The organism is Microcystis sp. CS-574, from assembly GCF_028329095.1.
Lineage (GTDB): Bacteria > Cyanobacteriota > Cyanobacteriia > Cyanobacteriales > Microcystaceae > Microcystis > Microcystis ichthyoblabe_A.
In genome coordinates this window covers 1-43,924 of the sequence record NZ_JAQMSY010000249.1, presented here as the reverse complement: position 1 = coordinate 43,924, position 43,924 = coordinate 1, and the positions used below count along the sequence as shown (strand labels likewise).

At 45.0% G+C, this 43,924-nt stretch carries 37 protein-coding genes; 21 read left to right on the top strand and 16 right to left on the bottom strand.

Annotated features, from left to right (window positions below; translation table 11 throughout):
• The first annotated feature begins 231 nt into the window (after positions 1-231).
• Positions 232-465 carry a DUF2283 domain-containing protein gene (locus PN470_RS20370; protein ID WP_002736855.1) on the top strand — a complete coding sequence of 78 codons (234 nt, stop codon included), beginning with the start codon at positions 232-234 and terminating at the stop codon, positions 463-465.
• Positions 466-590: 125 nt separating this feature from the next.
• Here the strand turns inward: PN470_RS20370 and PN470_RS20365 are convergent, their stop codons facing one another.
• The 3 genes from PN470_RS20365 to PN470_RS20355 form a co-directional block, all read right to left on the bottom strand.
• Positions 591-1,004: a toll/interleukin-1 receptor domain-containing protein gene (locus tag PN470_RS20365; RefSeq protein WP_002736736.1), complete on the bottom strand. Its 414-nt coding sequence runs from the start codon at positions 1,002-1,004 to the stop codon at positions 591-593.
• 56 nt (positions 1,005-1,060) lie between these two features.
• Complete coding sequence (locus PN470_RS20360) at positions 1,061-1,504, bottom strand: toll/interleukin-1 receptor domain-containing protein (RefSeq protein WP_002735722.1); 444 nt, start codon at positions 1,502-1,504, stop codon at positions 1,061-1,063.
• A 105-nt stretch (positions 1,505-1,609) separates the two neighbouring features.
• Entirely contained in the window at positions 1,610-1,915 is a 306-nt protein-coding gene (locus tag PN470_RS20355; protein WP_271935567.1) for a hypothetical protein, read from the bottom strand.
• 313 nt (positions 1,916-2,228) lie between these two features.
• Between PN470_RS20355 and PN470_RS20350 the strand changes: the two genes are divergently transcribed.
• The 7 genes from PN470_RS20350 (at position 2,229) to PN470_RS20320 (ending at position 11,993) form a co-directional block, all read left to right on the top strand.
• Positions 2,229-2,726 carry a DUF29 domain-containing protein gene (locus PN470_RS20350; RefSeq protein WP_002798842.1) on the top strand — a complete coding sequence of 166 codons (498 nt, stop codon included), beginning with the start codon at positions 2,229-2,231 and terminating at the stop codon, positions 2,724-2,726.
• 426 nt (positions 2,727-3,152) lie between these two features.
• Entirely contained in the window at positions 3,153-3,785 is a 633-nt protein-coding gene (locus tag PN470_RS20345) for a restriction endonuclease subunit R (protein WP_271935564.1), read from the top strand.
• Positions 3,786-4,004: 219 nt separating this feature from the next.
• Positions 4,005-5,159, top strand: coding sequence for a SpoIID/LytB domain-containing protein (locus tag PN470_RS20340; protein WP_271935563.1), 1,155 nt, complete (start codon positions 4,005-4,007; stop codon positions 5,157-5,159).
• Positions 5,160-5,297: 138 nt separating this feature from the next.
• The gene (gene metH, locus PN470_RS20335; RefSeq protein WP_271935562.1) at positions 5,298-8,861 is read left to right on the top strand and encodes a methionine synthase; all 3,564 of its coding nucleotides are present in this window, start codon (positions 5,298-5,300) and stop codon (positions 8,859-8,861) included.
• A gap of 234 nt (positions 8,862-9,095) precedes the next feature.
• Positions 9,096-9,698, top strand: a complete 603-nt coding sequence (locus PN470_RS22265; protein ID WP_110578493.1) for a J domain-containing protein — start codon at positions 9,096-9,098, stop codon at positions 9,696-9,698.
• A gap of 2 nt (positions 9,699-9,700) precedes the next feature.
• Positions 9,701-10,702 (top strand): hypothetical protein, encoded by a 1,002-nt coding sequence (locus tag PN470_RS20325; protein ID WP_271935561.1) that lies wholly within the window; start codon positions 9,701-9,703, stop codon positions 10,700-10,702.
• A 232-nt stretch (positions 10,703-10,934) separates the two neighbouring features.
• Positions 10,935-11,993 carry a D-alanine--D-alanine ligase family protein gene (locus PN470_RS20320; protein ID WP_149107716.1) on the top strand — a complete coding sequence of 353 codons (1,059 nt, stop codon included), beginning with the start codon at positions 10,935-10,937 and terminating at the stop codon, positions 11,991-11,993.
• A gap of 142 nt (positions 11,994-12,135) precedes the next feature.
• Here the strand turns inward: PN470_RS20320 and PN470_RS20315 are convergent, their stop codons facing one another.
• The 5 genes from PN470_RS20315 to PN470_RS20295 form a co-directional block, all read right to left on the bottom strand.
• Positions 12,136-12,879, bottom strand: coding sequence for a Uma2 family endonuclease (locus PN470_RS20315; RefSeq protein WP_271935560.1), 744 nt, complete (start codon positions 12,877-12,879; stop codon positions 12,136-12,138).
• A gap of 66 nt (positions 12,880-12,945) precedes the next feature.
• Positions 12,946-14,622, bottom strand: coding sequence for a bifunctional 3,4-dihydroxy-2-butanone-4-phosphate synthase/GTP cyclohydrolase II (gene ribBA / locus PN470_RS20310; protein ID WP_103113197.1), 1,677 nt, complete (start codon positions 14,620-14,622; stop codon positions 12,946-12,948).
• Positions 14,623-14,759: 137 nt separating this feature from the next.
• A complete protein-coding gene (locus tag PN470_RS20305; RefSeq protein ID WP_002736362.1) occupies positions 14,760-15,638 on the bottom strand; it encodes a phycobilisome linker polypeptide in 879 nt (292 codons plus the stop codon).
• Between the two features lie 176 nt (positions 15,639-15,814).
• Positions 15,815-16,303, bottom strand: a complete 489-nt coding sequence (gene cpcA / locus PN470_RS20300; RefSeq protein WP_272081550.1) for a phycocyanin subunit alpha — start codon at positions 16,301-16,303, stop codon at positions 15,815-15,817.
• A 66-nt stretch (positions 16,304-16,369) separates the two neighbouring features.
• Positions 16,370-16,888 (bottom strand): phycocyanin subunit beta, encoded by a 519-nt coding sequence (locus tag PN470_RS20295; RefSeq protein WP_002735500.1) that lies wholly within the window; start codon positions 16,886-16,888, stop codon positions 16,370-16,372.
• Between the two features lie 614 nt (positions 16,889-17,502).
• On the opposite strand from PN470_RS20295, the gene PN470_RS20290 reads away from it, so the two are divergent.
• From PN470_RS20290 to PN470_RS20275, 4 genes are all read left to right on the top strand, one after another.
• Positions 17,503-18,726: a M20 family metallopeptidase gene (locus tag PN470_RS20290; protein ID WP_271935570.1), complete on the top strand. Its 1,224-nt coding sequence runs from the start codon at positions 17,503-17,505 to the stop codon at positions 18,724-18,726.
• Between the two features lie 78 nt (positions 18,727-18,804).
• Positions 18,805-19,692: an acetylglutamate kinase gene (argB, locus tag PN470_RS20285; RefSeq protein ID WP_272105005.1), complete on the top strand. Its 888-nt coding sequence runs from the start codon at positions 18,805-18,807 to the stop codon at positions 19,690-19,692.
• Between the two features lie 168 nt (positions 19,693-19,860).
• Positions 19,861-20,082, top strand: coding sequence for a DUF4327 family protein (locus PN470_RS20280; RefSeq protein WP_002749922.1), 222 nt, complete (start codon positions 19,861-19,863; stop codon positions 20,080-20,082).
• Between the two features lie 43 nt (positions 20,083-20,125).
• A complete protein-coding gene (locus PN470_RS20275; RefSeq protein ID WP_002793686.1) occupies positions 20,126-21,346 on the top strand; it encodes an efflux RND transporter periplasmic adaptor subunit in 1,221 nt (406 codons plus the stop codon).
• A 192-nt stretch (positions 21,347-21,538) separates the two neighbouring features.
• On the opposite strand, the gene PN470_RS20270 is transcribed toward PN470_RS20275, so the two are convergent.
• Genes PN470_RS20270 through PN470_RS20255 form a run of 4 tightly spaced genes read right to left on the bottom strand, consistent with a single transcriptional unit; the run spans position 21,539 to position 27,873 of the window.
• On the bottom strand, positions 21,539-24,067 hold the full coding sequence (locus PN470_RS20270) for an SAV_2336 N-terminal domain-related protein (RefSeq protein WP_272105004.1): 2,529 nt from the start codon (positions 24,065-24,067) through the stop codon (positions 21,539-21,541).
• Positions 24,068-24,075: 8 nt separating this feature from the next.
• Complete coding sequence (locus tag PN470_RS20265; protein ID WP_272105003.1) at positions 24,076-25,182, bottom strand: AAA family ATPase; 1,107 nt, start codon at positions 25,180-25,182, stop codon at positions 24,076-24,078.
• Positions 25,172-27,022 carry a VMAP-C domain-containing protein gene (locus PN470_RS20260; RefSeq protein ID WP_334310462.1) on the bottom strand — a complete coding sequence of 617 codons (1,851 nt, stop codon included), beginning with the start codon at positions 27,020-27,022 and terminating at the stop codon, positions 25,172-25,174. The genes PN470_RS20265 and PN470_RS20260 overlap by 11 nt, the downstream gene beginning before the upstream one ends.
• The gene (locus tag PN470_RS20255) at positions 27,022-27,873 is read right to left on the bottom strand and encodes a hypothetical protein (RefSeq protein ID WP_271935549.1); all 852 of its coding nucleotides are present in this window, start codon (positions 27,871-27,873) and stop codon (positions 27,022-27,024) included. The genes PN470_RS20260 and PN470_RS20255 overlap by 1 nt, the downstream gene beginning before the upstream one ends.
• 213 nt (positions 27,874-28,086) lie before the next feature.
• On the opposite strand from PN470_RS20255, the gene PN470_RS20250 reads away from it, so the two are divergent.
• Entirely contained in the window at positions 28,087-28,416 is a 330-nt protein-coding gene (locus PN470_RS20250; protein WP_271935548.1) for a type II toxin-antitoxin system VapC family toxin, read from the top strand.
• An 814-nt stretch (positions 28,417-29,230) separates the two neighbouring features.
• Positions 29,231-31,642 carry a hypothetical protein gene (locus PN470_RS20245; protein ID WP_271935546.1) on the top strand — a complete coding sequence of 804 codons (2,412 nt, stop codon included), beginning with the start codon at positions 29,231-29,233 and terminating at the stop codon, positions 31,640-31,642.
• A 192-nt stretch (positions 31,643-31,834) separates the two neighbouring features.
• On the opposite strand, the gene PN470_RS20240 is transcribed toward PN470_RS20245, so the two are convergent.
• Positions 31,835-32,389, bottom strand: coding sequence for a Uma2 family endonuclease (locus PN470_RS20240; RefSeq protein ID WP_103113204.1), 555 nt, complete (start codon positions 32,387-32,389; stop codon positions 31,835-31,837).
• Between the two features lie 200 nt (positions 32,390-32,589).
• Between PN470_RS20240 and PN470_RS20235 the strand changes: the two genes are divergently transcribed.
• The 7 genes from PN470_RS20235 (at position 32,590) to PN470_RS20205 (ending at position 40,988) form a co-directional block, all read left to right on the top strand.
• Positions 32,590-32,766, top strand: a complete 177-nt coding sequence (locus PN470_RS20235; protein WP_002734354.1) for a hypothetical protein — start codon at positions 32,590-32,592, stop codon at positions 32,764-32,766.
• The gene (locus tag PN470_RS20230) at positions 32,763-33,821 is read left to right on the top strand and encodes a DUF3326 domain-containing protein (protein ID WP_272105001.1); all 1,059 of its coding nucleotides are present in this window, start codon (positions 32,763-32,765) and stop codon (positions 33,819-33,821) included. The genes PN470_RS20235 and PN470_RS20230 overlap by 4 nt, the downstream gene beginning before the upstream one ends.
• A complete protein-coding gene (locus PN470_RS20225) occupies positions 33,818-34,399 on the top strand; it encodes a CPBP family intramembrane glutamic endopeptidase (RefSeq protein ID WP_002802419.1) in 582 nt (193 codons plus the stop codon). Before PN470_RS20230 ends, PN470_RS20225 begins: the two co-directional genes overlap by 4 nt.
• Positions 34,400-34,501: 102 nt before the next feature.
• Complete coding sequence (locus tag PN470_RS20220; protein WP_103113206.1) at positions 34,502-34,945, top strand: DUF3531 family protein; 444 nt, start codon at positions 34,502-34,504, stop codon at positions 34,943-34,945.
• 122 nt (positions 34,946-35,067) lie between these two features.
• The gene (locus PN470_RS20215; RefSeq protein WP_272105000.1) at positions 35,068-37,422 is read left to right on the top strand and encodes a GH116 family glycosyl hydrolase; all 2,355 of its coding nucleotides are present in this window, start codon (positions 35,068-35,070) and stop codon (positions 37,420-37,422) included.
• Positions 37,423-37,599: 177 nt separating this feature from the next.
• The gene (locus PN470_RS20210; protein ID WP_272104999.1) at positions 37,600-40,080 is read left to right on the top strand and encodes a CPBP family glutamic-type intramembrane protease; all 2,481 of its coding nucleotides are present in this window, start codon (positions 37,600-37,602) and stop codon (positions 40,078-40,080) included.
• Between the two features lie 125 nt (positions 40,081-40,205).
• A complete protein-coding gene (locus PN470_RS20205) occupies positions 40,206-40,988 on the top strand; it encodes a hypothetical protein (protein ID WP_103113209.1) in 783 nt (260 codons plus the stop codon).
• Between the two features lie 177 nt (positions 40,989-41,165).
• Here PN470_RS20205 and PN470_RS20200 read toward each other — a convergent pair whose 3' ends face one another.
• The 3 genes from PN470_RS20200 to PN470_RS20190 form a co-directional block, all read right to left on the bottom strand.
• Positions 41,166-41,585, bottom strand: coding sequence for a type II toxin-antitoxin system VapC family toxin (locus tag PN470_RS20200; RefSeq protein ID WP_103113210.1), 420 nt, complete (start codon positions 41,583-41,585; stop codon positions 41,166-41,168).
• On the bottom strand, positions 41,582-41,797 hold the full coding sequence (locus tag PN470_RS20195; protein ID WP_271935535.1) for a hypothetical protein: 216 nt from the start codon (positions 41,795-41,797) through the stop codon (positions 41,582-41,584). Before PN470_RS20195 ends, PN470_RS20200 begins: the two co-directional genes overlap by 4 nt.
• 257 nt (positions 41,798-42,054) lie before the next feature.
• Positions 42,055-43,578, bottom strand: a complete 1,524-nt coding sequence (locus PN470_RS20190) for a DNA methyltransferase (protein ID WP_272105008.1) — start codon at positions 43,576-43,578, stop codon at positions 42,055-42,057.
• Between the last annotated feature and the right edge of the window lie 346 nt (positions 43,579-43,924).

Here is a 43,924-nt window from a genome sequence, read left to right as displayed (position 1 = left end):
TACAATCTCCGAAACCCTCTCAGGTTGTACTTTTGATTTCTGACTTGCGCGTAGCGCTATAACAGGAGGACAAATCGAATGGCGGCTCTCTTGGATTTGGTGGGTAAAATGTATTCTAAGATACATTCCTCCTAGCGAGGGGGTGGAATGAACCACAAAGACACAAAGGACACAAAGATTGATCGATCATATAGTAAGTTAAACTTATCACACAGAACCTAGAAGAGCCGAATGGCAGCAAACCTAATTATTAAATATGACCCCACTGGAGACATTCTCTATATTAACAAATGCGCTCCCTATACCGAACAAGAATCCGAAGAATTAGGAGATGATATTATCGTGAGAGTCAACCCAAAAACCGAAGAAATAGAAAACCTAGAAATCCTTTTTTTCTCCCAAAGACTACAAGAAAACAACGAACTCCAACTTCCCCTTATCGCCAATCTCCGCTTGGCAGTTTAGTGTAATCAGATTGAGTAAATCATTAAAACAACTTAGCTTATGTCTGCAAATATTCGTCAACAACTCCATCAACATATCGATCAATTACCAGATCACATATTGGTTTGTTACGCTACAAACTACCACTAGATATAGATATAACCCAAGCCAAAGACACGAAGCAAATCTCGGCATCCTTCTTCAAAATTATCATTAAAATTAATAATTTGGAAGCTAGGTAAGACCCAAGAAAGTTTTGTATATTCACAAGGTTGATAGAGAATTGGCAAAATTTTATCTTCAAAACGCTGATCTTGTAAAGTAAAAATTAGTTCTCGCTTTACCCACATAGAATCGACCGCATCAGGAGAGAGAACGATAATAAACCAATCACATCGCCTCAAAGCTTTCCCAATTTCATCATGCCATTGCTGTGCGCCTAAAATATTAGTTTCACTATACCAAACGGGAACTCCATGACGGCGTAATTCATTGGACAAATGAGAGACAAACTCTCGATTTTTGCTAGAATGGGAAAGAAAAGCTTCTTGGGGAATCATCTCATACCTATAGTTAAAATTAGACAAAGCATAGCTTGGGATGAGACAAGCCAAATCTAAAAGTGGTGTATCTCATGAGTCAGTCCGTCGGAGCTTGTCGTATTTTTAAGTGCCTGTGTAATTTCTTTCAATTCTTGATTGTCTTGTTCAAGATTAGGGACGAAAATCATTGGAAATTTTTTGAGAATCCAAGGAATATGTTCTAGGTTTGAATTATCTGAGGAAGAGACAATAACAGGAATGATACGACCTTGATACTTTTCTTCTCCAATTGCATAACTAATATCAGAAACAACATTAAAAGGCTTCAGTGATTCTGGTGTTAATAAGACTATCATTGCTTCAGATTCTTGTAAGGCTTTACCTATGTTATTAGCCCAGTTTTCCCCGGGTAACATTTCAGCAGCATCCCAAACTTGAAAGCCATCTTCTTTGAGAGAATCAGCAACTCTCTTAGCTAACTTAGCCTCAGTAAAGGCATGACTAATAAAAACTTTCATATTCTTTCTAGCTTCCTCGATATTTAAATTAATTCAACTGATTTATTCATAATCTGCTGACAATTTACTAAGAGTATAGCGTTTTTAGTCGCTAGAGAAACTCATTTACTCCTCGACTTCATCAGGAATAGATTCAGCTGACTTAAGCATAGCGCCTAAATCGACTGTTTCTTCAGCGAAATTTCCTGTGCGGGCTTCTGCGAGTCCCCGTTTGAGCGACTCGCGGACACTAGGATTCTGAAAAGCCCATAGTTCTCCCCCCAGAATCGCCACCATGGGAACCAAAAGAAGCTCCCCGCTTGCATTCATCAGTATTCGATAGTGACGGTTGCTACATTCAGTCCCAAGGCTAATCCGTCCGCAAGCATCAGCCTGAATATCTTCAATGAGCGAAAAATTCTGATACTCCATCACGTCTCCTCCTCTCTTCATATACTTATTCTAGATAAGTTACCCAATTTGGGCAATAGGGTTATGTCCATTTAGCTCCTCACTATCTAAAGAAAACAGGTTAAACTTGTTCGGGCGAGAGCCTTGACAACAAACCCAGTTTGTAGTCGAAGCTCTCTTCGCTAAATTCTCTCCCCTTTCCTTGTAGGATAGGGTTCAGGGGAGAGGTCAATAATTAAGAACCCAATGTGATCGCACTATTCGGCAACGATCAAGTATAATAATAAATATGAAGACCAAATTATTCATCTACCGTTAACTTAATGAAAGCCAAATGAACTTATTAAAACAATCGGACATTCAAGAAAATCCCACAACACTTTACGAACAAGATCTTCAGTTGTGGATTGAGCAAACTATTCATCAATTACAGAATCGACAGTTTGAACAACTGGATATAGAAAACTTAATTGAGGAGTTAAAAGATTTGGGTAAGTCAGAGAAACGCGCCTTAGAGAGCAACTTAATGGTCCTGTTGATTCACTTACTCAAATTAAAGATACAGCATGATGCTCCTGAGACAATGAAAGCAAGTTGGTATAATTCAGTAGATGAGCATCGTCAGCGCGTTCAAGATGATTTACTTAAGACTCCCTCTCTTAAATCTTATCTCTTAATCTCCATCACACAAGCCTATTCCAGCGCTCGTAAAGTCGCCATCAAACAGGGTAAACGCGCTCAATTTGGTATTCGTATTCCCCAAGAAAGTGAGTATCCCCTCGCTTGTCCTTTCACACCTGAACAGATTCTAAATGAGGACTTTTACGGGTAAAAACGAAAGTAAACATTATCGATAATAAAACCATGAAACCAGAATATGACCTTGCCAACATGAAAAATCGCCCGAATGACCTAACCCCCCTTCCCTGGGAAATAAAGGGGGAATAAAGTTTTTAATACCTAACTACTTATATCTCAATAAATCTCTTGGATAAATCATAGCAAAGTGAACCTTTCATGTACTCTAAATTAAGGAGAAGACGATGGCTAATCTGGATGATGTAGGAAGAGCGAAAGCAGCTGATAAAAACCTGAACGATGCTAACCGAAGCGATGTGCAGGTAAACAAAACAAGACCATATCCTTAACTGTTCTCTCTGATTTAGAGCAGTTAACCCTGTCAGTAACGGATATTTTGCTTGGTTAAATTAAAAATAGCAAATTACCATTAACGTAAGTGTTAATTAAAGAGGTAAATATGGTTCAATTTTTACAAGCAAAAGAATTCACTCTCAGAGATTTAATTAATCATTTTCAACTACAGTTTATAGAAGATGAGCATTTTTTTGGGGAATGGCAGCAAGACCTAGAAGCAATCTCTGAACAAGAAAAAGAATTGTTAGATAAAATCAAAACAGGTTATTTAAACTTATTAAATTATCCTCCCTTTTTAGAAACTTCGGTGAGGATGACGGTTTTAGATCCATTATTATTTATTGGTAACTTTTATCTATTTCCCTTTCAGATTAAAGCAGAAGAGTCTGTTGAAATTATTACAAAAGAGCAAGATTTAATAATTAAAGGAAGGTTAGATACTTTAATTATAAAAGAGCAATTATGGGTAATGATTATTGAATCAAAACGGGTTATTTATTCCGTTGAAGTAGGTTTACCGCAATTATTAGCTTATTTAATTGCCAATCCTCATCCCAACCGTCCTAATTATGGAATGTTGACCAATGGTTCCGAGTTTTTATTTGTTAAATTATTATGGGACGGTAAACCTTTATACGGAACCTCTCGTTTATTTGCTATGAGAAATCCGGGGGATTTATACGAGGTTCTCAAAATCCTTAAACATCTCTGTCAGTCTAGCGAGGGGGTGGAATGAACCACAGAGACACAAAGGACACAAAGATCGATCGCTTCTATGGTAAGTTAAGCTGATCACACAGAACCTAGAAGAGCCTGGATTAGAGGAGATTCGGCTAATCTAAGGATGGGTGGTTAAAAATTTTTTCGGCTTTTCTTGACTATTTCAGCCTGATTTGTCCTGACAAGCTCAAGAATACGAGATTTTTTCTCTAGAATTGCCCGGCCTGAGAGGGGAATGGTAAAGTTAGATAAGAAAATTAAAGATGGTGTGATTAAAGTGAAATTTGCTGCTAGTACCTATTTTTCCCTGCTGCGCCATTGTGCCGTTCCTTTGTTGTCGATCGCCACTTTTACCCCAATTCTCTTAACTTATTTAGCCAAGGAAAAACCAGAAACCCCGCAACCCCAGGCAAATCTAGAGACTGCTGCCTCCCCTGCTCCTATTATCCCATCTCCGATCGCCCCCTTAACCGCGCCGTCACCGAAACTATCCCCCTCTCCCCAATCTTCTGCGATTCCAAAATCAGCACCCTCTCCTCAGTCTTCCCTCTCAGCGCCGAAAAAATTAGCGCCATCGGTTCAAACTTCCCCTAATACTTCCCCCGCTGCTGCGGTTAAACCGGTGACTAGACAACCTTTAGCGGTTCCCGCTAATTATACGCCGCCGGTCCTAGAAATTCGCGTGGCGATTAAAAGGGATGTGGCTAGTGTTTTGATTGGAGTTAACGGGCCAGCGGTGATCACCGATCGCCAAGGTCGTGGTTTAAAAACGATTGCCACTAACGAGGGTTTACCGGTCATTCCAGGTGCCAATGGCTTAAAAATGGGCGATTTATCGCTGCCAGAGGTGATTTTTGTGCAGCCCACCAGTGCCGATGGTTTAGTTTATGTGGATGATGGTTGGTATCGGGGCAAAATCCTCCTTGTTGCTCAAGGCGATCGCTTGTTAGTGGTTAATCATGTTAATTTAGAGGCCTATCTCTATAGTGTGGTGGGGAGTGAAATGCACTCCACTGCGCCAATGCACGCTTTAAAGGCACAAGCGATCGCCGCCCGTTCCTATGCCCTAGTACACATGATCCGCCCCGCTAATGCTTGGTTTCATCTGGGTAATAGCCAACGCTGGCAGGTATATAAAGGCATTCGCTCGGAGTATCAATCGACTCACCAGGCGGTTAATGCCACTGCTGGGCAGATTCTCAGCTATAAAGGGGGTGTAGTCGAGTCTCTTTATGCTGCCACCGATGAAATTGTCGCTTGGGCCCACGGTGGTCGCGGTATGAGTCAAACTGGGGCTTATAAATTAGCGGAAAAAGGCCTAGATTATCAACAAATTCTCGGTAATTATTATCCCGGAGTTGGTTTAGCCCGTCTAGTGCTACAAAATTAGATTGATTGGCTTTCTCGACTGAAAACTCAAATCTGATCACTGATAACTGATCACTGATAACTGAAATGCCGACCATAGCAGATTTCTAGTAACTGTATTACAATAAACTTTCAAAATGCTATAGCAGTAAATCTCTCTATGAATAGCCCCTTTCTCGACTACCTCAACGGTCCCAAGCATCCCGTCCTCGTCTTTGATGGAGCGATGGGAACTTCCCTACAAAGCCAAAATCTGACGGCCGAGGACTTTGGTGGGGCAGAATACGAAGGTTGTAACGAGTATCTTGTCCATACTAAACCTAGCGCCGTAGCGAAAGTCCACGAAGCCTTTTTAGCCGTGGGTGCGGATGTGATTGAAACTGACACCTTCGGGGGAACCTCGATAGTTTTAGCCGAGTATGATTTAGCCGATCAAGCCTATTATCTCAACAAAAGCGCCGCCGAACTGGCCAAAGCTTGCGCGAATAAATACTCTACCCCCGAAAAACCCCGTTTTGTGGCGGGTTCCATGGGGCCGGGGACAAAACTGCCCACTTTGGGTCATATTGACTTTGATACCCTCAAAAATGCCTATGTGGAACAGGTAGAGGGTCTGTATGATGGCGGAGCAGATTTATTATTAGTAGAAACCTGTCAGGATGTCCTGCAAATTAAAGCGGCTTTAAATGCTATTGAAGAAGTATTTCAGAAAAAGGGTCAACGATTGCCCCTAATGGTTTCGGTGACGATGGAAACCATGGGAACGATGTTAGTAGGAACGGAAATTAACGCCGTTGTCTCTATTTTACAACCCTATAAAATTGATATTTTGGGACTTAACTGCGCCACTGGTCCAGATTTAATGAAACCCCATATTAAATATCTCTCGGAAAATTCCCCTTTTATTGTTTCTTGTATTCCTAATGCTGGTTTACCGGAAAATGTCGGCGGTCAAGCGCATTATCGCCTCACTCCCGTAGAATTAAAAATGGCTTTAATGCACTTTATTGAAGATTTGGGAGTACAAATTATCGGCGGTTGTTGTGGTACTCGTCCCGACCATATTCAAGCTTTAGCGGAACTAAGTCAGGGTTTAACTCCGAAATCTCGTCATTATCATTATGAACCCTCCGCCGCTTCTATCTACAGTACCCAACCCTATATTCAAGATAATTCTTTCCTGATTGTCGGGGAAAAATTAAACGCCAGTGGTTCTAAAAAATGTCGGGAACTGCTCAATGTTGAAGACTGGGATAGTTTAGTATCGATGGCGAAAGCGCAGGTAAAAGAAGGAGCGCATATTCTCGATGTCAACGTCGATTATGTGGGCCGGGATGGGGTGCGCGATATGCACCAATTAGCCTCTCGTTTAGTTAATAATGTCACCCTACCTTTAATGTTAGATTCCACCGAATGGGAAAAAATGGAAGCGGGGTTAAAAGTAGCGGGGGGTAAATGTATCCTCAACTCTACTAACTACGAAGACGGGGAATCGCGTTTTTATCAAGTCTTGGATTTAGCGAAAAAATACGGCGCGGGGGTAGTAATTGGAACCATTGATGAAGAAGGAATGGGACGCACTGCCGAGAAAAAATTCCAGATAGCTAAACGGGCCTATTATGCGGCGATAGAATACGGAATTCCTCCCTACGAAATCTTTTTTGATCCTCTAGCTTTACCGATTTCTACCGGTATCGAAGAAGACCGAGAAAATGGCAAGGCTACTATCGAAGCAATGCGTCGAATTCGCCAAGAATTGCCAGAATGTCACATTCTTTTAGGTGTATCTAATATCTCCTTTGGCTTGAATCCGGCAGCGCGTCAGGTATTAAATTCCGTCTTCCTCAACGAAGCGATGCAGGTGGGGATGGATGGGGCAATCGTCAGCGCCAATAAGATTCTTCCTCTGGCAAAAATTGAACCAGAATATCAGCAAATTTGTCGGGATTTAATCTATGATAATCGTCGTTTTGATGGCGATATATGTGTTTATGATCCCCTGACCAAATTAACCGAATTATTTGCGGGGAAAACTACTAAAAAAGACCCCTCTAGTAATGCTAATTTACCCGTGGAGGAACGCTTAAAACAGCATATTATTGATGGGGAAAGATTGGGACTGGAAGAGGCTTTAAAGCAAGCTTTACAGGACTATCCACCCCTAGATATTATTAATATTTTCCTCCTGGATGGGATGAAGGTAGTGGGTGAGTTATTTGGTTCGGGACAAATGCAGTTACCTTTTGTTCTCCAATCGGCCCAAACTATGAAAGCAGCCGTTGCCTTTTTAGAACCCTTTATGGAGAAAAAAGAGGGGGATAATAATGCCAAAGGGACTTTTATTATCGCAACAGTTAAAGGGGATGTTCACGATATAGGTAAAAACCTAGTTGATATTATCTTGACCAATAACGGCTATAGGGTGATTAATTTGGGCATTAAACAACCCGTAGAAAATATCATCGAAGCCTACAAAGAACATAAGGCCGATTGTATCGCCATGAGCGGTTTATTGGTGAAATCGACGGCTTTTATGAAGGAAAATCTAGAGGTTTTTAATGAAAAAGGAATCACCGTTCCTGTTATTCTTGGTGGGGCAGCTTTAACTCCCAAATTTGTCCATGATGACTGTCAAAAAACCTACAAGGGACAGGTTATCTATGGAAAAGATGCCTTCTCTGACCTGCATTTTATGGATAAATTAATGCCCGCTAAAGCTGGCGGTCAATGGGATGATAGTAAAGGCTTTTTAGGTAAGTTTGCCGAGGCAGAAAAAACCCCGGTTGTTGCCGAAGAATTAAAGGTTAATCCCGATACTATTTTTACCGATGGCAGCATCAACCAAGAATTAGTTATTGATACCCGTCGGTCCGAAGCGGTGGCAGTTGATATTTCCCGACCAACACCGCCCTTCTGGGGTACTAAAATATTAACAGCCGCAGAAATTCCCATCGAGGAGGTTTTCTGGTATTTGGACCTACAAGCTTTATTTGTCGGTCAATGGCAATTCCGCAAACCCAAAAGCCAATCAAAGCCAGAATACGACCAGTTTTTACAGGAAAAAGTTCATCCAATTCTGACAGCATGGAAAGAGAAAATTGTCAAGGAAAATTTACTAAACCCCACATTAATTTATGGTTATTTTCCCTGTCAATCCTCTGGTAATTCCCTGTTAATTTACGATCCTGAATCGATACAAGCAGGCGAAAAACCCGAAAATCTGCAACCGATCGCCATTTTTGAGTTTCCTCGCCAGAAATCCGGTCGTCGTCTCTGTATTGCTGACTTTTTCGCCCCGCAGGAATCCGGTATTATCGATGTTTTTCCGATGCAAGCGGTGACAGTGGGGGAAATCGCCACGGAATACGCTAAATCTCTCTTTGATGCCAACGAATATACCGAATACCTCTATTATCACGGCATGGCTGTCCAAACCGCCGAAGCCATGGCCGAATGGACTCACACCCGCATCCGTCGCGAGTTAGGTTTTGCAGAGTTCGATCCCGATAATATCCGCGATATACTACAACAGCGTTACCAGGGTTCTCGCTATAGTTTCGGCTATCCCGCTTGTCCCAATATTCAGGACCAATACAAGCAACTAGATCTGTTAGGATGCGATCGCATTGGGATGTATATGGACGAAAGCGAACAATTGTACCCAGAACAATCCACCACCGCTATTATTACCTATCACCCCACCGCTAAATACTTTAGTACCTAATCAGTGACCAGTTATCAGTGATCAGATTTGAGTTTTCATTTCAATTATCGACTTAGATCTATAATATGCCAGCAATTTTTTTGATTATTAACCACATGACAAAGTGGCCACTGCTGTGGTATTAATTTAGGATAGGAAGTTTTCGGGAGTCAGTCGTCGGTCGTTCATACCAAATTAGCCTACACTTCATCTTGATAAGAAAGGCTAGATTTTTTGCAGCTTCTTAGGGAAATTATGACCACTAATCCTCTTAACTCGCTCATTTTAGAGCAGATTAGTCATATCTGTGAGCAATACTCGATCGAAAGTCGTATTCTCGAAGATTTTGCCGATTTTGTCATCAAAAACCACCGTAAAAAGTCTCCTAAACCATCGTTAACTAAATCAAAAACTACAGCCACCACCACCACAGGCTCAAAAGTTAAACCTTTAACTCTAACGCAACTTAAACAGGCAGTTTATGCCTATTTTGAGGTTAGCAATACCACAGAATTAAAAAAATCGAGTATGTTTCAAATGGCTACTAGAGCCTTTGATAACATCAATTTATCTCAGCGAGAAAGTTGGGAGGTTATCTACAGGAAATATATCGGTATTCTTCCCGAAGAAGATTACGAACAGGGGAAAGATTGTATCAACGGTATCAATATTTTTAAATATTTTCGTCCCTATCGTGTTTTCGATCTTGATCCAAATACTGCCAGCAAGGAAGACATTAAAAATGCCTATTATCGTCTTTCTAAAATCTATCATCCTGATAACCAAGAAACAGGAAACTCTCACATCTTTGATCGTTTGACTGTGATGTATAAATCTATCACCACGGAGATAAAATAATCATGCCTCAGAAAGCAAATACCTTCCTGATCCGGGATACCGAATTAGCTCAATGGTTTTCTATTACTCTTGAAAAACTAGAAAAAATTGTTGATATTTTTGATGCTGATCCTAATGATGATTGGGATTTAGTTGAAGGTGTCGATTATCAATTTGTCAATAAAAAAGATAAAGTTAGAGTGTTTTCTTTTGAAGGTGCTTTAAAAATTGCTTCCTATATCGAGAAGAATGAAAAGCGAGGAATTATATACAGATTTAGAGAATTTTTTACTAAGCACGATCAAAAAATTCGTCGCTCCTTAGCACGAAAATTAATTTTTGCTGAACTCACTGACTCCGGCGAAATTCAAGTTTATAAAGGACGGCCTATGATTCATAAACAGAGTTTGCGGCGAATTTTAAAAACTAATGGAACCAAGCTAAATAAAACCGTGAATCATCTTCAGCAAAGAACTGATAAACCTCTAGAATTAGGAGTAGATTTTTACGAAGATGAAAAAAGAGAGTTTTGGTTCTCTGAAAGTGGAATAGTGATGATTTCTAAATCCATGAGTGAAACTTTGACGAATAAATCGCGCCAAGAAATGTGTAAAATGATTGCAATGGAGTTTCCTCTTGCCTTTAAAGAAATTCAGGAAAATCTAGATGACGATACCAAACAAAAAATCGAGATTGAAAAGGCTAAAAAACGAGCTAAAACTAGAGATAAAAACACTTGTCAGGTGACAGGGCAAAAACCGGATAGAAATAATAAATTTAATCTCGCTGTCCATCATCTTTACTCTGCCCAGAAATATCCCCATCTAGCGACATTAGATCTGAATTTGGTGACTATTAAAGAAGAAATTCACCAAGAATTCCACGGTAATTTAGGGGGATTTCATCAACCTTGTACCATCGAGGATTTTATCGAATTCTTGCACGTTTACTATCCCGAACATCATGGTAATTTAGCCTTAAAACTTCAGAAAAATAAGAAAAAACTGGAAAAATTAGCTAAATAATCACTCAATTTCGGGGGGTGAATAGCTCCAAAGTGATTATCGATTTTTTTAGGGAAAGAACGACCAAATTTCATCATGAGCGATAATTAATTTATCGAAAGTTTGGGTTAAAACTCCTATCTCACGAGGAACAGCCGCATCTAAATCATTGGCAACTATTGTCAACTCCGCCCATAGTATATATGATAGTTGAACTCTAATTTAGGATCTAGCTGGGTCTAGAGAGGATAATATGGATAAGATCAAGGTAGGATTGTTGTTTGGTGGTCGATCGGGAGAACACGAGGTATCTATCAATTCGGCTCGATCGATCCTGCAAGCTTTTAATTACCCCGAAAATCTTGACAAATACGCCGTTATCCCCTTCTATATCGATAAAAATGGCTGTTGGCATTCGGCAGCAACTGCTAGACAAATTTTAACCTCTGGGCAACCCCTAGCTATTGAGAGTGATATAAAAGTCAATATCTGGCAATTTCCTCCAGAAGTGAGCGAAATTGAGGTCTGGTTTCCAATTCTCCACGGACCGAATGGAGAAGATGGCACTTTACAAGGATTACTCACTCTCATGCGGGTTGCTTTTGTGGGTAGTGGGGTACTGGGTTCATGCCTAGGCATGGATAAAATTGCCATGAAAACTGCTTTTGCAGCCGCTGGATTACCCCAAGTTAAGTATAAGGCCATAACCCGCTCGCAAGTGTGGTCAAATGCCTGTGTTTTTCCGCAATTGTGCGATCAAATCGCCGAGGAAATAGGTTATCCTTGTTTTATTAAACCGGCTAATTTAGGTTCTTCGGTGGGTATTAGTAAAGCACGCAACCGGCAAGAATTAGAGGCTGCTTTAGATAGTGCTGCTAGTTATGATCGACGGATTATTGTTGAAGCAGGAGTAACCGCAAGGGAGATCGAATGTGCAGTTTTAGGTAATGATAATCCCCAAGCTTCTTTGGTGGGAGAAATTACTTTTGATAGTGATTTTTATGACTATGAAACTAAATATACTGACGGGCGATCGAGTATGGTGATTCCCGCAAATATTCCCGATAAAATTGCTAATCAAGTGCGAGAAATGGCTGTAGAAGCATTTAAAGCTGTGGATGCTGCGGGATTGTCGCGGGTGGATTTTTTCTATGTGGAGAAGACTGGGGAAGTGTTGATCAATGAAATTAATACTCTGCCGGGGTTTACTAATTTTAGTATGTATCCCCAACTCTGGAAAGCCACCGGTTTAGAGTTTGATAAATTGGTCGATAAGTTGGTACAATTAGCCTTAGAAAGACAGGAAAAATAAGGTTAAATTACCAACATTTCTAGGATAGGAATTACCTATTAAATAGAAGATAAATTTTGTCTTTGATCCCCCCTTGATCCCCCCTTAATAAGGGGGGAAACTGACAATTTTTAACACCTAACTACTTAGAGATATTGATCAATCAGATAGTTTCAGGATCAATGCCCAATTCTCGTAATTTTTGGGCTAATCTTTCCTTCTCCAAGATAGCTTGTTCTTTTTCAAGGATAGCCTGTTCCTTCGCTTGTCGTTCCTGTTCCCTTTCTAAAAAAATCTGTTCCTTTGCTTGTCTTTGCTCTAATTCAGCTTCTTGGGGAGTGGGAACCAATTGACCATCGGTGGTAAAATAACGCAGTTTACGGTCAAATATGCCTAAATATAGTTCTAACTGTTCACTCCATAGATAACCCTGGTCATTAGCAGCAATAGCCTGATATTGTCCCGCAATTAGTCTAAATCCTTGCAATTCTAAGGTATTAGGATCAAACCAAAAATAATTAGGAGTGCGAAAGGTATTTTGATAGAGATTTTTCTTTTTATTGCGATCAATATTAGCAGTGGATGGGGAGAGAATTTCCACGATCACATTGGGATATTTACCCCCTTCTCCCCAAACCACCCAACTTTTGCGGGGACGTTTTTCTGTATCTAAAACCACAAAAAAATCAGGACCACAAAAATCACGTTTTTTTAGTTGTTCTTCGTTATAGTAGATGGTAAGATTGCCCGAAGCGTAGTAATTAGTTCTTTGTTGCCATAACCTTTCTAAACAACCGATCAGAATTGTAATTTGTTGTAGATGTAGATCACTTTCCAAGGGTGGTTCATCACTCCATAAATCGGTGGGGGGACAGGTAACTTCCGGTAAAATGTCGAGAGTTGTCATAGTTTTTCCCCGTTACACTAGCTTTGTTTAATTATAACTGTTACGCTCTTTTCTGGTCATAGAAAACTAATTTTTTGCTGAATCACGAGTAAAACTGTAGATAATTTGGGTAGCTAATTGTGGTAATTGTGAGAAATCTTCATCGGACATTTTTTGACGATCGAGTTTCATTTGTAATCCCGTCATCGAATCGTCTCCGTCGGAAATTAAAAATTCTAAGCGTTCAATTTCCGACCAATCTTTAATGTCATTTAATATCTTGTCAATAACCAGAAGATAAGGATGGGAAGGATTTTTATACCAATTACTGCTGACACCCTGACGAATATCTAAACCTAAATGTACGATCAAAGGGGCGCGATCAAAAAGGGCATTGGCTACCGGTCGGGTTTCTTCTTGGAGAGATAATTGATTAGCGCGACTTAACTGCCGTAATTTCTCTAATTGATGATATCTTTGCGAAATTGACGGCGGATTTTCCCCCCAACTGAGAGCGATGGTGACTAGATAGGTTTGTAGGAATAGATGTCCTAACTTTTCCGCTTTTGTGGCTAGATAATTGGAATTATAATCATTAGCCTCGATCAGCAAAGGTACTCGCTCGACTATTTCCAAACCGTAGCCTTTTAACCCGGCAATTTTACGCGGATTATTGGTAATTAAACGAATATTTCTCACCCCCAAATCGTTAAGCATTTGCGCTCCCATGCCGTAATCGCGCAAATCGGCGGGAAATCCTAACCTTTCGTTGGCTTCCACCGTATCTAATCCTATATCCTGTAAAGAATAGGCTTTTAGCTTATTAATTAAACCAATTCCCCGGCCTTCCTGTCGCAGGTAAACCACCACCCCTAAACCGTTGTTTTCAATCATTTTTAAGGCACTTTGTAACTGTTGCCGACAATCGCAACGCAAGGATCCCAAAGCATCCCCAGTCAGGCATTCTGAGTGCATTCGTACCATTACAGGTTGATCATCAAAGAGAGCGGGATCGCCTTTCACAATAGCGATATGTTCGGTTTGATCTAATAAATTTCGGTAGGCATAAAGCTGAAAAGTGCCGAATTGACTGGGAAAATCACAGACTGTTTCCCGATGGACAAAGCGATCGTGTTTTAAGCGATAACTGATCAGATCGGCAATGCTGATTAACTTTAAATTATGTTGACGAGCGTATTCAAATAGTTGCGGTAAACGGGCCATGGAACCGTCGGGATTTTGGATCTCACAGATAACTCCCGCCGGATACAACCCGGCTAATCGAGCTAGATCCACGGCTGCCTCCGTATGACCGGCGCGTTTTAAGACTCCACCGGCTTTAGCACGAATCGGGAAGACATGACCGGGACGGGTGAGATCGTCGGGACGAGTGACTGGATTAATGGCAACTTGTACGGTTTTCGCCCGATCTTCTGCTGAAATGCCAGTTTTAACCCCTAAGTGGGGAGCAGCATCGATGCTAACAGTAAAAGCGGTTTGATTGCTATCGGTGTTTTTTGTCACCATCAAGGGTAATTCGAGAGCATCAAGACGCTCTCCCGTCATTGCCAGACAGATTAAACCGCGAGCTTGCACTGCCATGAAGTTAATCAGATCGGGGGTGGCAAATTGGGCCGCACAGATTAGATCTCCTTCATTTTCGCGATTCTCATCATCAACTACTACAATAGCCCGTCCGGCTTTGATTTCCGCTAAGGCAGTATCGATAGAGTCAAAAGCGATCGAAGTGACAGTCACAGGCATTAAAACGATAGAACTATTTTCATTCTACAGGTTTGCTCGATCTGCTGAGGTTCAATTTCTGTCAGTTCCCTAGAAAGAAGTCTCCCGGTGAACCTGACGGCTGCCCGGGAGACTTTTAGTTATCTTAAGCTAGAAAATTAGTTCAAACTAGCGGGGGTGATGCTGGCAACTTTGCCACCGAGACGGTTGATCTGTTGCAGGGTGTTATTTAACTGTTCAAAGGGGACGATAATCGCTTTGCTACTGCGACGGACACGGGGATAACCCGGTTTGCTAATAGCGGCAATTTCCACGCGATAGAGCTTACCCACATCACCATAGGCCACACTACCACCCAGAGCTTTACTGGGGGTGTTGCGTTGAGCAGAAGGACGATAGGCCCAACCATCGCTGCCACCGGAGGGACCGACTACTGCCGAAGCACCGTTTTGAGCTAATTCCACCGCTAAACGGGAGGTTTTGCCGGCAATCTGAGAGCGATCGCTGTTGGCATAACCGCGATAGAGTTGGAACATCCGGGTAAATCCCACGGTTTTTTGACCGGGTTGGCTGGCGAAACCACGATAGTAGGGAACGATGCTATCGCCGAAGTTTTCGGTATATTCGGCGGAATCGATGTAGGAGTCGATATCGGCCTCGAATCCTTTGTTTTCGTAGAGATCGAGGTGATAGACCACTTCCGACTCATCGTAGGGAGCGCGACCTAAAAGATGTTTGATATTAAGTTCGATGACGCGGGTTTGGAAGTTACCGTAGAAGAATTTGTTCTTATACAGTTCCGATTTGGCCACGGCGCGGACGAATTCCCGCACGGTGATCGAACCGTTGCAGAGTAAGGATTCGGCACTGGTAAGGCGCTCGGAACGCATGATATAGTCATTGCCTAGCACCTGACGATAGACAGCGCGAATAACTGCCTGTGCGTCGTCACGGGACCAATCGGGACGTAATTCCACGGGAGCAACCTCGCTAAAAGCGGTTGTCCCTAAACGGGAAGCTGAGGTAGTAATTGCCACTAAAGTTCTCCTACAAAAAAATGATCATTTTCTGACCCCTCAAAACTAGGGGAGGATCAGTTCGATTACCTGGCCGCCTTGACGATGGATATAACAAGGTCTGGAAGAACAGGTGATTGCTAACCCTTTTGCTAACAACCTCCTGTCTTTCCAGACCAGCAGTTTTTTCGATTGGACTAGCTGAGAGCGTTGATAGCGTAGTCGATATAGGAGTTGGCTTCTACCGCAGGGTCGCCACTTAAACCATGGTTGGCTTTGATATATTTGAGAGCTTCGATGTACCAGCTAGGAGACAGGTCGAAGGTGCGGTTGATTTCGTCGATACCAGCGATGAGGTACTCGTCCATCGGACCGGTTCCACCAGCAACTAAGCAGTAGGTCACCATGCGGAGGTAGTAACCGATGTCACGAGCGCATTTTTCTTTACCGCGTTGATCCGCCGCAAAGTTAGCCCCTTGCATTTGGGTGGTGTAGGGGTACTTGTTGTACACGGCTTGAGCAGCGCCAGAGATCAAAGAACTGGCTTTTTCGGTCAACACTTTAGCGGCGCTGAGGCCAGCAGAAGCTTGACGAAAACGACCGAAAGCAGTTTGGATTTCGGTGCTGCTTAAGAAACGACCTTGAGAATCAGCGGCTGCTACGGCTTCGGTAAGGGGGGTTTTCATTGTTTGGTATCTCCCAATAATCTTGCAATAAGTTTCCTACGGTTTAATTGAGACTAGCCCCAGGGACTAGGCGACAGCAGCGGCGGCGCGGTCGAAGTAGCTGGCAATTTCAGACATTAAAGCACTGCAATCGCCGGGGGTGATACCGTTGCGATCGTTAGCAATGGATAAAGCAGCTTCTTTCATTTTGCTTACGCCAGCAGCTACGGAAGCTCCTGGTACTCCTAAAGCTACATAGGTTTCGCGCAGACCATTTAAGCAACGATCGTCGAGAACACTGCCGTCGCCAGAGAAGGTAGCGTAGGTAACATAACGCAAGATGATTTCCATGTCCCGTAAGCAAGCGGCCATACGACGGCTGGTGTAGGCATTACCACCGGGGGTGATCAGTTGGGGCTGTTCAGCGAACAGGCTACGAGCGGCGTTGGCAACGATGGTGGAAGCGTTACTGGTGATCCGGTTAACAGAGTCCATCCGTTTGTTGCTGTCGGCAACCATGGCGCTGAGAGCGTCTAGTTGGGAAGAGCTTAAATATTCGCCGCGAGCATCAGCTTGGGATACTACCCGGGTGAATGCGTCAAACATTGTGACAATCTCCTAAATTTAAATGGGATTTGCTTGCAATTAAAATTTTCCCTCTTAAGGGATTTCACGGTGAGTCTGGACGAGCCTTGACCGTGATTGTTGCGATTTACTTTAAGAAACCTGAAAAAACTTCACTGCTCTCTCATAAATCACCTAAGGAGGTTAAACAAGTATCCAGCTTAACTTTTGTCTGTTATCTTGGCCCCTCAAGTTAAATTTATACACTGCTGTCGAAACTTTGTTTGTTACAAATTATTAAGTTTTTTGCTGTCTTTTTGTAACGGTCACTTAACAATGACCCGATCGAGTTGGTCATCAATTCCTGACATGGCTCAAAGCCTCTCACCGTCAGGAAATCAGAGACAGCAAGGCTTTAAGGGTATAAAGGGCAGCAAGATAGAAAATTTAAGCTTTTTTTTATATTTTCCCGCTTTCCCTTCCCCTATTGCCCAAGGATTGCCCTTTCCGGCGCTCAAATTATGATGAAGTTTTGTAAAGAAGGGTGTGGGGTGTGGGGAGAACAAAGCTGTCTCCTGTCTCCTGCCTCCTGCCTCCTGTGGCTCCTGAAGTTAAACTAGAAACCAGTGATCAAAAAAACTAGCCGTCCGAACCCGATGATTTCCTCCTTTCCTGTCCCCAATAGCTTAAATTGCCCTCAAATTCGCCTTGCTATTCGTTCTCTACAGCCGCAATTAGTCCACTGGCGCCGACAAATACACCAAAAACCAGAACTAGGCTTTCAAGAACATCTCACCGCCTCCTTAATCAGTCAAACCCTGACTAAATACGGAATTGACCATCAAACCGGTATCGCCGGCACCGGAATTGTCGCCACCATCGCAGGCAGTCAACCGGGGCCAGTTTTAGCCCTGCGGGCCGATATGGATGCACTACCGATCGCCGAAGAAAACCAAGTCCCCTATCGTTCCCAACATCCGGGCCAAATGCACGCCTGTGGTCACGATGGTCACACAGCCATCGCCCTCGGTACAGCAGTTTACCTAGCACAAAACTGTCACGATGTCAAGGGGATCGTAAAAATTATTTTCCAACCCGCCGAAGAGGGGCCGGGGGGGGCGAAACCGATGATCGAAGCGGGAGTGCTGAAAAATCCCGACGTGGAGGGAATTATCGGGCTACACCTCTGGAATAATCTGCCTTTAGGGACAGTGGGCGTAAAAAATGGGGCCTTAATGGCGGCGGTGGAATGTTTCGATCTCCAGATTCAAGGCCGGGGCGGCCACGGGGCAATTCCCCATCAAACCGTCGATTCACTACTGGTGGCGGCCCAAATCGTCAACGCCTTGCAAACCATCGTCGCCCGCAACCTTAACCCCCTCGATGCCGCCGTGGTGACTGTGGGTAAATTAGCGGCGGGAAGCGCTAGAAACGTGATCGCCGATAGTGCTAATCTCAGTGGGACGGTGCGCTATTTCAATCCCCAGTTAGGGGGCTATTTCCGACAACGGATGGAAGAAATTATCGCTGGCATCTGTCAAAGTCACGGGGCCAGTTATCAATTCGATTACTGGCAATTGTATCCCCCGGTAATCAATCATGATCGGATGGCGGAATTAGTGCGCTCCATCGCCGCACAAGTGGTGGAAACCCCAGCCGGAATCATTCCCGAATGTCAAACCATGGGAGGGGAAGATATGTCCTTCTTTTTACAGGAAGTACCGGGCTGTTATTTCTTCTTGGGATCCGCCAATCCCGAATTAGGATTAGCCTATCCCCACCATCATCCCCGTTTTGATTTTGATGAATCGGTGTTAACCATGGGAGTCGAGATTTTTGTCCGTTGTGTCGAAAAATTCTGTAGTTCTAAGACTTTCTAGCAATCCGTTCAAGGTGAACAGTTTTTGTCAAACCCGAAACCGCTAAACTGGTCACTGAATCAGACAGGTAAAAAACGCATGAATAATAATATCCAGGAAAACGATGCCCAACGGGTGAAAATCCTCAGCGAAGCCCTACCCTATATACAAGAATTTCGCGGTCGTACTGTAGTGGTTAAATACGGTGGTGCGGCCATGAATAACAGCGATATCAAAGACACGGTCATGCGAGATATCGTTTTTCTCTCCTGTGTAGGGGTTCGTCCCGTGATTGTCCACGGCGGCGGTCCTGAAATCAATAGTTGGCTGGATAAATTGGGCATTGAACCCCAATTTAAAGACGGTTTACGCGTCACCGATGCCGCCACCATGGATGTGGTAGAAATGGTGCTGGTGGGGCGCGTCAATAAAGAAATTGTGGCCCTGATCAATCAAGCCGGCGGTAAAGCGGTAGGATTATGCGGTAAGGATGGTAGTCTGATCACTGCTCGTCCCGTGGGTAAAGAGGGTATTGGTTTTGTGGGAGAAGTGAGCAGTGTCGATACTAGCGTCGTCGAATCCTTGGTCAATAGTGGCTATATTCCCGTGATTTCCAGTGTGGCCGCCGATGAAACCGGCCAAGCTCATAATATCAATGCCGATACGGTAGCCGGAGAAATAGCGGCGGCTTTAGGGGCGGCTAAACTGATTTTGATGACCGATACAGCCGGAATTTTAGAGAATTACAAGGATCCTTCCACTTTATTGGCTAAATTGGATATCCAACAGGCCCGGGAGTTGATTCAAAAAGGCATCGTTGCCGGCGGGATGATTCCCAAAGTTGGCTGCTGTGTGCGATCGCTGGCTCAGGGAGTTCAGGCCGCTCATATTATCGATGGTCGTCTTCCCCACGCCCTTTTACTGGAAATTTTCACCGATCGAGGCATCGGTTCCATGATTGTGGCCTCCGGTTATACTAATCTATAGTAGTAATTACCGTACTTTTGGTTAAAAAGACTTGCCTAAAACCACAGATATGGTGTAAAAGTAAGTTAATAAACGCGCTTCTCGCTCCTTTGTAATGGCAAAAGTCTTAGTCTTGAGTTAGTTTAGTCGGGAAGCGCAAAATCTGAAGTATTCATAGCAATTGAATTTATGACCAAACAAGCTGTAGCTCACCCGATGGTGAAGTTTCAACGCAAGGCTAGCAAGTGGATAGATGCAAAAGTAGTCAAACCTAGCGATAGTATCTGGAAACTGGCTCTTTTATACGGAGATGAGTGGGGATACTGGAAGCAAGAGCTGCTCGATTTCGGTTTCTCCATGCAAGACCCTCTCAGCGAAGTGGTAGCGGTAGAAGCTTGGGACGAGGAATAAGCGACCATCGACTCAAAAGCAGCTTTCTACCAAGATTATCGCCATGGGATCGACTCCGATTATCCTTTCCGCTCTGGTTATCTTATCCTTAAGCGCGAGTTGTTCTCCCAGGACCGAAACCCAACCACCGCCACCAGCGGCCCGTACTACTACCGTCAACGTCACCACCGCTAAACTGGCAACCATCGGACGCAATCTCGATTACACGGGAACTACCCGACCTTTGAAAGTGGTTTCTCTGCGATCGCAAGCCACCGGTCAGTTACTTAATCTCGTCGTCGATGTGGGAGATGAGGTGCAATTAGGACAAATCCTCGCTCATGTTGATGATCGTCTCCTTGCCACCGTTGTCCGGCAAGAAAAATCCGCCCTGTCGGCCCTAGAAGCGGAATTAGCCCGGGCGAGAATTGAAGTCAGTAACGCTGAAATTGAAGTGGAGCGCCTACAACTACAATACCAACAGGCCAAAAATGATGGCGAGCGCCTGCAAAAATTAGCCCTAGAAGGAGCGATTCCCCTGCAACAGGGCGAAACAGCCCAAACCACGGCGGCAGTGGCTTTAAAAGCCGTTAATAGCGCGAGATCGAGAATTAAAGTCGAGGAACAGGTGGTGGCGGCAATTATCGGCAGAATTGCCGCCCAAAAATCGGTCATCGCTCAGGAACAACAACGTCAGGCCTACGCTATTCTTAAATCACCGGCGACGGGGATAGTTATCGAAAAACTAAAAGAGCCGGGGGATTTAGTCAGTATCGGCGATGAAGTCCTCAAAATTGGTGATTTTCAACAGGTCAAGGTAGTAGTATTATTATCGGAATTGGATTTAAAAACGATTAATTTAGGACAAACGGTTAATGTCAGCCTTGATGCTTTCGGTGAGAGAAATTTTTCCGGTCGCATCAACAGGATTTTTCCCCTCAGCCAAGGCACGGCCCGGCGGATTCCCGTGGAGATTACTCTACCCAATGGGGATGGTTTAATTAAAGGGGGATTATTGGCCCGGGTGCGGTTTAATAATAATTCTGCCCCTCAGGTGATTGTCCCCGAAACAGCAATTGTCAGTCAGGGGGAATCCCCAGCCATTTTCGTCCTTTCCGAGTCTAACTCGCAAGTGCAAAAACGTCCCGTTCGTCTCGGTCAAGCGCTTGACGGTCAAGTAGAAATTATCACCGGACTTGAACCGGGGGAGCGTTTCGTCGTTAATAGTAGTAAACCTTTGCAAAATGGCGAAAAAGTCCGGGTCAGTATCCTGAGTAATCCTTGATTAGTTGGGGATTGCTAAGTAGTTAGGTGTTAAAAACTGTCAGATTACCCCCCTTATCAAGGGGGGACTAAGGGGGGATCAAACCCCCCAGGTAATTGACCACTCCTAAACCAATACACTTGTACTATAGCTTGCCTAAAAAAATTCCAGAAAAGGGAATGAGGGAAAAAAGGGAAAAAAAGAGAAAAAGGATTACAGGGTCCTCCCAGCACCGCACACCACCCGAAAACCGATGTAGTAGTAGCTGCTGTCGCGGCGGAGTTTGAAGGTGCGGTAAGCAGAACGGCAGTTACGAGGATCGTAGTACCAAGAACCGCCCCGCAATACAGAAGCTCGGTTATACGTCAAGAGTTTATTTATACTATTTAATAAGTTTTGATAACGATTATCAATGTTTTTTTTGTCCCAAACGCTCCCGTCTGTGGGCGGTGCGCCTTGATAATCTTTGTACCACGGATCTAAACACCACTCCCAAACATTCCCGTGCATATCGTACAGCCCGAAGGCGTTGGGGTGATAGGAGCGGACGGGGGTGGTTTTCTGTGGGGATTTTTTCGGCTTTTCTTGTTGATAGACTATTGAACTATCGTAATTCGCCAGTTCTCCCGTGATCGTCTCGCCAAAGTGGAAGGGGGTGGTTGTTCCCGCTCTACAAGCGTATTCCCACTCGGCCTCGCTCGGTAAACGGTAATTTTTTCCCGTGTGACGGGACAGACGGGCGCAGAATTCGATCGCATCGTACCAACTCACGCGCTCGACGGGGTTATTATCACTTTCCTTAAACTCCGCAGGTTCTGGATCGAGGTCTTTTCCTTCCCTCGGTAGGTGGGCCACGAACCGCCATTGCGCCCGTGTAATCGGAGTCTGGCTCAGGTAGAAAGCACTGACGCTCACGGGGTGTTGGGGTTTTTCAAACTTGTAATCGCCCTTTTCTCCCGGTGAACCCATCAGGAATTCGCCCCCCGGGATAGCAACCATAGTCAGGGGTTCGATGCCCTCCCCTAGGGGTTCTTGGTAGTAGTAGGCCTCCCGGGATTCTCTTTTGGTAATTATTCCCCGTTTATTGACGTATAGGGTCTTGAAGGGGAATTTTAGGAGTTTTTCCGGGGTCAAGATTTCCTGTTTTCGCTGCCTCACTCTCTCCTCGATGTCTTGGGCGATATCGGCGTACTCTCCCCCCCAAGTGCGGAGAACAGCCGCGTCCACCTCAGCGAAATAGAGAGAGCGATCGCTGACTGCATCCTCTAGAGAACCCTGTGGATTGGGGATTAGAGCCGAAAAATCGCGAAATTCACCGTAATGGTCGCGAATATAATCGCCGATGCCGCGCCAAATATCGATCGTGCGTCTAGCGGCACTATCTGCCAACAGTAGCTGACGAATGCCGGGGTAAAAATCGTACCAAGCATCCGGAACCGTCGCTCCCTCCGGACTAAAGGTAGATTTTTCGACCAGTCCGCTAAAAAAGACCTCCGCTAGATGCCAATGTTTACTATCGGGTAAAAATCGCCGCTGTGCCAATCGCATCACTGGAGGAATCAGGGGAACGGCCGCCAGCACTTTGGCCAGTTCTCGGGCCAAAGGACTGGCATCGATTAAAAAGCCTCTCAATAACTCTTCCGGGGATTCCGCTTCCGGAGCAGCTGCCTCTTCTTCTCCGGTTTCACCCATATTCACCCCCGCAGTGGTTGCTCCCATTAAAACCCCCTGAATGGAATTACCACCGCTCCCAGCGATAAATTTCGCCCAGGTTGCAAAGTGAGCAGGGGATAGATTGAAAATGGGGAACCGATAGAGAATCTGCTTCGTGCGGAGTCTTTCCCCCACTTGCAGTATTGCATTGGCAGAAGCGGGACCCGGTGCGATCAAAGGCCGGAGGATCGCCCCCTCTAAAGCGGTTCGTTGCCATAGCTCCTGCGGGAAAATGTGAGCAATGGTGACGGGGTGTTCTTTGCCCAGATCCGCTAGGGTGGCAAAGGCAGACCTCGATCGCCAAGCTTTCCCCAAAGTATCGGTTAGGACAATAAAAAGTCGGTTTCCAGAGGGTGCAACCAGACTGCGAGGGTTCCGTTCGATTTGCCCCGCACCGGAAAGCAAACGAGCTTCATTTTCACCCGTCTCGAACCACCAAACCCGCACATCCCTAAAAAAGCCTTGCCAACGGAAGAGAGTGGTCATTCCCCCCGCTAGATCTCCCCAAAATTCCATCGGGGGAGAGCGATCGATCAACAGGTGAACCTCTAACCAACGTTCTAGGGGAGGTCGGAAAGCGAGCATCGGTAATCCCCCCGCTTCGGCCGTCCGTTCCACTGTAACCTCGATATCCAACTCGTCGGCCCGTAATCCAGGCACGCGACGCGCTAGGGGGAGAATTGCCTTACTGATGGCGGTGGGTTCGGGTATCGGAAAGGGATCGGGGACGCGAACGGGAGAAGAACGATCGCTCTCGACCGAATCGCGCTTCCGGGGTGTCTGCATCGGGCGATCGATGGTTTCGGGATAGGCAACGGGGAGCGTTGGCTCGATCGCTCCGGGGGGAGGGGTTTTTTCACCGCTGCCGGATGACCGGTTATCCTCCTTATCATTAGATGAGGTTGCTTCCGACTGTTCAGGCTGCTCGATCGACCAAGGCGCGATAATTCGATCGAGGTAAGCAGCGCACCAGATCAGTTCTGCCATTTCCCTCTCGTCTTCCCACCAGATGGCTTTTTTCCCTTCCATCTCTCCCCCTACCCTTGCAAGGATTTAAAGATGGTGTCTAGCAGCGATTGGCGATCGGGGTCGGTGAGGTCGTTTCCCTGTAGTAACAGATAGACCGCGTTGAGCAGTTGATCGGTGGCTAGTTTGTCTTTGCGTTTAATTCGATCGAGAAATTTCTGGATCAGTTCTCTGGCCGGTTCTTCCAATTGATTCAGGCTCTCTGGGGGGAAACGTTGCTCTAGTATCCGATAGAAATCATCCTCGTTGTCGGGTTGTTCTAGTCTTAAACGCAAACATCGACGCAGGAAAGCAGGGGGAAACTCCCGGGCCTCGTTACTGGTCATGAATACTAGGGGGAACTCCTGACAAGACACACAACCTCGATCGATCGGGATTTTTTCCTCGCTGTCATCCTGTTGACCGCGATAGGGAAGAACCGATTGGTCGCCGGTTTTTAATCGTGTCAGTTCCGGGATTTCAAAAAATCCCTCCTCGAAAATATGGAGGAGATCGTTAGGCATATCGATGTCGCTTTTATCGATCTCATCAATTAGCAGCACCGCCGGTCGTCCTGGACGGGATCGATAAAAAGCCATCCCCATGGGACCTAATCTTAGATAGCTGCCGATATCTGGTTCCTCGTACTCTCCCCCCTCTCCCACTTTCTGTCTTTGTAGGGAAGCTTCCTGTAACCTTCCGATCGCATCGTAGGCATAAAGACCCTCTTTAAGGGTGGTGCGGGAAACGATCGACCAACGGTAGGGGCCGGGTAGTCCCAATTCCCGCGCGACTGCGTAGGCCAGGGAAGTCTTGCCGGCGCCGGGGTTGCCCTCAATCAGTAGGGGACGACGCAAGCAGAGGGCAGCATTCACCAATTCCACCGCTTTCCCTTTCTTATCCACGACGAATCCTAAAGCCCTAGGGTCGATTTTTCCCTGTTCGGGCGGTATTTTCTGCGATTTCGCCGCTTTTGTCCATTCTTCCGGGGACAGGCTAAAACTGCGCCAAGGGGGTGGCGGTGGGATGCGATCGAGGTGTTTTCTTTGTTCTTTGGGTGTGGGTAAACTATCGGCACTCAGGGTCAAACCCCGATAGATGCGAAGGTCTTCTGCTTTGGTAACTGGTTTATTGGCCATTGGATTCCACCACTCTCGTGTTTAGAGGTCTTGGTCTCGGGGAGGGTTTGGGGTATAGATCGTCCCAGAAAAGGGCGATTTTTCGCTTGTTTCTGCGTAATTCTTTGATCTTATCGGGCCAGTTTTTCCATTCCGAGGGTTTTAGATCGTTATCTGTCATCGGTTGGTTGGCGTTTCGACTCCAGACGGCGATCGGCAGGGATTCCACGATCTCTTCCAGATCGGCGATCGATGGTTCGGCTCCGATGTAGTAATGTTCCCAGTCAAGATCGCTATTATTTTCCCATAAAGCTCTCTTGATCTCCTCGATCTTGTCGCGTATTTCTCGGAAATCTTCATCGAAATAGCGATCGAAGGAGTTAATAAAAACAGGATACTCGTATCCGATAGATGGCCTCTTACCAGTTCTAAACTTAATATCTTCTAGGGAGTGTTTCAGCAAAGCAAATGGAAGGAAAAATTCAATCTCTAGTCTTGCTCGATCGGGTAAATAGTAAAATATTTCAGGAATTACCTGATAGAAACTATTTTGCATTTCTTCTAACATAAAAACTTGTTCTTTTTTATAGATATTCCATAACTTAATTTTATCGTTTATTCCCACAAAAAACATCGTATTTACATGAAAATATTCTGTTTGTAAGCCAGTATTATTATGTTTATCAATTGCGGGTGAGATTACAATTTGTATTCTTCCTTCTAGTTCGATAATTTTATTAAATTTATCCCACAATTCTCTCGCATATTTCTTGATTGTGTCTAACTGCACACCATCCCTATATCGAACAGCTTCACCTTTCCAAGTATCAATATCTTCAGCAATATCTAGGGTTTCATCCTTAAATAACTTCAATCTGCACCATTCAGAAAATAAAATCAAAGGACATATTTCTTGATTAACTGGCTTACTAGACAAATCTTTTAGTTTTTCTCTAAGCTCTTGTATGTTTGAAATAGATGACGATTTGGGATCCTCATAGACTAACAGAAAAGAGTTGATTAAAAATAAACTATTATCGGAATTAATATTTAAAATATTGAAAAGTTTTTCGATTAAATTAAATCGTTGATTTTCCCATTTTTGGTCAGCTTTAGGATAAGTAGGAAAAAAGATAGCATGGGTTTCAATTCCTAGCGCAGAATAATTAACACGCTGATTACTGTCAACATTTTGGTTCATTTTATGAACCAACCAACCTAGATCGACATATCCAGAGTGGGAATAAAAATCGATCGCTTCTATATCATCGAGAGCTTGTTGCAGCGATCGGGATAAAACGCCTTCGATCGCTGTATCTTTTGACCTACAAGCTGCCATAACATGAATAGCTATATTAGCTCCTCGAACCGCTTCATATTGTTTGATCGCATCGCTAACGAATTTTATAATATCTCCCGCACCACTTTGGGAGTAACAAGTATCAATAATATAGAGAACTTGAGAGATTGTTACTTGGTTATTTTTAATAGGAAGAACTAAGTCTTGAGTCGGTAAAGCCGTTGAAGGTATATCGTCACTATTTGTGTCTTCCAGTATGAGATAATGTCTATCACCTTGACAATATTCGCCATGACCGGAATAGTAAAAAATAAGAATATTTTTCGTTCCATGCCGCTCTCTATCCCGAAGCCAATCAGGGAATAATTTTTTAAGATCGTTAGTTGTGGGATTCAAGTGTAAACTTGGCAGAACTCTTTCATATCCAAAACCACTGGTAAACAGACTGTTCACCAATTCTAAATCCGTCTCGACGCTGGGTAATTGCTCGAATGCGTTGTAATCCTTTGTCCCACAAGCGATTAGATAATACTTGATTTCTTCATCCATACCATTACCCATCAATCGATTAACCCCGATCGAATCGCTTCCCCAGTTTCAACCGCCGTCAGATACCTTTTGGCATCGTGAGCCTCGCAACCATTATAAACTAGCTTATCCTCGATAGTTCCCTCAAATAAAGGGTTGAGTTCCTTTGTCAACGCCACCACATCGCCATCGTCCGCGATATTCACCCATCTTTCCACATTTCCGGGCCAGCACCCCAGGTTATTGCGGGGGGATGGTTGCAGTCGATCGAAAATTAATTGTCTTATCCCCAAAGGAGAACCGAGAGTGACAAAGACTTTAATCGGCCATTCTGGATGCTGACATAAAGTTTCGTAACAGACGATCGAACCGAGAGAATGAGCTACAAGTACCCGCGTATCTTCACCGATACATTCTATTACTCGCTCTTGAATCTGCTGTTTTAGCTCTTGATCGTGTAAATAGCTCCCCACTTGCTTAAGATAAGAAATAACCAATTTCTCGGCAATGCTACCGAAAAACCGAGATTCACTTAACCCCGACAAAGCTCTCTGGATAATTTTGGGGGTAGATTTTTCTCTCAAAAGGCTATCTGCATTCGGATGATTATTTTCCACTCGTTCCGTTTCTTGCCACCACAACTGGAGTAATTCTTTTTCCCAATCGGAATCGACATCATTAACATCGTAGTTCGGGATGCCGATCGCTTTCGATTTTCCCCGAAAAATATCTCCGTAAAACGCGCAACGAAAATCGGTATCGGACTCTAACTCGGTTCCCGCGAGTTTCAATCCATCCTTGAGACTTGGCAACCACTCAGCAGAAATCGTGTGGCTACCCCTAAATTCTTGCGCGATACCGTGAACACCGACAATTTTAGCCATGATCCTCCAGTTATAGGGCTTTCCTATCCCTGTTGATTTTCAATTTTAAGATGAAAAGTTAAAACTGATCAAATTTTTATTGCAGGATTTAGGAACAAATAATGTCGATTCCGATCAGACTTTATTATCTCAATTAGCCAGAACTTGGACAGAGGCGGATGAGATGGATTTTTTACAAAATATAGAGGCCTTTCGAGCAGTTGAGGAAAGTTTGTGGAGCTAAGACCGATTCTACTGGATACCAACGCTTACACCGCTTTTAAACGTAATATTTTTGAAGCAGTTGAGGTTATTAGGAACAGGCCTTTAATCGGTTTAAATAGTGTAATTTTAGAGGAATTATATGGTGGTTTTGAGTTGGGTTCTAGAGAGGAATATAACCGAAGGGAACTTAAGCAATTTTTGGAAATATCCAAAATTAACCGTTTTGCGAACGCAAAGCGCTCGCTACGCGAGATCGATTGCGATACCGCCGAGTATTACGCTAAAGTTTATTGTGACTTGAGGAAAAAGGGCAATCCGATTCCCACTAACGATATGTGAATCGCGGCGATGGCTCTACAATATAATCTGGCTTTATTTAGTTATGAAAAGCATTTTCGGGCGGTCAATGGGTTGATAAAGGGAAATAGCCGCGCCGATTTTGCGATTATTCGATCTTAAGAGAATTGCTTCGGCTCGGTATCGCTGAAAGTGTAGCTTCAAGGGGTACCAGGAAGCCAAAAGGAAGAATCGAACTTATCAAAAAATATTTGAGAGGGAGTCCTTAACCTTTGTTAAAAATAAGTGAGTGGACAGACTCGGAAAAATTAAGTTTTGAAAATTTGACAGCGCTTTACTATACTTTCACTTTACCCTAGAAGAAGAGCATCAAAAAGTCAAAAAATATACATGAAGACGGTTAAAAAGGAGGGAATAAGCCAACGACCTCATCCCCAAAAAAAAGCGTTTTTAAGTAGGAATTAAAAGAGCGGCGGACAGGGTGAGTAGTTTGAAAGATTGAGAGGAAAAATCCCATGACGACAACCGTTCAACGCTTAAGCCAACTAAATTTTGCATCCCTATCACCGGCGGGGGGATTGTTCCCGTCGCCGATCGCCTGGGAAGACCAAGCGCGTTCTATTTCTTAATGCTTGATCGCTTCTCCGATGGTCGTGAAAATGGGTACAAGGACAACGAGGGGAATTTAGTCCAGAGCGGGACAACCCCACCCTACAGTGCCGCTGGTGCGGAGAATGCCGTGAAAACAGAGTGGGAAAGCAGTTTTGGTAACTGTTCCGGCGGCGGGTTTTGTGATTTTTGAGTGAGGTGAGGGGAGCATATCAACGCACAAAGTGTATGTATTAGGAGAGAAAAAATGACAACCTTTAGAATTTCTGGTCAAATTATCGATCTTCATACGCACCAAGGGCTATTTGCAGTTCGAGTTGAGGCGTGGGATAAGGACTTGATCTGCAGCGACTTAGTTGGCAGTGCGGTTACTGATAGTCAAGGTGTTTTCCAGATAACATTTGACGAGTCTTATTTCCAAGAATTGTTCTTTGACCGACGGCCCGATCTATTTTTTAAGGTTTACTCCGCTGGCAATCTTATCAAGAGTACTGAAGACTCTGTGTTGTGGAACATCAACGCTAAAGAAATTCCAATTGTAATTGAGGTTGAGATGATGATAGATACAAGACCAAACCTAACACCCGATCGCCAACCGATCAAACCTCTACAGGCGCAACGACTGGCAGCGCTAACAGGCTTGAAGGCAGAGGAAGTTGTCAATAAGAACGTTGCCGAACTAAGTGAACAGCTTAAGTGGCAAATTGATCCAGAGCTATTCTTGTTTCGCCGCATCTGCGGCAAGGTTGTGAAGACTGACCCGACGACAGGCGTTGATTATCCAGTTCCAGGTGCAACTGTCCACATCCTTGATACTGATTGTACCTTCCTTGGATTATTTCCCATCGAATCTCCTTGGGCTTGGCTATTCCCGGTCTTTTGCCATACGGAGGAGATCGGCACTGCCAAGACTGATGGCTGTGGTAATTTCTGTGCCTGGGTGCCACGCTTTGAGATTGATTGGATTTTGCGGTGGCGGTTAGAGCGTCATTGCTTAGGAGAACTGCTAATTAAACCGAAGTTGCTCGATCTGCTGAAGTCTCTCAAGCTGATCCCAATACCACGGCCCGGACCCGATCCAGGTCCCGATCCAGTAACTTTCCTGGCTCGCAACCCAAATGCGATCCGTCGCGTAGCATCGTTGGCTGGTAAAGAGGTTGCACAAAAATTGCAGGTGATCGCTCAGTCAGCGGTCAGTAACCTACGCCCGACTGAGAGCCAAGCACTGCTCAATCGCCCAGTGTTTGACCGCTCAGTTCCTCCCCCCATTCCCGATGCTTTGCGTCAGTTAGATAGCGCTTTCCAGCAGGGAGGACCGCAGGTACTAGAAACACATCTAGGCAGTAAGCATCAGTACCAGCTTGACCTGAAACGCTACATCGGTCCCTTCCTTCGCCCACCGTGTTGGTATGAGATTGAGGCTGAATGGTTGCCGCTCCTTGATGTCCCGGATATCACCTTCCGCGTCACTCAGGATGTGGATAGCGATGGAACCGAGGAGACGATCTACTCTGAGGGTTTCTTTGATGTGCGCTGGAATAAGGGAGCTATTTCGCCAGTCACTCTGCACGCCTCACAGATTGCAGTGGCTGCCCCCCTGTGTGGAAACATACCAGAGATTACCTGTACTCAGGCTGGAGAGGGAGCGGGGATCAAGGGGATTAGTCTGATGCTCGCCGAACCGCCAGCAGTGGGGGATCCACCTGTCAGTGGCTACATCGATCCAGTTACTGGTTTTGCCCGTCGCCCCAACCGCCCCCATCCTGACGGACTGATCAAAGGTTCAGCCTTTTCCACAAACGATCCAGCCGCAACAGCTCCATTCCTTGGTACGCTCCTGCTGCGTGGATGTAACCAGATGCCGAATGCAGCCTTCTACCGTGTGCTGTACAGTCACAACGGGGGGCCAGAGGCACCGTTCCTCAATTTAAGCTGGCCGATTTTTCGTCCGTTGGGCAGTCCGCCTACCTGGGTCAACCCAGTGGACGGGAAGGGTTGGTACAATATTCTGCCCGACCCTGGCAATTGGTTGGTTCCTTATCTTCTGCTGGCCTGGCCTAGTTACCAGTTCCAACCAGGCACCTATGAACTGCGCGTGGAACTGGCGAATGCAAGCAAGAACCATCTTGTTTATTCCAAACCTATCCGCGTGAACGTGGACAACTCGTCACCCTTGGGGGCAATCACGTCCCTGAATTGGCGGGTGGTGGGCAGTACGATCTGGACTTCTCTTCTACTACAATGCCCGGTAATACGGCGACCCGTTGGTGAGGATATTGAGTTTCAGGTTGTCTGGCAGGTTTCATCGCTGCACCTTCTGTACGGGCAACTGGTTGCCAGTGGATGTGGTAGCTCAACCGCAGTTCTATCGCTACAACCCCCTATGCCCACAGCAACGTCTGCACAGACGTTGGCAACAACTGAACACTGGTACACCAGTGAGGCCGACAACACCATGAGTGCCACAGCAGTCTATCGTTTGAAATTCCCTAGTGCGGGACAGCCAGACAATCAGGGTGCGTACTCGTTCTGGGTGAATGCCTACAGTCGGGCGATCGACCCCAGCCACGCAACGGGTTACAACGCTGACTGGAACTACAACCAACTGTGGATCGGAGGGACAATAGACTTCCACTCAGTGGCCGTAGTCAATTTGTAAAGGCTCTTCTCAAGCGATAGGTGATCGCACTTTGGCGGTTTCTGACAACACAGTTTCAAGAAATCGATTTGACAAAAGTGCGATCGCAGTTCTGGAAAAGAAGGGCGATCGCTATCGCTAAATAAACAAGAAAGAGAGGTATCTAGTCAATGATGCCTTTCAACTTCCAACGGGATAACGGTGTTTATCACTTTAATCTATTCCCCGGTAGAGATCGGCGATCGCTAACTCTAGGTTAATACTTGGCAGGATCACGCGATCGCCTGTCTCGTAAATAGTCGTTTCCCATGTCCCCAGAGAATTACGGCGACGGCATTCCACGCGCTGGATTTCTTGGGAAATTAATACATATTCTTCTAAAGTTTCTATCTGTTGATAATCTTGGAATTTTTCGCCCTTGTCAAAAGCGGCCGTACTGGGGGAAAGCACTTCCGCAATTAGTTTCGGATAGCGTTTCAGATAACGATCTTGGCGATCGCGCGGATCGCAGGTAACAAAAGCATCGGGATAGTAATAAAACTGATCTTGATAGTTAACCTTGACATTACCCGAGTGAAACCGACAGTCTGTAGAGTCGCCGAAATGTTCGTCAATGACTTTGAGAAAATTGAAGGCGATGCGATCGTGATTATCCGTACCGCCGGCCATCGCATAAACCAAACCACGTCGGTATTCATGACGGATCTGACTCTGGCGCTCGATAGCGAGATATTCTTGGGGACTGATGTAGTTGGGAACTGCGATCATAATCTCTAGGGGAAAGCCTAGTATCAATTATAGTACGAGAACGGCTCTTATCGACTTTGTGTGATCAGTTTAACGATGTAGTAGCGATCGATCTTTGTGTTCTTCGTGTCTTTGTGGTTCCTGACCCAGAGAGCCGATAAACCAGCGCAAGAGGGCAAAATCTTGATAAACTGAGGGGATAACTATTCTAGACCATTCCCATGACCACTCACTTTATTAGTGCCGAAATCGACCTACAGGAAACCCCGCAACAACTGCAGCAAGAAATCGAAAAAGAATTAGCCAAACGCGGTGAACCCTTGCGCTGGGCAATCACAGAAGTGGATACCGAGAATAATCAAGTCAAAGTCGAAGCGATTGTCACCACTGCCTCGTGAATTCCCGTCCCTATACCGCCGTACTAATTATTCCCACCGGCATCGGGGCAGCGATTGGCGGTTATGCTGGGGATGGCATTCCCGTGGCCAGAGCGATCGCCCAGGTTTGCGATCGCCTAATTACCCATCCCAATGTCCTCAACGGCGCACAACTGTACTGGCCTCTAGCCAACACCTATTATGTGGAGGGTTACGCTTTAGATCGTTTTGCCCGGGGGGATTGGGGATTAAGTCCCGTCCATCAAAATCGCATCGGGTTACTATTTGATCGCGCCATTGAATTTGACCTCTTGCAAAGACACCTTCAGGCTGCCGATGCTGTCCGGGCCACCCTAGGCTTAGATCTGACCGATTACCTTGTCACCGATGCCCCCTTAAATGTGCAGTTGCGAGAGGCAGCCTCTGGGGCCAGTTGGGGAACAATTGGCAATCCCGACAGCTTGCTGCGGGGGGCAGAAAAACTGATTAAGCAGGGCCGGGCGGAAGCGATCGCCATTGTTGCCCGTTTTCCTGACGATCCCGATAGCATTGCCCTGGCTAATTATCGCCATGGTCAGGGGGTGGATCCCCTTGCCGGGGCCGAAGCGGTGATTTCCCATCTGGTGGTGCGACAATTCCAAATACCGGCGGCCCACGCTCCCGCTTTAAGTCCGCTGCCCCTCGATCCGCAACTTTCCCCCAAGGCCGCGGCCGAAGAAATCGGTTATACTTTTTTACCCTGCGTTTTGGTGGGTTTGAGTCGCGCCCCCCAATTGGTCAAGCAGCCCAGTCCCGATGCTATTTGGAGCCGGGAGGTGGACGCACTGATCGTTCCCGCCAGTGCCTGCGGCTCCAGCACAGTTTTAAGTTTTTGTCAAGAAAAAACCGTACTGATCGCTGTCCAGGAAAATAGTACAAGAATGAAGGTGGCCTCAGAACCCCTAGGGGTGAAAGCAATTAGGGTACACTCATATACAGAGGCGATCGGTGCGATCGTTTGTCAACGGGCAGGGGTTAACCTCGCATCTCTTCGCCCTAATTTAAACTCTTTACGCTGTTTATCCGAGAATCCGTGACTAATTCCCCTAATCCCGAATTTGATCCCCTGACACGCACACAAGTCCTCACCATTATGGCGGTAACGGCGATTATCTTGCTGGTAGTCGCCAAAGTTTGGCAATATTTCGGTGCGATCGCTATTCCCGCCATTCGCTGGACTCTCCCGGATTTCCTGTTCGGATTAGCCTTAGCGGGGGCAATTAGTGGAATTAGTGGGCTTCTCTATGGTTTTTGGCCTAGTTATCGCCATAGTGCTAACTCTTACTTAGAATTAGTCATTAAACCTTTAGCTTGGCCCGATTTAATTTGGATTGGATTACTGCCGGGGTTAAGTGAAGAATTATTATTTCGCGGGGTGATTTTGCCGGCTTTGGGCTTAAATATCTTTGGTTTAACCGTTTCTAGTCTAATTTTTGGTATCCTCCATTTTAGCGGTTCCCAACAATGGCCCTATGTTATCTGGGCAACTGTTGTCGGTTTTGCCCTCGGTTATACCGTCATCATCACCGGTAATTTATTAATCCCGATCCTCGCTCATATTATCACCAATCTCCTCGCTAGTTTTCTCTGGAAATTACAGCATAGTAATCAGTAATCAGTAATCAGTTATCAGTTATCAGTGGGGAAGTTATCAGTTATCAGTTATCAGTAATCAGTTATCAGTTATCAGTGACTACTCCTGTCTCCTATAAAAAAAATGGAAGTGCAATTTCGCGAATTTAATCCTTTTGATGTCTGGTTTTGGCTGGAATTTTCGACGGTTCCCTCGAATATGGAACAGCAGTATGTAGAAGAAGTTTTTGCCTCTTGGTTTTATTTGGGTAAATTAGGGGCTTTCAATGCCGAAAACCTACAGGTACAGGAGGTGGGAGTCGATATTAGTTATATGGAATACGATCCAGATATGGTCGAAAATGCCTTTATGTCACCGATGCACAATATGACCGATTTTGAATACTTAGGTACTTGGGGACGTTGTTGGTTTGACCTTGGTACTAGCGATCTTATTGCTTTGGATATTTTAATCAATGCCTTGACCCAATTAAGTAAGGATTTTGTCGATATTAAACGTTTAATTATCGGTGGAGAAAATCAAGATTGGCCAGTAAGCGATCGCAGTAATTATCTCTTTAGCGAATAATTAGGTTTTACTGAAAAAGTTTCTTGGTGGAGTCAGTATTCTCCGAGTCAGGAGTTTATTTTTATTTATTTATTCTCCCCACACCCGACACCCCACACCCGACACCCCACTTAACCACATCTATGCTTAATCTCGTCTCCCTTCCAGAAATTCCCGCCGCTGCTTGGAAACGTCCTCTAGGCAAAGGTTGGGAAAAACCCTACAGCGTCCGCTACGCCAGCAATTTAGATGATGGTCCTTGGCATGGGATGCCTCTGGGGGGATTTGGGGCCGGTTGCATCGGACGTTCCCCCAAAGGTGACTTTAACCTCTGGCATCTGGACGGCGGTGAACACAGTTTTAATAGCCTTGCGGCCTGTCAATTTAGCATTTTTGAACAAACAGAAGACGGAAGCGCCCAAGCCTACGCTATGGCGACGGAAAGCCCGATGGATGGAACGTTATCGCGCTGGTCGTGGTATCCAGCCGAAAAGGGAACCTATGGGGCCCTTTATCCCCGCAGTTGGTACGAGTACAAAGATGTTTTTCAGACTCAATTAATTTGCGAACAATTCTCACCAGTTTGGGCGCATAATTATCAAGAAAGTAGTTATCCTATTGCCCTATTTGAATGGACGGCCCATAATCCCACCGATAAACCAATTACTATTAGTATTATGCTGACTTGGCAAAATACAATCGGTTGGTTTACTAACGCGATTAAATCCCCAGTGGTTAAAGTGAGAGATGATGGTAGTCCCGTTTATGAATATCAATCAAAATGGGGGGAAAGTGAGGGTAATTATAATCAATGGATTGTCGATAATTTCCGCGTTGGCTGTCTAATGCGTCGGGATTACGAAAACCCCGGGGAAGGGGATGGACAGATGGCGATTGCCAGTATCACTAATCCGAGTCTAGAGGTATTCTATCTGGGTAAATGGAACCCTGCTGGCGATGGGGGCGAAGTTTGGGATTATTTCGCCATGAATGGCTCTTTACCGGATATTGAGGACGAAACCCCTGCCGAAAAAGGGGAACAAACGGCCACGGCCATGGCGATTCGTTTTACCATTCGTCCGGGGAAAACTCGCAAAATTCCTTTTATTTTAGCTTGGGATTTACCAGTCACCGAATTTGCCCAGGGAATTAACTATTATCGTCGTTATACGGACTTTTTCGGTCGCAATGGTCAAAATGCTTGGGCGATGGTACGCACGGCTTTAAAACAGGGCGATACATGGCGAGAAAATATTATTAACTGGCAAAAACCGATCCTAGAACGCAGCGATCTGGCCGATTGGTTTAAAATGGCTTTATTTAACGAATTATACCTGCTTACGGACGGCGGTACTCTCTGGACGGCCGCCACGGAACAGGATGCCATCGGTCAATTTGGGGTCTTAGAATGTATTGATTATCGTTGGTATGAAAGTCTTGATGTGCGTCTCTATGGTTCCTTTGGGTTACTGATGTTATGGCCGCGCTTAGAAAAGGCCGTCATGGAAGCTTTTGCCAGGGCAATTCCCAGCAGTGACGACACTCCTCGGATTATCGGTTATAACCAAGCTAGTGCCATTCGTAAGGCTAAAAATGCCACTCCCCACGATTTAGGCGCACCCAATGAACACCCTTGGCAAAAGAGCAATTACACCAGTTATCAAGATTGTAATCTCTGGAAAGATTTAGGCAGTGATTTTGTTTTATTAGTCTATCGGGATTATTTATTAACGGGGGCTAAAGATGAGGATTTTCTGCGGGAATGTTGGCCGTCAATTGTTCTGACTTTGCAATATTTAAAAACTTTTGACCTTGATAACGATGGCATCCCCGAAAATTCCGGCGCACCAGACCAAACCTTTGATGATTGGCGTTTACAGGGAATTAGTGCCTATTGTGGTGGTTTGTGGATAGCAGCCCTAGAAGCGACGCTGAAAATTGGGGCAATTCTTGGAGAAGATACGGCAATTTTTGCCAGTTGGTTACAGCAATCTCGCGCTATTTATCATCAGACTCTCTGGAATGGAGAATATTATAATTTAGATAGTGGCAGTGGTTCCGATGTGGTGATGACTGACCAATTATGCGGTCAATTTTATGCTCGTTTATTGGCTTTACCGGATGTGGTAGAAAATCAATACACGCAATCAGCTTTAAGTAAGATTTATCAGGCTTGTTTTCTCAAGTTTCATGGGGGAAAATTTGGGGCGGCTAATGGTTTAAAACCCGATGGTACTCCCGAAAATCCCGAGGCAACTCATCCCTTGGAGGTTTGGGTAGGAATTAATTTTGGGTTGGTGGCTTTTTTACTACAAATGGGAATGGAAAAGCAAGGATGGCAAATTACGGAAGCAGTGGTGCGACAAGTTTATGAAAATGGCCTACAATTTCGCACCCCAGAAGCAATAACATCGGTGGGAACTTTTCGCGCTTGTCATTATTTACGCGCCATGGCTATCTGGGCTATCTATGGGATTTTGACGGAATTTCAGGGATAAGTAGGTAGGCGTTAAAAATTATCAGATGCCCCCCTTATCAAGGGGGGATCCCCCCGCCTATCGTCACCCCCCTTATCAAGGGGGGCAGGGGGGATCGAACCTAAAATCCATTTTTAATTTAATTATAACCAGCTACTTAGTCTAAACGCTGTAGGCTGGAGAAACCTGACTCGATCTATGAGCGTCAGCTATGCCATGAAAAGAACGATTTCCCGGATTGTCTGGATACTTCTCTCCCTAGCAGCGATCGCTCTAGCGGTTTTTCTGTTCAGTCCGCGGCCTGTGGAAGAAGCCAAGGCTGACTACTGGATCATGAGTCGGTTAGCGGTCAATCAACCGGGCTATTTTCCCCTAGAGCAATCCCTCGATCCGCGATGGTATCGCCCGATCGCCCCCTGGATCGGTCGCCTGATTTTGCCAAAACCGGAGGAATATTCGGCGAAACCGGGGGAAGATTGGACTTGGTTGCAGGTTTACCAAGCACCCCGGCCGGATTTAGTCGGTCAAAAAGTTCGTTTAGGTTGGCGGCAATCCCCGGCACTGGCTCGATATTTAGGACTGGTTACTAAGGATATTCGCTTCACCCCGGAGGCGATCGAGAGTGAAAAACAGGGAAATATCCTACCAACTCGCCTGAATGGTCGTTCAGGGGTTGGACCACTGCAAGCACTGGCCGGATCGCGACCGCTCGATGATGTGGTGGTCAGCTTTCCCGATGCAGAAATCGGGGAAACGTCATTACAAGTGGAGCGAATGCCCTTGATCGTTACTGGGCGCTTTGTGGCATTGGTGAAAATTATCGGCGAAGCTCCCCCCCGAACCTCCACCGATATCCCCAAGGTTTGCCCCGGTTCACCCCCCTGTGGCAGCGAACTTTTCCGAGTGCAACACTATAACCGCGACAGTGGAAAATTCGACGGCAGCTCGGAAGTGATCCGCATTCCCCAACAACCCTTAGTTTCTGGAGGACGTTTTATCTCGACCCCTCGACAGTTAGCAGCAGCAAGCGAAGGAAATCAGGGCTGGTATATCTACGGGGCGCAGGGACGGGATAACCTCTTTACCGTTCAAGCGCTCAAACCCCGATCGCTGTTTCAACTGCAGCCGACGGAAACCCTGACTGGGCTGCGATCGGGCCAAGATTACATCGCCCGTGGCACTTGGAACGATACCCCCGCCCGCAAAGGAACCGCCAGTCGGGTAACAGTCCTGCCGGAGGGTGAAAAAAAATCGTGGAAAGAGGGCGATAAAGGCATAGGAATTCATCTCTTCGGGGGAATCGGCGGTAAAAAAGGCGAATCAATACAATTGGCAACGGTAACAGGTCATTTTTCCTATTTTCTCTACGAAGTGATTCGGGATGCCCAGACGGGAGAGCTGCAGTGGCAGCTCGATTACGATCAGGTGTATGCACACAATCCCCAGGGGATTTTATCGGGATATCAGAGTTGGGCGAACTATACGGGTAGTTTAGAGCGGGGATGGCTTAATTCCCGACCCCTATCCGATGCGATCGTAAAATTAGACCTCTTGGAGGATTACAACTTTGGCGGGGTTTCTCTGTCCCCCCTGACAGAATTCCACAAGCAGTTAGAGATCATGATGGCTCGCTACCGGATCGGGGACGGGACCGGGGTTTCTAGTGTTACCCCCGCGACTTCCTGCGTCCAGGACTCGAATCAGGCCCTTTATATCACGATCGCTACCCTGCGCCACCAGTTTGAAACCGATCCGCAGATCGCCGCTTGGTTGACAACCCATGCCGATGACCCAGAAACTTTGCGTTTTCAACGTTTGGGACAATTGGGCGATCGTTTGGAACAAGTATTAGCTCCCCGGGGGGTGATCCGGGCTGATTGGCGGCAAAACGCCGAAATTCTCGCCGGTATCACCGATAGTCGCGGAAAAGGCTTGATTCGGGAAAATACACTGGCTAACGCTCTACTAAGCTGGCGATCGATGTTACCGCGAGGCAGCAATGATGTGATCGGTGAGATTTTCCTGCGGTCAGGAGCTACTCTCTGGTTCCTCCGTACTAATCAGGTCGGGGGAGCGATGCCGGAGATTTTACCCCTCGCACCGACCAAGTTATTCGGGGAAATGCCGATGATCGCGCCGATGCTCCGTCGCACTTTGGGAGCGCTCGTGCTGCCCCTTACCGGTCGGGATTGGGGGGTGACGGCGATTGGATTGGGATTATACGGTGCGATCGCCTTAACTATCGGTTTCTGGTCGGGTTTTTTACGTTGGCGCTCCCCCGAACGGAGACCGTTAGAGATACTGAAAATGCTCGTCTTTTGTTTTTTCTCCCCGGCATTGTGGGAGGAATTCGTCTTTCGGGTGCTGTTAATTCCCCATCCCGAAACGGCGACTTCCACTGCTAACCTGATCCTCTCTGCTCTGGTCAGCATCACGCTTTTTACCGTCTATCATCCCCTCAATGCAATTATTTTTTACAAAAAGGGCAATCCGACTTTTTTTCAGCCTATTTTCTTGATTTTAGCGGCTTTATTGGGATTAACTTGCACTGTTGTCTATTGGCTGACCGGTTCTCTCTGGACGATCTCGGTGGTGCATTGGTTAGTGGTGGTGGTTTGGTTGCTGTTTTTGAACGGTCTATCTCGACTGACACGGCGATCGAAGCGTGGCAGTTTTTAATCTTGTCTCGATCGGACAATACCTTAGCTTACTGCCAAGAACTCTATCAACAGGGAGAGAAAATGGAGAAATAGGCGGATTGAGAATTACAGTATGTAGAGCGGAGTGGAAAAATCGGAGGGAAGATGCGAACAATGGATAGGTTAATGACCGGGGAGTACCGACGACTATCTCAGAAAACGGCAATTTGGGTGGCAACTTTGTGGGGATGCCTCTGTCCAGGATTAGCGATCGCCGGAGTTCCCAATGGAACTTGGCTTTCTCAACCTCAAATTCGGTTTTATTCCTCCACTAATACCCTCGGCCAGGTCATGAAAGACATCCAAAGCCAAAACTATAAGGTGGTCTTCCTGGATTTTCGGGGGGTGTCCGATGAGGTACAGCGGCGGGTGAGTCGGGAGGCGCGAGAGTACAAGTTAATGCCGGTGGTCTGGGTTCAGTCGCCCCAGTATCGTTCCCTGACCGTCGCCGGACTGATCCACGAGGCTCGCCATGGCGATGGGATTCAGGTCGATGACCATTTTTTTGCCCATTATTCGGAGGAGGAGTTCCAGTCTCTAGATTTTCAGTACCAGAAACCGATTTTTTGCAGCATTCAGCCATTTCAAGCGGATTTAGTCAAGCGCGGTCGGTGCAATCAGCTTGACGTTCAATGTTATGCCACCCAAAATTTTCAGAACTGTATCGTCCTGGCCCAAAGACTCGGTGCGGTGGTGAGTTTGTCGGAGCGAGATACTTTTAGATATAGAGAGCAACTGGGAGCGCGGCCTTTCAACGTTTTTTTATGGCCTTACAACTATTTTCCGCCCACAACAAAAAATCTCTTTCATGCGGTGATTACCTTTCTGGGGGAGCATTATGGGGTGGGAAAGGTGACGGCTAAGATTATTCACCCTAGACCTTTTTAGCTGAAATGATTTATCGAGTATTAAGTAGGTAGGCGTTAAAAGTTGTCAGATGCCCCCCTTATCAAGGGGGGCAGGGGGGATCGGCACCCCCCTTATCAAGGGGGGCAGGGGGGATCGAACCTAAAATCCATTTTTAATTTAATTATAACCAGCTACTTAACACAGAACAATTACAGATTAGAAAAACCAATTTTCAATCATTAAACCCTTAAAATCTTTAAAATCATCAACATTATTGGTAACTAAACTCAAATTGTTTGTAAAAGCAATAGACGCTATTTGACCATCAACAAAAGCAGGACTTTTACCGACTTTAGACAGCCTTGACCTTTCCCGTGCGTGATATTGGGCTGATTTTAAGTCATAATCGAATAAAGGTAGATTGGCTAAAATAACGTTATTCACATAATCCTCTAAGTCTTGGCGTTTTTTAGACAGAGGAAGTCGAAAACAACCAAATAATAGCTCATGGATAACCAGAGTAGCTGTGGCTATTTCCCGTTTAGATAATCTTAGCTTCGTCATAACCTTCTGATTCGGGTGAGGTCGTTTAGCCTCTGACAAAATATTAGTATCTAGCAAATATTTGAGAGTCATAAACGAACATCTCTCCCCGTTGAATTGTCGCGCAAATTATCAAAAGTATCATCATCAAGACTTGCCAAATCTACTCTTTGCCTAAAATCTTGCAAGGTTGACCAAAAATCATTAACCTCTCTAATTTCCACTAATACCTCTTCATTATCAGGAAAATCAACTTCCTCTAATAACTCAATATTTTTGCCTTTTTTAATTACTTTAAGTAACATAACATCAACTCCTTCTAAGCTTAACTAGCTACCAGCAAAAATTCTTTCATCAATAAAATTATAGCACTTAATAGAATAATTTACGAGAGAGCCAAAAATATGAGATGCACCCGATAAATAACCACTGAATGGATAGGTTTATGGGGATAGCGTCAATAGAGTCTGGTGGCATAATCTAGCATTCTACAGGGAATATCTTCCTTAGGGTCGGTTTGGAACTTTTTAACACCCTATCCCCAAAAATAACAAAAAGAGTTTTATTCGGGAAAGGGTATATCTAAACTCATTTGTTGTCCTTGGGTTTCCCTTTGTTTTTCGGCAGCTTTCAGGACTTCAAAGGTGAGGATAACATCGAGACGTTTTTTCTGTTCAAGGATTTCTTGTACTGTCACAATCTCAATTTTATCCACACTTTGACTCATATAACGACCGCGATAAATTCCCGCAGATTTGGCTGTTTGAACCATATCTTTGCTAGGGGGTTTCAAGGTGATAAATATACCCAGGGCTGCCCCTTGTAGTGTCATGGTTCCCTGTAGATCTCTGATGTCTCCTGATTTGACATTACCGGATTTTACTTGAAAAATAATTTTCTCCCGATTGTCTTTATCTCCCTGAAAATAGGCAATAGCATCTACTCCTTTATCTGCCCCTTTTTTATCATTAATCACAGCCCGGTTATTACTATAGGTTAAAACCGCCCATTTCTCAAATTCTTTGCGGGTACGATCATCGGGTTTAGTGGCTAATGCTTTGGCTGATTCTATATCTTTGGGAATACCATTCAGTTCAATTTTATCTAAAACATTTTTACCAAAGGAGTCCTCTAATCGCTTTAACATTAAGCTAATACTCTGATAGGTTATATCAATTCCAATCCAGTTTCTTTCTAATCTCTCCGCTACAGCGATAGTCGTTCCACACCCACAATAGGCATCTAAAATTACATCTCCTTTATTACTACTTGCTTTGATTATTCTTTCTAACAATGCCTCCGGTTTTTGTGTGGGATAACCCAGACGTTCTCTATCTTCTCTATTAAGAGTTTCAATATCTGTCCAATAATCCTCAGCAATTTTTCCTTCATCTAAATAATATCTATAAATTTTATTAGTTTTACTATCCTTTTTTTCTTGATATTGTCTGCCATCAGAATCTGTTCCAACTTTCATGTGAGAATTTTGTTTCCTAGGAATTGTCGCACCTTTTTGGTTAAACGTATGTTCTCTATTGCTTTTGGTATAAAATAAAATCACGTCATGCTTTTTACCAAATCTGTTGTTAGATTTTCCGCCAATTGAATAACACCAAATAATCTCATTTTGAAATTCTCCTTTCTGAGAGCAAAAAATAGTATCTAAAACTATTTTTAAATAATGACTAGCAGTAGGATCGCAGTGGAGATAAAAGCTACCGGTAGATTTTAAAACTCGATGGATTTCCACAATCCTCAGAGTCATACTCACCAGATAAGCGAGAAGACTACCTTTACCTAAAACTTTGGTTAAACCGTCAATTAAATCGATAGTCTGACTGGTAAATTTACCCTGATAGTTGCTTTGAATTTCTTCTAAAGCTTCGTTAGCGTGATTATCCCATGTCCAGGTATCTACAAACGCTTGTGCTTGTGCTTGATCTTCCTTGCCTAAGTTGTTATAAATTTGGTTGTAATTGCGTTTAGAATTAAAGGGTGGATCGATATAACAAAGATCGATCGATTCATCTTTGATATATTTCCGCAGCACTTCTAGGTTATCACCGTAGTATAATTTATTGACCATAGAGATTAAGGGGATTGACTGCATTCTCAATTGTATTATTATTCCCCCTTAAAGAGGACGAATGCAATCGCTCCCGACAATAATATTATTGTCGGGGCGCATCGTGGTCAGTGAGTTGATCGAACTGTGTGCGCTCAAAATTTAATTTTCTTAAGTCTATCTTGCCTGAAAATGAGGGGGTCGCAGGCAGGCACGGATTCCCATTATATAAACAAGTATATGTCAAGTGCTGGGATTTTGTCAAGAGGAATTAAGTAGCTGGTTATAATTAAATTAAAAATGGATTTTAGGTTTGATCCCCCCTGCCCCCCTTGATAAGGGGGGTGCCGATCGGCGGGGGGATCCC

What these genes read in the sequence shown, in the direction of transcription:
- PN470_RS20370 (WP_002736855.1), top strand. Translation starts at nt 232, where the DNA reads ATGGCAGCAAACCTAATTATTAAATATGACCCCACTGGAGACATTCTC.
- PN470_RS20340 (WP_271935563.1), top strand. Translation starts at nt 4,005, where the DNA reads ATGGTAAAGTTAGATAAGAAAATTAAAGATGGTGTGATTAAAGTGAAA.
- PN470_RS20235 (WP_002734354.1), top strand. Translation starts at nt 32,590, where the DNA reads ATGACCACTCACTTTATTAGTGCCGAAATCGACCTACAGGAAACCCCG.
- PN470_RS20210 (WP_272104999.1), top strand. Translation starts at nt 37,600, where the DNA reads ATGAGCGTCAGCTATGCCATGAAAAGAACGATTTCCCGGATTGTCTGG.
- PN470_RS20360 (WP_002735722.1), bottom strand. Translation starts at nt 1,504, where the DNA reads ATGAAAGTTTTTATTAGTCATGCCTTTACTGAGGCTAAGTTAGCTAAG.
- PN470_RS20245 (WP_271935546.1), top strand. Translation starts at nt 29,231, where the DNA reads ATGACAACCTTTAGAATTTCTGGTCAAATTATCGATCTTCATACGCAC.
- PN470_RS20355 (WP_271935567.1), bottom strand. Translation starts at nt 1,915, where the DNA reads ATGGAGTATCAGAATTTTTCGCTCATTGAAGATATTCAGGCTGATGCT.
- PN470_RS20325 (WP_271935561.1), top strand. Translation starts at nt 9,701, where the DNA reads ATGCCTCAGAAAGCAAATACCTTCCTGATCCGGGATACCGAATTAGCT.
- PN470_RS20240 (WP_103113204.1), bottom strand. Translation starts at nt 32,389, where the DNA reads ATGATCGCAGTTCCCAACTACATCAGTCCCCAAGAATATCTCGCTATC.
- PN470_RS22265 (WP_110578493.1), top strand. Translation starts at nt 9,096, where the DNA reads ATGACCACTAATCCTCTTAACTCGCTCATTTTAGAGCAGATTAGTCAT.
- PN470_RS20195 (WP_271935535.1), bottom strand. Translation starts at nt 41,797, where the DNA reads ATGTTACTTAAAGTAATTAAAAAAGGCAAAAATATTGAGTTATTAGAG.
- PN470_RS20345 (WP_271935564.1), top strand. Translation starts at nt 3,153, where the DNA reads ATGGTTCAATTTTTACAAGCAAAAGAATTCACTCTCAGAGATTTAATT.
- PN470_RS20215 (WP_272105000.1), top strand. Translation starts at nt 35,068, where the DNA reads ATGCTTAATCTCGTCTCCCTTCCAGAAATTCCCGCCGCTGCTTGGAAA.
- PN470_RS20265 (WP_272105003.1), bottom strand. Translation starts at nt 25,182, where the DNA reads ATGGCCAATAAACCAGTTACCAAAGCAGAAGACCTTCGCATCTATCGG.
- PN470_RS20220 (WP_103113206.1), top strand. Translation starts at nt 34,502, where the DNA reads ATGGAAGTGCAATTTCGCGAATTTAATCCTTTTGATGTCTGGTTTTGG.
- PN470_RS20315 (WP_271935560.1), bottom strand. Translation starts at nt 12,879, where the DNA reads ATGACAACTCTCGACATTTTACCGGAAGTTACCTGTCCCCCCACCGAT.
- PN470_RS20365 (WP_002736736.1), bottom strand. Translation starts at nt 1,004, where the DNA reads ATGATTCCCCAAGAAGCTTTTCTTTCCCATTCTAGCAAAAATCGAGAG.
- PN470_RS20205 (WP_103113209.1), top strand. Translation starts at nt 40,206, where the DNA reads ATGCGAACAATGGATAGGTTAATGACCGGGGAGTACCGACGACTATCT.
- cpcA (WP_272081550.1), bottom strand. Translation starts at nt 16,303, where the DNA reads ATGAAAACCCCCCTTACCGAAGCCGTAGCAGCCGCTGATTCTCAAGGT.
- PN470_RS20350 (WP_002798842.1), top strand. Translation starts at nt 2,229, where the DNA reads ATGAACTTATTAAAACAATCGGACATTCAAGAAAATCCCACAACACTT.
- metH (WP_271935562.1), top strand. Translation starts at nt 5,298, where the DNA reads ATGAATAGCCCCTTTCTCGACTACCTCAACGGTCCCAAGCATCCCGTC.
- PN470_RS20255 (WP_271935549.1), bottom strand. Translation starts at nt 27,873, where the DNA reads ATGGCTAAAATTGTCGGTGTTCACGGTATCGCGCAAGAATTTAGGGGT.
- PN470_RS20275 (WP_002793686.1), top strand. Translation starts at nt 20,126, where the DNA reads ATGGGATCGACTCCGATTATCCTTTCCGCTCTGGTTATCTTATCCTTA.
- PN470_RS20290 (WP_271935570.1), top strand. Translation starts at nt 17,503, where the DNA reads ATGATTTCCTCCTTTCCTGTCCCCAATAGCTTAAATTGCCCTCAAATT.
- PN470_RS20260 (WP_334310462.1), bottom strand. Translation starts at nt 27,022, where the DNA reads ATGGGTAATGGTATGGATGAAGAAATCAAGTATTATCTAATCGCTTGT.
- PN470_RS20295 (WP_002735500.1), bottom strand. Translation starts at nt 16,888, where the DNA reads ATGTTTGACGCATTCACCCGGGTAGTATCCCAAGCTGATGCTCGCGGC.
- argB (WP_272105005.1), top strand. Translation starts at nt 18,805, where the DNA reads ATGAATAATAATATCCAGGAAAACGATGCCCAACGGGTGAAAATCCTC.
- ribBA (WP_103113197.1), bottom strand. Translation starts at nt 14,622, where the DNA reads ATGCCTGTGACTGTCACTTCGATCGCTTTTGACTCTATCGATACTGCC.
- PN470_RS20280 (WP_002749922.1), top strand. Translation starts at nt 19,861, where the DNA reads ATGACCAAACAAGCTGTAGCTCACCCGATGGTGAAGTTTCAACGCAAG.
- PN470_RS20320 (WP_149107716.1), top strand. Translation starts at nt 10,935, where the DNA reads ATGGATAAGATCAAGGTAGGATTGTTGTTTGGTGGTCGATCGGGAGAA.
- PN470_RS20270 (WP_272105004.1), bottom strand. Translation starts at nt 24,067, where the DNA reads ATGGAAGGGAAAAAAGCCATCTGGTGGGAAGACGAGAGGGAAATGGCA.
- PN470_RS20190 (WP_272105008.1), bottom strand. Translation starts at nt 43,578, where the DNA reads ATGGTCAATAAATTATACTACGGTGATAACCTAGAAGTGCTGCGGAAA.
- PN470_RS20200 (WP_103113210.1), bottom strand. Translation starts at nt 41,585, where the DNA reads ATGACTCTCAAATATTTGCTAGATACTAATATTTTGTCAGAGGCTAAA.